57 protein-coding genes and 2 pseudogenes (1 of these 59 running past the window's edge) are annotated in these 57671 nt (G+C 46.2%); 37 read left to right on the plus strand and 22 right to left on the minus strand.

Going from position 1 to position 57671, the window contains the following annotated elements:
- The 6 genes from LC508_RS27850 to LC508_RS27875 form a co-directional block, all read left to right on the plus strand.
- Positions 1-6939: the 3' portion of a DUF5695 domain-containing protein gene (locus LC508_RS27850; protein WP_103732567.1), read on the plus strand. The gene continues 969 nt to the left of window position 1, outside the view; 6939 of the gene's 7908 nt are visible here — the last part of the coding sequence; its start codon lies off the left edge, out of view; the stop codon is at positions 6937-6939.
- A gap of 175 nt (positions 6940-7114) precedes the next feature.
- Positions 7115-7828 carry a phosphatase PAP2 family protein gene (locus tag LC508_RS27855; protein WP_033139316.1) on the plus strand — a complete coding sequence of 238 codons (714 nt, stop codon included), beginning with the start codon at positions 7115-7117 and terminating at the stop codon, positions 7826-7828.
- Positions 7825-8862: a lysylphosphatidylglycerol synthase transmembrane domain-containing protein gene (locus LC508_RS27860; RefSeq protein WP_033139317.1), complete on the plus strand. Its 1038-nt coding sequence runs from the start codon at positions 7825-7827 to the stop codon at positions 8860-8862. Before LC508_RS27855 ends, LC508_RS27860 begins: the two co-directional genes overlap by 4 nt.
- 61 nt (positions 8863-8923) lie before the next feature.
- Positions 8924-9601 carry a CDP-alcohol phosphatidyltransferase family protein gene (locus tag LC508_RS27865; RefSeq protein WP_033139332.1) on the plus strand — a complete coding sequence of 226 codons (678 nt, stop codon included), beginning with the start codon at positions 8924-8926 and terminating at the stop codon, positions 9599-9601.
- A 19-nt stretch (positions 9602-9620) separates the two neighbouring features.
- On the plus strand, positions 9621-10493 hold the full coding sequence (locus tag LC508_RS27870; protein ID WP_033139318.1) for a phosphatidylserine decarboxylase: 873 nt from the start codon (positions 9621-9623) through the stop codon (positions 10491-10493).
- Complete coding sequence (locus LC508_RS27875) at positions 10490-11302, plus strand: DNA-3-methyladenine glycosylase family protein (protein WP_054353006.1); 813 nt, start codon at positions 10490-10492, stop codon at positions 11300-11302. Before LC508_RS27870 ends, LC508_RS27875 begins: the two co-directional genes overlap by 4 nt.
- Before the next feature lie 42 nt (positions 11303-11344).
- Here LC508_RS27875 and LC508_RS27880 read toward each other — a convergent pair whose 3' ends face one another.
- Positions 11345-12013, minus strand: a complete 669-nt coding sequence (locus LC508_RS27880; protein WP_033139320.1) for an MgtC/SapB family protein — start codon at positions 12011-12013, stop codon at positions 11345-11347.
- Between the two features lie 75 nt (positions 12014-12088).
- Between LC508_RS27880 and LC508_RS27885 the strand changes: the two genes are divergently transcribed.
- The 4 genes from LC508_RS27885 (at position 12089) to LC508_RS27900 (ending at position 15153) form a co-directional block, all read left to right on the plus strand.
- On the plus strand, positions 12089-12880 hold the full coding sequence (locus LC508_RS27885) for a nitroreductase family protein (protein WP_103731942.1): 792 nt from the start codon (positions 12089-12091) through the stop codon (positions 12878-12880).
- A gap of 22 nt (positions 12881-12902) precedes the next feature.
- Entirely contained in the window at positions 12903-13820 is a 918-nt protein-coding gene (locus LC508_RS27890; RefSeq protein WP_054353008.1) for a helix-turn-helix transcriptional regulator, read from the plus strand.
- 121 nt (positions 13821-13941) lie between these two features.
- Positions 13942-14397 (plus strand): GyrI-like domain-containing protein, encoded by a 456-nt coding sequence (locus LC508_RS27895; protein ID WP_054353009.1) that lies wholly within the window; start codon positions 13942-13944, stop codon positions 14395-14397.
- A 153-nt stretch (positions 14398-14550) separates the two neighbouring features.
- Positions 14551-15153: a peptidylprolyl isomerase gene (locus LC508_RS27900; protein WP_103731941.1), complete on the plus strand. Its 603-nt coding sequence runs from the start codon at positions 14551-14553 to the stop codon at positions 15151-15153.
- Between the two features lie 74 nt (positions 15154-15227).
- Here the strand turns inward: LC508_RS27900 and LC508_RS27905 are convergent, their stop codons facing one another.
- Together LC508_RS27905 and LC508_RS27910 are read right to left on the minus strand one after the other, a co-directional pair.
- Positions 15228-16103 carry a hypothetical protein gene (locus LC508_RS27905; RefSeq protein WP_146051694.1) on the minus strand — a complete coding sequence of 292 codons (876 nt, stop codon included), beginning with the start codon at positions 16101-16103 and terminating at the stop codon, positions 15228-15230.
- A gap of 158 nt (positions 16104-16261) precedes the next feature.
- Positions 16262-17851 carry a DEAD/DEAH box helicase gene (locus LC508_RS27910; protein ID WP_033139333.1) on the minus strand — a complete coding sequence of 530 codons (1590 nt, stop codon included), beginning with the start codon at positions 17849-17851 and terminating at the stop codon, positions 16262-16264.
- Positions 17852-18199: 348 nt separating this feature from the next.
- Here LC508_RS27910 and LC508_RS27915 point away from each other — a divergent pair, with 348 nt between their 5' ends.
- Positions 18200-20575 (plus strand): glycoside hydrolase family 31 protein, encoded by a 2376-nt coding sequence (locus tag LC508_RS27915; RefSeq protein ID WP_103731944.1) that lies wholly within the window; start codon positions 18200-18202, stop codon positions 20573-20575.
- 66 nt (positions 20576-20641) lie between these two features.
- Here the strand turns inward: LC508_RS27915 and LC508_RS27920 are convergent, their stop codons facing one another.
- Together LC508_RS27920 and LC508_RS27925 are read right to left on the minus strand one after the other, a co-directional pair.
- A complete protein-coding gene (locus LC508_RS27920) occupies positions 20642-21598 on the minus strand; it encodes an alpha/beta hydrolase (protein ID WP_033139326.1) in 957 nt (318 codons plus the stop codon).
- A 98-nt stretch (positions 21599-21696) separates the two neighbouring features.
- Positions 21697-22821 (minus strand): aldo/keto reductase, encoded by a 1125-nt coding sequence (locus LC508_RS27925; RefSeq protein ID WP_033139327.1) that lies wholly within the window; start codon positions 22819-22821, stop codon positions 21697-21699.
- A gap of 257 nt (positions 22822-23078) precedes the next feature.
- On the opposite strand from LC508_RS27925, the gene LC508_RS27930 reads away from it, so the two are divergent.
- Positions 23079-24263: an iron-containing alcohol dehydrogenase gene (locus tag LC508_RS27930; protein ID WP_033139335.1), complete on the plus strand. Its 1185-nt coding sequence runs from the start codon at positions 23079-23081 to the stop codon at positions 24261-24263.
- Positions 24264-24393: 130 nt separating this feature from the next.
- Positions 24394-25143: a NifB/NifX family molybdenum-iron cluster-binding protein gene (locus LC508_RS27935; RefSeq protein WP_033139328.1), complete on the plus strand. Its 750-nt coding sequence runs from the start codon at positions 24394-24396 to the stop codon at positions 25141-25143.
- Between the two features lie 85 nt (positions 25144-25228).
- Here LC508_RS27935 and LC508_RS27940 read toward each other — a convergent pair whose 3' ends face one another.
- A complete protein-coding gene (locus LC508_RS27940) occupies positions 25229-25738 on the minus strand; it encodes a superoxide dismutase family protein (RefSeq protein WP_103732449.1) in 510 nt (169 codons plus the stop codon).
- Positions 25735-25974 (minus strand): annotated as a pseudogene (locus LC508_RS28675) (manganese catalase family protein); the annotation flags it as partial. The pseudogene LC508_RS28675 and the gene LC508_RS27940, both read right to left, overlap by 4 nt.
- Before the next feature lie 208 nt (positions 25975-26182).
- Here LC508_RS28675 and LC508_RS27950 point away from each other — a divergent pair.
- The 5 genes from LC508_RS27950 (at position 26183) to LC508_RS27970 (ending at position 32785) form a co-directional block, all read left to right on the plus strand.
- Positions 26183-29629 (plus strand): VaFE repeat-containing surface-anchored protein, encoded by a 3447-nt coding sequence (locus LC508_RS27950; protein ID WP_103732448.1) that lies wholly within the window; start codon positions 26183-26185, stop codon positions 29627-29629.
- A 207-nt stretch (positions 29630-29836) separates the two neighbouring features.
- Positions 29837-30151 (plus strand): YdcP family protein, encoded by a 315-nt coding sequence (locus tag LC508_RS27955; RefSeq protein ID WP_054353011.1) that lies wholly within the window; start codon positions 29837-29839, stop codon positions 30149-30151.
- Between the two features lie 15 nt (positions 30152-30166).
- Positions 30167-30559, plus strand: coding sequence for a YdcP family protein (locus LC508_RS27960; RefSeq protein ID WP_103732356.1), 393 nt, complete (start codon positions 30167-30169; stop codon positions 30557-30559).
- Positions 30560-30567: 8 nt separating this feature from the next.
- The gene (locus tag LC508_RS27965; RefSeq protein ID WP_103732357.1) at positions 30568-31383 is read left to right on the plus strand and encodes a Mom family adenine methylcarbamoylation protein; all 816 of its coding nucleotides are present in this window, start codon (positions 30568-30570) and stop codon (positions 31381-31383) included.
- A 13-nt stretch (positions 31384-31396) separates the two neighbouring features.
- On the plus strand, positions 31397-32785 hold the full coding sequence (locus LC508_RS27970; RefSeq protein WP_103732358.1) for an FtsK/SpoIIIE domain-containing protein: 1389 nt from the start codon (positions 31397-31399) through the stop codon (positions 32783-32785).
- 2 nt (positions 32786-32787) lie between these two features.
- Here LC508_RS27970 and LC508_RS27975 read toward each other — a convergent pair whose 3' ends face one another.
- The gene (locus LC508_RS27975) at positions 32788-32988 is read right to left on the minus strand and encodes a helix-turn-helix domain-containing protein (RefSeq protein WP_054353012.1); all 201 of its coding nucleotides are present in this window, start codon (positions 32986-32988) and stop codon (positions 32788-32790) included.
- Positions 32989-33092: 104 nt separating this feature from the next.
- Here LC508_RS27975 and LC508_RS27980 point away from each other — a divergent pair, with 104 nt between their 5' ends.
- The 12 genes from LC508_RS27980 to LC508_RS28035 all read left to right on the plus strand — a co-directional run bounded on the left by LC508_RS27980 (position 33093) and on the right by LC508_RS28035 (position 43701).
- Positions 33093-33503, plus strand: a complete 411-nt coding sequence (locus LC508_RS27980; RefSeq protein ID WP_054353013.1) for a hypothetical protein — start codon at positions 33093-33095, stop codon at positions 33501-33503.
- Between the two features lie 246 nt (positions 33504-33749).
- Entirely contained in the window at positions 33750-34958 is a 1209-nt protein-coding gene (gene mobT / locus LC508_RS27985) for a MobT family relaxase (RefSeq protein ID WP_442857816.1), read from the plus strand.
- 3 nt (positions 34959-34961) lie between these two features.
- The gene (locus tag LC508_RS27990) at positions 34962-35096 is read left to right on the plus strand and encodes a DUF3789 domain-containing protein (RefSeq protein WP_025490956.1); all 135 of its coding nucleotides are present in this window, start codon (positions 34962-34964) and stop codon (positions 35094-35096) included.
- Positions 35093-35314 (plus strand): hypothetical protein, encoded by a 222-nt coding sequence (locus LC508_RS27995; RefSeq protein ID WP_025490955.1) that lies wholly within the window; start codon positions 35093-35095, stop codon positions 35312-35314. The genes LC508_RS27990 and LC508_RS27995 overlap by 4 nt, the downstream gene beginning before the upstream one ends.
- Before the next feature lie 83 nt (positions 35315-35397).
- Positions 35398-35631 (plus strand): hypothetical protein, encoded by a 234-nt coding sequence (locus LC508_RS28000; protein WP_103732359.1) that lies wholly within the window; start codon positions 35398-35400, stop codon positions 35629-35631.
- Entirely contained in the window at positions 35624-36127 is a 504-nt protein-coding gene (locus tag LC508_RS28005; RefSeq protein WP_103732360.1) for an antirestriction protein ArdA, read from the plus strand. Before LC508_RS28000 ends, LC508_RS28005 begins: the two co-directional genes overlap by 8 nt.
- A gap of 12 nt (positions 36128-36139) precedes the next feature.
- Positions 36140-36637 (plus strand): antirestriction protein ArdA, encoded by a 498-nt coding sequence (locus tag LC508_RS28010; RefSeq protein ID WP_103732361.1) that lies wholly within the window; start codon positions 36140-36142, stop codon positions 36635-36637.
- Positions 36638-36748: 111 nt separating this feature from the next.
- A complete protein-coding gene (locus tag LC508_RS28015) occupies positions 36749-37138 on the plus strand; it encodes a conjugal transfer protein (protein ID WP_025490949.1) in 390 nt (129 codons plus the stop codon).
- Complete coding sequence (gene tcpF, locus LC508_RS28020) at positions 37125-39575, plus strand: conjugal transfer ATPase TcpF (protein ID WP_054353015.1); 2451 nt, start codon at positions 37125-37127, stop codon at positions 39573-39575. The genes LC508_RS28015 and tcpF overlap by 14 nt, the downstream gene beginning before the upstream one ends.
- Before the next feature lie 5 nt (positions 39576-39580).
- Positions 39581-41770, plus strand: a complete 2190-nt coding sequence (locus tag LC508_RS28025) for a CD3337/EF1877 family mobilome membrane protein (protein WP_118594040.1) — start codon at positions 39581-39583, stop codon at positions 41768-41770.
- Complete coding sequence (locus tag LC508_RS28030; RefSeq protein ID WP_103733023.1) at positions 41767-42771, plus strand: bifunctional lytic transglycosylase/C40 family peptidase; 1005 nt, start codon at positions 41767-41769, stop codon at positions 42769-42771. The genes LC508_RS28025 and LC508_RS28030 overlap by 4 nt, the downstream gene beginning before the upstream one ends.
- A 21-nt stretch (positions 42772-42792) precedes the next feature.
- On the plus strand, positions 42793-43701 hold the full coding sequence (locus LC508_RS28035) for a conjugal transfer protein (RefSeq protein ID WP_118594039.1): 909 nt from the start codon (positions 42793-42795) through the stop codon (positions 43699-43701).
- 17 nt (positions 43702-43718) lie between these two features.
- Here LC508_RS28035 and LC508_RS28040 read toward each other — a convergent pair whose 3' ends face one another.
- The gene (locus LC508_RS28040; protein ID WP_054353017.1) at positions 43719-44288 is read right to left on the minus strand and encodes a TetR/AcrR family transcriptional regulator; all 570 of its coding nucleotides are present in this window, start codon (positions 44286-44288) and stop codon (positions 43719-43721) included.
- 140 nt (positions 44289-44428) lie between these two features.
- Here LC508_RS28040 and LC508_RS28835 point away from each other — a divergent pair, with 140 nt between their 5' ends.
- Positions 44429-44929 carry an HXXEE domain-containing protein gene (locus LC508_RS28835; RefSeq protein WP_158587305.1) on the plus strand — a complete coding sequence of 167 codons (501 nt, stop codon included), beginning with the start codon at positions 44429-44431 and terminating at the stop codon, positions 44927-44929.
- Positions 44930-44952: 23 nt separating this feature from the next.
- Here LC508_RS28835 and LC508_RS28050 read toward each other — a convergent pair whose 3' ends face one another.
- A complete protein-coding gene (locus LC508_RS28050; RefSeq protein ID WP_103733230.1) occupies positions 44953-45309 on the minus strand; it encodes a helix-turn-helix domain-containing protein in 357 nt (118 codons plus the stop codon).
- Between the two features lie 561 nt (positions 45310-45870).
- Between LC508_RS28050 and LC508_RS28055 the strand changes: the two genes are divergently transcribed.
- The 4 genes from LC508_RS28055 (at position 45871) to LC508_RS28070 (ending at position 48703) form a co-directional block, all read left to right on the plus strand.
- Positions 45871-46287, plus strand: coding sequence for an RNA polymerase sigma factor (locus tag LC508_RS28055; RefSeq protein ID WP_054353018.1), 417 nt, complete (start codon positions 45871-45873; stop codon positions 46285-46287).
- Between the two features lie 4 nt (positions 46288-46291).
- Complete coding sequence (locus LC508_RS28060; RefSeq protein WP_103732792.1) at positions 46292-46531, plus strand: helix-turn-helix domain-containing protein; 240 nt, start codon at positions 46292-46294, stop codon at positions 46529-46531.
- Positions 46532-46909: 378 nt separating this feature from the next.
- Positions 46910-47053, plus strand: coding sequence for a hypothetical protein (locus LC508_RS28065; protein ID WP_181014528.1), 144 nt, complete (start codon positions 46910-46912; stop codon positions 47051-47053).
- 84 nt (positions 47054-47137) lie between these two features.
- The gene (locus LC508_RS28070) at positions 47138-48703 is read left to right on the plus strand and encodes a recombinase family protein (protein ID WP_054353020.1); all 1566 of its coding nucleotides are present in this window, start codon (positions 47138-47140) and stop codon (positions 48701-48703) included.
- An 82-nt stretch (positions 48704-48785) separates the two neighbouring features.
- Here the strand turns inward: LC508_RS28070 and LC508_RS28075 are convergent.
- The 10 genes and pseudogenes from LC508_RS28075 to LC508_RS28120 form a co-directional block, all read right to left on the minus strand.
- Positions 48786-49007, minus strand: a pseudogene (locus tag LC508_RS28075) (manganese catalase family protein); the annotation flags it as partial.
- A gap of 24 nt (positions 49008-49031) precedes the next feature.
- Entirely contained in the window at positions 49032-50600 is a 1569-nt protein-coding gene (locus tag LC508_RS28080; RefSeq protein WP_181014529.1) for a recombinase family protein, read from the minus strand.
- A 173-nt stretch (positions 50601-50773) separates the two neighbouring features.
- On the minus strand, positions 50774-51571 hold the full coding sequence (locus LC508_RS28085) for a hypothetical protein (RefSeq protein WP_054353023.1): 798 nt from the start codon (positions 51569-51571) through the stop codon (positions 50774-50776).
- Positions 51572-51822: 251 nt separating this feature from the next.
- A complete protein-coding gene (locus tag LC508_RS28840) occupies positions 51823-51906 on the minus strand; it encodes a putative holin-like toxin (RefSeq protein WP_225305413.1) in 84 nt (27 codons plus the stop codon).
- Between the two features lie 117 nt (positions 51907-52023).
- Positions 52024-52836 carry an Ltp family lipoprotein gene (locus tag LC508_RS28095; RefSeq protein ID WP_225305280.1) on the minus strand — a complete coding sequence of 271 codons (813 nt, stop codon included), beginning with the start codon at positions 52834-52836 and terminating at the stop codon, positions 52024-52026.
- A gap of 92 nt (positions 52837-52928) precedes the next feature.
- Entirely contained in the window at positions 52929-53354 is a 426-nt protein-coding gene (locus tag LC508_RS28100; RefSeq protein ID WP_103732738.1) for a hypothetical protein, read from the minus strand.
- A gap of 155 nt (positions 53355-53509) precedes the next feature.
- Positions 53510-54004: a hypothetical protein gene (locus tag LC508_RS28105; protein ID WP_103732739.1), complete on the minus strand. Its 495-nt coding sequence runs from the start codon at positions 54002-54004 to the stop codon at positions 53510-53512.
- A gap of 31 nt (positions 54005-54035) precedes the next feature.
- A complete protein-coding gene (locus LC508_RS28110) occupies positions 54036-55010 on the minus strand; it encodes a hypothetical protein (protein WP_103732740.1) in 975 nt (324 codons plus the stop codon).
- Positions 55011-55037: 27 nt separating this feature from the next.
- On the minus strand, positions 55038-55346 hold the full coding sequence (locus LC508_RS28115; protein ID WP_103732741.1) for a hypothetical protein: 309 nt from the start codon (positions 55344-55346) through the stop codon (positions 55038-55040).
- On the minus strand, positions 55343-56107 hold the full coding sequence (locus tag LC508_RS28120) for an XRE family transcriptional regulator (RefSeq protein ID WP_225305281.1): 765 nt from the start codon (positions 56105-56107) through the stop codon (positions 55343-55345). Before LC508_RS28120 ends, LC508_RS28115 begins: the two co-directional genes overlap by 4 nt.
- Before the next feature lie 163 nt (positions 56108-56270).
- Between LC508_RS28120 and LC508_RS28125 the strand changes: the two genes are divergently transcribed.
- Positions 56271-56495: a helix-turn-helix domain-containing protein gene (locus tag LC508_RS28125; protein WP_158587304.1), complete on the plus strand. Its 225-nt coding sequence runs from the start codon at positions 56271-56273 to the stop codon at positions 56493-56495.
- A 250-nt stretch (positions 56496-56745) separates the two neighbouring features.
- On the plus strand, positions 56746-56880 hold the full coding sequence (locus LC508_RS28290) for a hypothetical protein (protein WP_255611214.1): 135 nt from the start codon (positions 56746-56748) through the stop codon (positions 56878-56880).
- 2 nt (positions 56881-56882) lie between these two features.
- Here the strand turns inward: LC508_RS28290 and LC508_RS28130 are convergent, their stop codons facing one another.
- Positions 56883-57053 carry a hypothetical protein gene (locus tag LC508_RS28130; protein ID WP_158587303.1) on the minus strand — a complete coding sequence of 57 codons (171 nt, stop codon included), beginning with the start codon at positions 57051-57053 and terminating at the stop codon, positions 56883-56885.
- 318 nt (positions 57054-57371) lie between these two features.
- Positions 57372-57641 carry a hypothetical protein gene (locus LC508_RS28135; protein WP_146051761.1) on the minus strand — a complete coding sequence of 90 codons (270 nt, stop codon included), beginning with the start codon at positions 57639-57641 and terminating at the stop codon, positions 57372-57374.
- Positions 57642-57671: the final 30 nt, after the last annotated feature.

Raw genomic sequence — 57671 nt, forward strand, 5'->3', positions numbered from 1 at the left:
ACCCTGTATGAAGAGGGCATCATGGATGCAGTGGCAGTCCCGGGCATGACATTCGCCAGGGATATGCCGGCAAAAATGTATCTGCATACAAAGGTTCCGTCAGAGGATATATCCTTTGAATTCCGCTGTCCTCATACCAATAACCTTCACCGGGGCACCAATACGGTATCCAATAACCTGCCCTGCGAAAAGACAGAGGATAACACCTATGCAGAGTTTACAGAGACAAAAGTGATTGACGGTGAGCAGTACCATATTTATAATATCGCTTTCGGAGATTTGGGACAGAATGATATCATTGTGAACTATAGACAGAACGGGAAAGAGAAGACAACCATGCTGCAGTTCTATATGATGGATGATTTACAGTCCGCTCTGAATCTGCACTCGGATTTTCTGCTGAAAACACAGTGGGATGCGCCGGGAGCTATCCAGGATAAAGTATTTGATGACTGGATGATGGACAGCAAGTCAAAACGCGGTTCCTTTGACGGATACTGGGGCTGGGGTGATGACTGGGGATATGTCCATGGAGAGTATCTGGCGGAAATGAATTCCTATAATCCTGTGGAAGAGCAGGTACAGGCCCTGGACGAATATCTGGATACAGCTATCTGGGAGAATCTGATGCAGGAACACCAGGAAGATTTCCTGATACACGATTTCCTGATGCCGGAACCGAACGGTACACCGACATACAGAGGATTCGCATACCCCCATATTTATAATACTTACTTTTCCATGTATAAAATCGCAGAGCAGTACCCGGATCTGATCGAGTACAAAGAGGATGCGGACACCTATCTGCTCCGATGTTATCATATTATGGATGCCCTCTATAACGAAGGAAGTGTAGGATACAACTGGAATACAGGACTTATGGGAGAGTCCACTACACCATCTATTATCCAGGCTCTTAAAGAGAGAGGATATGAGGAAGAGGCAGAAAACCTGGAATCTGTCATGGAGAAAAAATTTAATAACTTTGCCAATGACAAATATCCGTACATTTCAGAATACCCATATGACAATACCAGTGAGGAAGCTGTATATACCATGGCAAAAATGTTCGGAAACGAGGAGGTCATGGCAAAAGTAAACGAAAAGACAAGGGCCTGCCGCGGTGTACAGCCAATCTGGTACCATTACGGAAATCCAACTACCATCTGCGGCGAAAACTGGTTCAACTTCCAGTATACAGCCTCCCTGGCAGGATACTGCATGGATGACTGGCTGCGCATGCAGGATAACGGCATGTCATCTGAGGAGGCAGGACTTGCACAGCGCATTAACTATGCAGGTAAATTGGCTAACTTTACAGTCATCAACTCCGGCCAGATTGACGCGGATGCGGAAAATGTGGGCACGGTTGCCTGGACATATCAGGCAGAGATGGGAAATGATACGGCACTGGGAACCGGAGGCGGAAAACTCCACAATGGATGGAGGCAGATGTCAGGAGAGGCAGATCTGGCCCTGTTTGGAGCAATTAGGATCGCTTCCTCTGATGTGGCAGAAGATCCGGTATTCGGACTTTTTGGATATGGCTGTGAAGTCTCTGACAATGGCAGCAGCTATGAGGTGACGCCTCTCGACGGCGTATACCACAGACTGAACCTGATCAATGAGCAGGTTTCCCTGGAACTGTACAGAGATCAGTACAGCAGCGCAGTAGTTTCCAAAGACGGAAGCAGTATTTCTTTGGATATCGTAAATGTGACGGGACAGGAACATGAATCAAATCTGGACATTACCGGTATTCCGGCAGGTACCTATCAGGTTTTTGTCAACGGTCAGACAGCCGGAAGCTTTGAAGCTCAGGATCAGACCACGACCGTGGCTCTGCCTATTCCGGAAGGTGACAGCGCCGGGATCAGGATTCAGCCAGGGGAGCTTCTGAATGATACAACACCTGTTGTGGATGCAGGGGAGGATACCCGGGTTACCATGGAGGAAGAAACGGTTCTCCACGGTATGGCAAGAGATGCCGCATGGCTGCACAGAACCCCTGATGTGACGTGGACAGCAGAGGAGGCGCCAGCCGGTGCAAAAGTCACTTTTGCAAACGATAAAGTGGTTTCCACAAAAGTGGAATTTGACAAAGCGGGGGAATACACCCTGAAACTTACAGCAGAAGGCAGAAGCAATACAGCCAGTGATACGGTTAAGATTACAGTGGAAGGCATACCGCAGCTTCCCGAAACCATCGCTTCTTATGATTTTGAGGAGGCAAATGTTGATACAGAGAATAAAACTGTAAAAGATATCAGCGGTTCAGGTATCAATGCTGAACTGAAAGCAAATGTGGAATTTTCCGAAGGAAAAGACGGCAGAGGTGTTTCCATGGATGGAGAGATCGGCGGATACGTGAAGCTGAAAAGCGGCCTTACAAAATATACCAAAGAGGCCACCATATCCATGGATATAAAACTGAACGGCAAACAGACAAACGGGACGAGACTTTTCGAATTCGGCGATATGGATGATAATTTGTTCTACGCTGCCTGCGAAAGCGCCAACGAACTGTCGCTGAATATAACAAACCAGAAGACAAAAGAGGTCATAACAGCAAAATCAGGTGTGCTCCTCAACCCGGATGCATGGCAGAATATTGAAGTCACCCTGAAAGACAACAGGGCAGTGCTGTATATCAACGGGGAAGCATACGCAGAGATAGAGGATGCGGAATTTGATTTCAGCCGATTGGGTACCACCCAGCGCAGCTTCCTGGGACGTTCTTATTCTGAAAGCACTCCATGGCTGAACGGTACCTATGATAACTTTAAAATGCTGTCAAAAGCCATGAGCGCAGAGGAAATCAAGGCGGCGTATGGATCCGATGAGGCAGTTACCGTGACAGAGGTTGTGGTATCACCAGTCATCACCTCTGTAGGCATAGCACCTGAAATGCCGAAAACAGCCAAGGTGGAGTATTCCAACGGTCTGTGCCAATATGAACAGGTAACATGGAATGAGATTGACAAATCTTCCTACGCAAAGAAAGGGGAATTTGAGGTTTCAGGAAGAATTGATGCCCTGGAACTGGAAGTTTCCACAATGGTTCAGGTAGTGGAGGGAAAAGAACAGAATATCGCTCTGCTGGCCGTACCCACAGCTGTTTTTGATAATCCGGATGACCTGGGCGGTGTAGCAGGCTTAAACGATGGATTTGACCCTGTAAACTCCAATGACAAGTCACACGGTGTATGGCACAACTGGCAGGGAGACCAGAAAGGAGAAGCCTGGGTACAGTACACCTGGAACGCAGAGGTTACCATTACAGGCACGGATGCTTATTATTTTACAGACGGCAACTTTGCGCCGGCCTCCGTCAATTTCCAGTATCTTGACCGTGAAGGTAACTGGAGAGATGTGGAGAACGGGGACGGTTTTGGTACAAAATTAAATCAGTATAATAAAACCGTCTTTTCACCTGTGACCACCACAGCATTCCGCATGATCATGAACCCGAAGACACTGGGATGCGGTGTGATCGAATGGAAAGTATACGGTTACTCTGATGAATCCGCAGCAGATAAAAAACTTCTGCAGGCAGCTCTGGATAAGGCCAAAGCCCTGAATCTCCATATTTTTGAGGAAGGTGCTGAGGAAATCCTGAATACAGCCATAGCGGAGGCGCAGGCTGTCTTTGACAATACAGAAGCATCCCAGGATGAGGTGGATGCGGCAGCAGCCAGACTGGAGAGAGTGATGATCACCCTTCCTGTAATGGATGCAAATCTGGCGTATAGTGCAACACCGTCAACCAGCTTTATATCCGACTGGGAAAAATTATCGGCGGTAAATGACGCAGTTGTACCTGAAAGTTCACAGGATCCGGATCCGTCATTGTATGCAAGATACGGTACATGGGGCAATGAAAGTGAATATGAAACGGTTACTTACACATGGGATACAGATGTGACATTAAACGAAAGTGATATTTATTTTTGGTATGACGGAAGCACCACCACAAACGGTGGTATTAATATTCCGGAATCCTATAAATATGAATATCTGGACAAGGAAGGAAATTGGAATGAGGTAACAGAACCGACCGCTTACCCAACAGAAATTGACGGTTTCAACACTACATCCTTTGAGCCTGTGACAACGAAAGCTTTCCGGGTGACCATGATAAAACAGGATGAAGATAAAAATGATAAAAATGGTGTTGGCCTGATGGAATGGAAGGTATACGGCACCATAGCAAAAGCAGATAAGACGGCCCTCACAGAAGCTGTGGAGGAGGCTTCAGGCATTGAAACAGAGATTTATACACAGGAGACAAAAACAGCCTTTGAAAAGGCACTGGCAGATGCTAAGGCTGTCCTTGCCGATCCGGATGTAAGCAGTGAGGAAGTGAAGTTAGCCCTTTCCAGGCTGGTAAAAGCACAGAATAATCTGGAAGAAAAGGGCGGAGAGGGTATCCGTAATCTGGCCTTGGGAGCCAAGACGGACGGCCTGTGCAATTATGACGGATTGGACGGACGGCTCAGTGATCTGGGCGGCCTTGCAGCCCTCAATGACGGCGCAGTACCCGAAAATTCTGCAGACCAGAGCAGCCCTGTATGGCACAACTGGCATGACCGTTACGGCAGTGAAAACCAGGTTCTTAACGGATGGGTATCCTACACCTGGGATGAACCGGTGGTTCTTGACAGCACCAACGTTTATTATTTCAGGAACGGAAGCGGAGATTTCCTTCCAAAAGCAGTACAGTTTGAGTATCTGGATGAGGAAGGCATTTGGAACGCGGTTACAGGTGCAGAGGGACTTGGCTGTGAAGCTGACCGATTCAATACCACTACATTTGACAGAATCACCACCACAGCGATTCGTATGAACATGGAACCGGCCCTCAGGGAAGAGAATCAGGAAGATCCTTCCAGAGGAACCGGAGTCCTTGAATGGCAGGTAATGGGCATTTACGCAAAAGAACTGCCAAACAAAGATACGCTCAGGAAAGCTGTAGAGGCGGCAGAGGAGAAACAGGAGACAGATTATACAGAGGACTCCTGGAAAATATTCGACCGGGCGCTGAAAAATGCAAAAGAAGTTCTGAATGACATATATACGGATCAGGAGCAGGTTGACAATGCTCTTGACAGCCTTATGGAGGCCATGGAAAACCTTACAGAAGCCGGTACTGAATCAGGGGTCAGAAATATGGCGGCCTGTGCGGCGGCAGAGGGATTATGCAGCTATGACGGACAGGACGGCAGACCATACGATCTGGGCGGACTTGCAGCTTTAAATGACGGCGCCGTACCCGAGAATTCTGCGGATACAGCAAACGGTGCATGGCACAACTGGTTAGACCGCTACGATGAGAACGGCAGCATACAAGACGGCTGGGTATCCTATACCTGGGAGAAACCGGTGGTTCTGGAAGGCAGCAGTGTATACTTCTTCCAAAATGGAAACGGGGATTTCCTTCCTGCATCCGCACAGATTGAGTATCTCAGTGAGGAGGGTACATGGCTTCCTGTTTCTGAAAATCGTATGGGATGCGATGCGGATACATTTAACACGATAACATTTGACAAGATTACCACAACCTCCATCCGGATGATTATGAAACCGGCTCTGCGGGAGGGCAGTGAGGAAGACCCGTCAAGGGGAACCGGAGTCCTTGAATGGCAGGCAATGGGCCGGTACGCAGATGAAATCAAGGAAAACGCGGATAAAACACTGCTGAAGGAAGCACTGGCTGAGGCGGCAGGAAAACAGCAGGCAGATTTCACAGGAGCAAGCTGGGAAGCGTTCCGAAAAGCTTATGAAAAGGCAAAAGATATTTATGCCGATACAGATGCGGACCAGACACTTGTGAATGCTGTACTGGCAGAACTGAACGATGCCATATCAGGCCTGACCGAAAAAGCAGATCTGACAGAGCTTAACAGTATGATCGCCCGGGCTGAGAAGAAGACAGAGGATGCTTACACAGAGGAAACCTGGAATCTGTTTGCAGAGGCTCTGACAGCAGCGAAAGCTGCGGCGGAAAAAGAAGATATCACACAGGAGGAAGCCGACAGCGCAAGAGATGCCCTGCGGTCTGCTATGGAGAACCTGGAGAAAAAAGATGCAGATGTGGTAAATAAAGAAGCCTTGAAAGCAGCGATTGAGGAGGCAGAGAAAAAAGAGGAATCCAAATATACAAAAGAGAGCTGGGAAGGATTTGCCCGGGCCTGGAAGGCAGCAAAAGAAGTCTTTGAGAATGAGGCCGCCACTGCGGAGCAGGTGGAGGAGCAGACAGCTCTTCTGAATGCAGCCATGGCAGCCCTGGTATTAAGGGAAAAAGATCCGGAAGACCCGGAGCAGGAGGCAGACAAGGCAGCACTTGCAAAGCTTGTGGAGAAGGCCAATGGTTTTACAAGAGCTGACTATACGGAAGATACATGGGCAGTCTTTGACCTGGCACTGGTAAACGCCCAGAAAGTTCTGGCTGACAAAGCAGCGGACCAGGAGACTGTGGACAAGGCAGGTAAAGAACTGCAGGCAGCAATGAATCAGCTTGTGAAGGTAAACAACGAAAGCAGCCTGGATCTGAGCCGCATCAAAGCCCTGATCCAAAAGGCGGAAAAGCTGGAAAAAGAAGATTACACAGCAGCAAGCTTTCAAACCTTCAGCCAGGCATTAAAGGAGGCAAAGGCAATCCTGGACGCTGACGGCGCGTCACAGAGTGATGTAGACAAAAAAGCGCAGGCACTTGAAAAAGCCATGAAGAATCTGAAGAAAAAATCAGGTTCCGGACCCAAGGCGCCCGGAAACACTGGAGGAAAAGGCAGTTCAGGCAAAGGAAGCGGTTCCGGTTCCGGAAATGGTGCCAAAAGTGTGAAAACAGGAGATGAAACACCAATCCTTCCGTTTGCAGGCGTTGCTGTGCTCTCCCTTGCAGGAATCGTGTGTCTTCTCAAGAGAAGACGGACAGAATAAGAAATAACAAAATAAAATAAGAATTTTTTACAGAGCATCTGCGGCGACTGAGCCGGCAGATGCTCTTTTGCATTAACCTGCGCAAAACAGTAAAATATTGTTATTAAGATAATTTTATTAGACTATTTGCTGAAATCTGTTATAATACCTTTTAGATGTATTAAGGAGACAGACTATGCAGAACAAACAGAAAAAGAATGCATGGATTCCCTCATACGCAGTATTTCCGCTGCTTTCCTGTGTGACAGTGAACTGTATTGTGTATTTTGGGATTGCCAAGCTTGCCGGCGAATGGAAGCATTATGACCTGACGCTGCCCTTTGACAGGGCGGTACCTCTGGTTCCCGGATTTGTATCCGTCTATCTGGGTTGCTATCTGTTCTGGATTATAAATTACATACTGATCGCAAGGCAGGGCGAGGAACATTGTATCCGTTTTGCCACGGCAGACATGATGTCAAGGCTGGTCTGCTGTGTGTTTTTTTTATTGCTGCCAACAACGAATGTCAGGCCTGCGCTTGAAGGGGAGGGCATCTGGGTGACTCTGCTGCAGGCTGTATATAACATGGATGCGCCGGTGAATCTCTTCCCCTCCATCCACTGCCTGGTAAGCTGGTTTTGTTTTATCGGCATTCGGGGAAGAAAATCGGTTCCGAAGGCGTACCGGGTATTTTCCTGCCTGTTTGCCCTGCTGGTATGTGTGTCCACGCAGGTGACAAAACAGCATTACATAGTGGATGTGTTCGGCGGGATCGCCATAGCGGAAATTACTTATTATATTGCATTCCATACGAATATTTACAGGCTGTCTAAAAAAGTATTTGACAGATTATATGAAATGTTTTTTAGCAGGAGAAAAAGTGCCTGCGGGAAAGAGAGTGAAGTTTGACAAGTAAAAAGAAAAAAATAGGAAACGGACTGTTTCTTGCAGCGGTTTTCATTTTGACCATATACAGTGTTTTCCACGGGGAGGATCTCCATGCTGTGCTGAAGGCCATCGTCAGGGTGAACCCCTGGTATCTTCTTCCGGCGGTGCTGGGCGTGATCATTTTTATCTGGGGAGAATCCATCATTATCCATTACATGCTGGGAACACTGAGTATCAGGACAAAGAAAAGGACCTGCTTCCAGTATTCCTGTATCGGGTTCTTTTTTAGCTGTATCACGCCGTCCGCAAGCGGCGGGCAGCCTATGCAGATTTATTATATGAGGAAAAACAAGATTCCCGTTCCGGTGGCTACACTGGTGCTTATGATCGTTACCATCACGTACAAATCGGTGCTGGTGTTTATCGGCCTTTTTGTTGCATTTTTCCAGAGAGGGTTTGTACATAAATATCTGGAAGGAATTCTTCCGGTCTTTTATCTGGGAGTGGCTTTAAATGTATTCTGCTGCATTGCCATGTCTGTCCTGGTGCTGTGTCCCTCACTGGCAAAGTTCATTATGATGAAGGGACTTGCGATTCTGGAACATGTGCGGATTTTCAGGAAAAAAGAGGAGAGGACCAGGAAACTGGAAGAGTCCATGAATCACTATACGGTTACTTCGGATTATCTGAAAGGACATGGGAAAGTGATCGTAAATGTGCTGCTGATCACATTTCTGCAGAGATTTGCCCTGTTTTTTGTGACATGGTTTGTTTACCGGGCCTTCGGTCTGCACGGGGCAAGTGTCTATGATGTGGTCATGCTTCAGGCGGTAGTGTCTGTGTCTGTGGATATGCTGCCTCTGCCGGGAGGAATGGGAATCAGTGAGAATCTGTTTCTGATCATATTCAAGACGATTTTTGTGGGCAGCCTGCTGCTGCCCGGCATGGTTTTAAGCAGAGGAATCGCTTTTTACGTGCAGCTGCTTTTCAGCGCGGGTATGACTGCAGTTGCGCATTTTACAATAGGACGTAAAGTCCAGGACAGTGCCGCGTAGGGTTTTGAGAACCGGCGCCTTATGTACCGGGAAGGATAAAGAAAAGAGGGACAGAAAAAAGATGATAGGATTTTATAATTATTCAGTGATATTGACTTATATAAGCCTGATTTCTTCCGTATTCGGAATGTCGCAGGCAATACACGGCAGATTTAAGGTGGCAGTGTTCTGCCTGGCTTTGTCAGGACTGTGTGATATGTTTGACGGAAAAATCGCCCGTTCCATGAAAAACAGGACAGAGGATGAGAAATCATTTGGCATCCAGATCGATTCCCTGTGTGACGTGGTCTGTTTCGGTATATTTCCGGCTATGATATGTTACCTTTTAGGCGTGAGGGGGCCTGTGGGGCTGGTAATCATAGCGCTGTACTGTGTCAACTCTGTCATACGGCTCGCTTACTTTAACGTGATGGAAATGAAAGGCGCACTGGTCAGCGAGGAGGGGGAGAAATACTACAAGGGCCTTCCCATCACCTCCATGGCTGTGGTGCTTCCACTGGTGTTCATGATACAGTTTTTTGTGCCGGATTTTGTATTCATCATATGCCTGCACCTGGCGCTTCTGGTGGTAGGGACACTGTTCGTGGTGAATTTCCGGTTTAGAAAGCCAAAGAACTCCACGCTGGCAGTTCTGGTGGCAGTGGTGGCTGTGGCTCTCTGCATTATGATTCTCAGGACCAGATACCGCATAGAATTCAGACACGGCTGGCCGTGGCTTCCCTGGCTGCGAAAGCTGTAAGATACAGGAGGATAACGGGATGAAATACATAGACAGAGAAGGAAAGATCACAACAGAGGATTCCGGGCAGGACAGACTCCTTCGGTGGATGTATACCCACAGGGCAGGACGTCTGGCTTTAAAGGTCCTGGTTTTGCCCGGAGTTTCCAAAGCAGGTGGATGGCTTCTGGACAGCAGGTGTTCCAGAGTGCTCATCAAACCCTTTGTGAAACGGCAGGGCATCGACCTTGACTTGTATGAGGGGCGGGAATATGCCTCCTACAATGATTTTTTTACAAGACAGATCAAGAAGGAACACCGGCCCATAGAGGGGGATGCAGGCACTTTGATCAGTCCCTGTGATGGAAAGCTGAGCGTCTATCCCATTGACGGGAAAAGACGCTTTTCTATTAAAGGGACAGAGTATACCGTGGATTCCCTGCTGCGTTCCGGACGTATTGCCGGGAGATACCGGGGAGGATACGCGTGCATTTTCCGTCTGACCGTAGATGACTATCACCGCTACTGCTATGTGGATGACGGCGTCAAATCCGTCAATATCAGGATACCGGGTGTATTTCATACGGTGAATCCGGCGGCAAATGAGGTCTGTCCCATCTATAAGGAAAATACAAGAGAATTCTCTCTGCTGCAGAGTGAGCATTTTAAGGTGGTGCTCATGATGGAAGTAGGTGCACTCATGGTGGGGCGTATCACCAATTATCATGAGGAGGGCAGCGTGAGAAGGGGAGAGGAAAAGGGACGCTTTGAGTTCGGCGGTTCCACTGTGATCCTGCTCTTTCAGAAGGATGCGGTGAAGTTTGACCGGCGTTTTTTGGAAAATACAGAGAACGGTTATGAGACCATTGTGAAAATGGGAGAGAGACTGGGGGAGGAAACGGACAGGGAATGACAGAGAGAAAAATAGCAGATTTGGATCTGCGGCAGATCGCAGAGTCCGGGCAGTGCTTCCGAATGGTCCAGAAAAGGGAAAATGTGTATGCCCTTACCGCTTTTGGAAAGTATCTGGAAATAGAACAGAATGGGGACATGTTTTCTTTTTCCTGCACAGAGGAAGCGTTTGGAGAAATCTGGGAGGATTATCTGGACCTGCATACAGATTACGGCGCGATCAAAAGATCGGTAGATGCGGAGGATACCTATCTTCTGGAAGCGGTGCGGGAAGGATGGGGTATACGGATCCTGCGTCAGGATCTATGGGAAATGATAGTGACCTTTTTAGTATCCCAGAACAACAATATCTCCCGCATCAGAAAAAGCATTGAACTGCTGTGCAGTACCGTAGGAACAGAACAGTATACAGAGGAAGGGCTGCGGTATGATACATTTCCGGAACCGGAAGCGATCGCGCATGCAGGTATGGAAGTCCTTTCCACCTTGGGACTGGGATATAGGGATAAGTACATTTTAGGTGCAGCGCAGGCTGTCCTGGACGGCAGTCTGGACCTGGAAATGCTGCGTTTGGCAGATTATGAGACTGCCCACAAAGAGCTGGTAAAACAGTATGGGATCGGAAAAAAGGTGGCAGACTGTATCTGCCTTTTCGGACTTTACCATATAGAGGCATTTCCGGTGGATACTCATGTGAAAAAGATTCTGGAGGCTCATTATCCGGGAGGATTTCCCCATGAAAGGTATAAGGGATATGCGGGAATCCTGCAGCAGTACATGTTTTATCACGATTTAAATGCCGCGGCATAGAAAGGCAGCAGGCCTTATACATAGCCTGCTGTCAGATAACAGCTATAGATCGATGGAAGTGATTTTGGGATTTTTCCTGAGAAGCTCCAGGGTATGGAAGATATCATAGCTGTCCGGGAACTTTACGAAAAGCTTCACTTCCACCTGATTGTCTTTCAGGCGTTTTACCTTCATGCTGGTGATCTTGATCTCATCCAGGTGAAAGGTATTCTCCAGGATGCTGCGCAGATCATCCTCCTGCTCCATGATAAGGGTCACCTGCTCAATGCTGGAGGATTTCAGCCAGCGGAAATTTCGGTGGAAGAAAAACTGCAGAAGCAGTATCAGGACAGTGGCAGTGATGCCGGGAACATACATACCTGCGCCCAGTGCCATGCCCACGCCGACCGTTGCCCACAGCCCTGCTGAGGTGGTCAGGCCGCTGATATTCATCTTGTGGGTGAAGATGACCCCTGCGCCCAGAAAACCGATAGCAGTGACCACACCCGCGGCGATACGGGATGGGTCCAGGTTTACGTGGGAGGACAGGACATCGAAAAATCCGTATTTTGATACGATCATCATGAGTGCGGAGGCAAGGGACACAATGGAATGTGTGCGGATGCCGGCCATTTTCATTTGATTTTCCCGCTCGTATCCGATGAGGGCACCACAGAGAATGGCGCCCAGCATGCGGAGCGGATACTTCAAATAAAGCAGAATAAGTTCCATATAAATCCCTCCGTTTCTATTTCCATCTATTATAACAGAATATGATTTCAATAGCCAGCAAAGGAGGATTTTGCCATGATAGTGATCAATCAGGAAACTTGTGTGGGATGCGGGGCATGTGTGAAGGACTGCCCGGGCAGTGCCATTCATCTGGATGAGGGAATAGCTGCGGCCATTCGTCCGTGCATCCAGTGCGGCCACTGCGTTGCGGTCTGTCCGGTCAATGCGGTGTCCATCCCGGAATTTGATATGGAAGATGTGGAGGAGTATCGGGAGGGTGAGTTTTCCGTTTCCGGTGAACATTTTTTAAGAGCTGTAAAGTACCGCAGAAGCATCCGCAGTTTTAAGAAGGAGATTCCGGACAGAGAAACCATAGGAAAGATCCTGGAGGCGGGCCGCTATACAGCCACAGCCAAAAATATGCAGGACTGTACTTTCGTGGTGGTCCGAGAGCGGCTGGCAGAGTTTAAAAGCCTTGTCTGGCAGGAAATGCCGGGGATCATCCGGTCCTTAAAAGAGACAGGGCCGGATTATGCCCGGGCATTTTCCTTATTCTATAAATTATGGGAGCGGGACAGGGAGAAGGATACATTCTTTTTCAATACACCTGTATTTCTGGTCATTGCTTCGGAAAATCCTCTGGATGGAGGCCTTGCAGCTGCCAATATCGAGAATATGGCCGTTACACAGGGCCTGGGAGTGCTCTACAGCGGCTATATGATGCGTGTTATTAAGGAAAGCCCTGTTCTGCGGGAGTGGCTGGGAATCGGGGAAAAGATGGTTTCCTGCTGTATGCTGCTGGGATATCCGGATGTGAAATACAGACGCACCGCGCCCAGGAAAAAAGCGGATATTCTGTGGAAATAGTAAGTAAATATGAGGTAAAGAGATGAAAATAGACAGGCTGATCGGCATACTCTCTATATTGCTGCAGCAGGATAAGGTTACAGCCCCTTATTTGGCAGAAAAATTTGAGGTTTCCAGACGGACCATTAACCGGGATGTGGAGGATATCTGCAAGGCGGGGATTCCGCTGGTCACGATCCAGGGGCAGAACGGCGGCATTTCCATTATGGAGGGATACCGGCTGGATAAGACGCTTCTGACTTCCGGGGACATGCAGTCCATTCTGGCAGGGCTCAGGAGCCTGGACAGTGTGGCGGGAACTAACCGGTATCAGCTTCTAATGGAGAAGCTGTCCGTGGGAAGCCGGGACGTGCTCACCAGCAATGACCATATCAGAATTGATCTGTCCTCCTGGTATAAATCCGCCCTTGCGCCAAAGATAGAACGGATACAAAATGCCATTGAAGCCTGCCGCCTCATAAGCTTCCGGTATTATTCCCCAAGGGGAGAGGGGGAGCGGGAGATTGAGCCGTATCTTCTGATTTTTCAGTGGTCTTCCTGGTATGTGTGGGGATACTGCAGGCAGAGAAACGATTACCGGATGTTCAAATTAAACCGTATGGACAGTCTTCGGGATACAGGCGGGAAGTTTGAAAAAAGGCAGCTCCCTGACTGTGACTGGTCCCCCAGGCGTATCTATCCCGCTTCCATCCATGTGAAGGTACGGTGTGCATCCGGTATGAAATGGCGTCTCATTGAAGAGTACGGGGTGGAGTGTTTTACAGAACAGGAGGATGGATTCCTGCTGTTTGAATCAGATTTTGTGGACAGGAACAGTCTTTATGGATGGCTTTTAAGTTTTGGGGAACAGATAGAGCTTCTGGAACCGGAAGAGCTGCGGAAGGAACTGGCGGACATGTTCGGCAGAATGCAGAGACGTTATCAAAAAGAAACGGAATAATCCCGGCAATGATGACAGACAGTTGTCATGGTTCATCTGTTATAGTAGCCTTATCCCGTATCCGGCGGTTCCTGCGGGTTCTGTCCGGGCCGGAAAATCAGAAGAGATGAGGCTGTTATAAATGGAATATGAAATTGTGGAATTGGAAGAGAAAAAGGTTTTTGGCCTGAGAGCACGTACGAATAACCAGGCACCTGATGTGGGAGCCGTGATCGGCGGACTCTGGGATAGATTTTTTGTGCAGGGAATCCACGATACGATACCGGATAAGTGCAGCGGAATGCCGCTGGGGATTTATTCCGGATATGCCGGAGGGATTCTGGAGGATTATGATTTTACCGCGGGGTGCGAGACAGATGCTGAAGGGGAGGCACCGGAAGGTATGGTGAGCCTGCGGATTCCTGCGGGCAGATATGCCAGATTTACAGTAAAAGGCCATATGCAGCGTGCAGTGGCGGCATTCTGGCAGGAGCTGTGGAAAATGGATCTGGACAGGGTATTCGGCGCAGATTTTGAAGAATACCGGAATCAGGATGTGGAGAACGCAGTCATTTATATTTATATAGGTCTGAAATAAAAATAAGAAGCTCAGTCTTTTCCGGGGACGAAAAATATGGTATACTGGCGTTGTTGTCCGCAGATGCATTTTGCGGCCAAAATATAGACCATAATATAAGACAATATGGCCGGAGAACGTGATATTCCGGTCAAAACAGGAAGGGCATGAGATATGAAAAAATGGAACTGTTTACTTGCGGCAGTGACTCTGGCACTGTCTGTTCTGCTGACAGGATGCGGCGGACAGCAGGAGGAGCCGGTCAGCCAGGCATCACCTGAAGACCTGCATCATGTGAAGATCCATATAAAGGATTACGGCACCATCTCTGTGGAGCTGGACAGCTCGGCGGCGCCTGTGACCGTGGAAAATTTTATGGATCTGGCCGGGGAGGGTTTCTACGATGGCCTGACTTTTCACAGGATCATCAAGGGATTCATGATCCAGGGCGGTGACCCGAAGGGAGACGGCACCGGCGGTGCGGATCAGACCATCAAAGGTGAGTTTTCCAAAAACGGAGTCAACAATCCTCTGAAGCATACGAGAGGAACCATCTCCATGGCACGTTCCAGCGATATGGACAGCGCCAGTTCCCAGTTTTTTATTGTACAGGAGACATCCTCACATCTGGACAAGGAATATGCCGCTTTCGGTCATGTGACAGAAGGCATGGATGTTGTGGACAAAATCTGTGATGAGGTGAAAACAACGGACAGTAACGGAAGTGTGGCGCCGGAGGACCAGCCGGTCATAGAGAGCGTAGAAGTGGTAGACTAGATTGTATTGAAAAGTAAAAACTGCCGCATCGGCGGACGGGAAGAATATTTCCCGGCAGCCGGTACGGCAGTTTTTTACTGCAAGATATTGGAACGGAACAGATACGTGTCACCGCTTCTCTCCAGCGTCAGCGCAGTGTGAATGTCGCCGCTCTCAGTCTGGCAGTCAAGATAGTACATGCCGTCCTCTGTCCATCCGCTGGTGCAGAGAAAGGTCACACGGTTGGTGTCTCCGTGCTGGACATAATAACTGTCAAACTGTTCCAGATAAGTCCAGCTAAAGCGGCTGACTTCGCTCAGGCTGATTCCCATCTTGCGCTGAAGAAAGTCCTCGATCTGCTGTGAGGTCAGATGTGTCACATCTGTAAAGACCGGTTCCCCCTCCGCTGCCTGCAGTGCGGCGCTTTCCTCAAAGGTAAGCGGTTCAGAACTCATACCTGCGCCGGTGTATAAAACCTGATCCAGGTCAACCTCCTGAGGAACGCTGTAGGTAGAGCACAGAAAACCGTAATTCTCCATGTCACTGACAAAGGCGGAGAAAGCGTCCAGTTCCTCTGCAGTCAGATCACGGCGTTCTTCCGTGCCTGCCAAAGGGTCCGGAATCTCCTGAGGGCCGGTCTGGGTGCTGCCCGGAACTTCTGTCTCCGCTGACTCTGCAGGGACTTCTGTCTCCTGGGAAGGTTCCCCGTATGACTGCGGCGTACCGGCATTGTTCTCCCCGTTATTCAGTGTAATGCCCTTTCCGTCCAGTATTTTTACGGTGCTTTTCGGAGCTTCCGTATTCTCTTCCTTCGTATCTTTGTCAGAAGGAGAATCCTTTTTCGTCTCTGCGGCCGCCTCCGTCTTCTTGGATGCTTCTTCTGCCTGACGGCTGCCGCAGCCGCTTACTGAAAAAAGCATGGCGGAAACCAGGATGGCCGAGAGCATCCGTGCTGCAATTTTTTTCTTCATTGGTATACCCCCTTTTGCCGGCAGCATGTAAATGCTGTATTTCGGCATAAAAATAATGTCTGTATCCCCTTATTTTATCAGGATACAGACATTTTAACATACGATCGGATGATTGTACACCCTTTCGGGTGTTATGCAAATCACGGCAGATGTTTTTCTTATCTTTGATTTGCAGGTTCAATGGCTATGGTATTTCCTTTGATCTTGGCGGTCTTCATGGCATTCAGCACATCTTTGGCATACTCTCTGGGAACCTCCACAAAGGTGTATTTGTCAAACATATCAATGCTACCGATAAGTTTGCCGGGCATTCCGCTTTCCCCTGCAATGGCGCCCAGGATATCTCCGGGACGGACACGCTGTTTTTTACCGATATTGATGAAGAGGCGGACCATGCCGGGCTCCTCAGCTCCGGTGTCACCGAAATCCACAACTTCCTCGTCCGGCTCCTCCTGCACCATGCCCATGTACATTTTCAGCAGGGCAGCAGCCAGGTCCAGAGTTGTGTAGTCAGAGTTGTTGACTTTCTCATCAATGGCATCGATCATGAGAGAAAGATTTTCTCTTTCAATGACAGAGTCCACATTTTCCAGAATGTTTTCCATTTTGGTGTTGGCAACATCGTTTAAGGAAGGTACCTTCTGCGCATAGATTTTTGTCTTGCAGTAGCGCTGGATCTCTTTTAATTTGTAGAGCTCCCTTCCGCTGGCGAAGGTAAAGGCACGGCCTTCTCTTCCTGCACGTCCGGTACGTCCGATACGGTGAACATAGTATTCATCGTCCTGGGGGAGATCATAATTAAATACAGCTTCAATGTCATCCACATCAATGCCGCGGGCAGCTACATCTGTGGCAACCAGAATGTCGGTTCTTCCTTTTCGGAAGCTCTGCATCACGCGGTCACGCTGGGCCTGTTTCATATCTCCGTGCAGGCCGGCAGCGAAGTAGCCCCTGCCGATCAGGGCATTGACCAGGAGGTCAACCTGCTTCTTCGTATTGCAGAACACTACGGAGAGTCTTGGGGAATAGAGGTCCAGAAGACGGGAGAGCACTTCCTCCTTGTTCTTTGGCTTTACATCATAGTAGAACTGTTCAATATTGGGAACGGTCAGTTCTTTTTTCGTCACCTTAATGACCTCAGCGTCCTTCTGGAACTTCTTGGTGATCTCCAGGATGGGTTTGGGCATGGTGGCGGAGAAGAGTACCGTCTGGCGTTCTTCCGGAACTCCGCTTAAAATGGTCTCGATGTCTTCGCGGAATCCCATGTTGAGCATCTCGTCCGCCTCGTCCAGGACAACGGTGTGCACATCTTCCATTTTCAGGGTTTTTCTGCGCATGTGGTCCATGACACGGCCCGGGGTACCGATGATAAGCTGTGTTCCGCTTTTCAGGGAACGGATCTGTTTTACGATGTCCTGGCCGCCGTAGATGGGGAGCACTTTGATGCCGTGCAGGTATTTTGCCAGATTACGGATCTCATCCGCCACCTGAATGGCAAGCTCTCTTGTGGGACAGAGTACAATGGCCTGGAGTTTCTTGTTTTTAATATCTATCTTCTGCAAAAGAGGGATACCAAAGGCTGCGGTTTTTCCTGTTCCGGTCTGTGCCTGGCCGATAATATCACGGCCGCTTATCATTGCAGGAATCGCTTTGGCCTGAATGGGGGAGGCCTCCTCAAAACCCATGTATCTCACTGCTTTTTCAATTTCCGGGAATAAATCCAATTCTTCAAATTTCGTTGTTTCCATATAAAATAAATAATCCTTTCTATCGGGGGACTGCCCCGAATCCTTCATTATATAAAGGTTCGTCACGCTGAAATGTGCTGCTGCATGAAAAAGGGGTGTCGCATAAGCGCAGTAAATGCTTATCGCGGCACCCTCTTATACACAATCAGCAGCTTACATCATACCAGAATCAGAAACCAATGTCAATTAGAAGATATCGACAGGATAAAGAGGCAAAAATGACGATATTGCATAAAAACAGCAGGTTTTCTTAAAAAACCTTTGCGGGTATTATACAAAACAATTACAATAAAGGAAAACGGAGAGAGAACTCCGGAAGAAAAAAAATTTTACAGGAGAGGATCAGACATGAGCGGAATCAATGAAAAGCTGGAAGCAAGGCCGATGGCCAGAAAAGAAAGCATTATTCAGGGGGAAAACTACAGAATCACAGTTCTGACGGAATCTCTTCTGCGTCTGGAATACAGCAGAGACGGAAGTTTTGAGGACAGGGCAACCCAGACAGTTCTCAACCGGGATTTTCCGGTGCCTGTATTCAAGGTGTCAGAGACAGAGGGGGAACTGAAAATCTTTACCAGTGCCCTGGAGCTTACCTACAACAAACAGGAATTTGCCCCAAACGGTCTTTTTATCAAAGTGACAGGCGGAAAATCCAATGAGACGAACTGGCATTATAAGGACCCTGTAAAAGATCTGGGAGGAACAGCACGCACTCTGGACGAGGCGGACGGGGCTATTCCTCTGGAAAGCGGTGTGGTGTCGAGAAACGGATTTTCCATTGTGGATGACAGCCGCAGTATGGCAGTTACAGAGGATGGATGGGTGGACTTGCGTCCGGAGGGAAGTATTGATCTCTATTTCTTCGGCTATGGCCACAGGTATCAGGAGGCAGTAAAGGACCTCTACTATCTCTGCGGCAGAACACCACTGCTGCCCCGATGGGTGTTCGGAAACTGGTGGAGCCGCTATCACAGATACACAGAGCAGGAATACAAGGAGCTGATGGAGCGTTTTGAGCGGGAGCGGATTCCCTTCTCAGTGGCCGTTGTGGATATGGACTGGCATCTGGTGGATATTGATCCGAAATACGGAAGCGGCTGGACCGGATATACCTGGAACCGTGAGTTTTTCCCGGACCCAAAAGAGTTTATGGACTGGCTTCACAGCAGAAATATGAAGATCACACTGAATGTACATCCTGCGGACGGGGTACGTGCCTATGAGGAGGCCTACGAGCGGGTGGCGAAACGTATGGGAATAGATCCAAAAAGCGGGGAGCCGGTGCCGTTTGATGTGACGGACAGGCATTTTCTGGAGGTGTACTTTGAGGAGCTGCATCATCCTCTGGAGGACGAGGGCGTTGATTTCTGGTGGCTGGACTGGCAGCAGGGAACCGTCACAAAGATTCCGGGACTGGATCCGCTTTGGATGCTGAACCATTTTCATTATCTGGACAGTGCCAGGAGAGGAAAACGGCGTCTCACCTTTTCCAGATATGCCGGAATCGGAAGCCACAGATACCCCATCGGATTTTCCGGTGATACGGTTATTTCCTGGGAGAGCCTGAGATTCCAGCCCTACTTTACCGCAACTGCCAGCAATGCAGGATATGGGTGGTGGAGCCACGACATCGGAGGCCATATGCACGGGGTTCGCGATGATGAGATGACTGCCCGATGGGTGCAGTTAGGTGTATTTTCACCGCTGAACCGCCTGCACAGCACGGATAATCCTTTCAATGGCAAGGAACCATGGAAATATAACAAGATCACGCAGAGCGTCATGGAAGAATTTCTTCGCCTGCGCCATAAATTAGTGCCGTATCTGTACACCATGAACCGTTACGCCAGCAGGGACGGCCAGCCTTTGGTGCGGCCTATGTACTGGCTGGAGCCGGAGAGGGAGGAGACTTACCATGTGCCGAATGAATATTATTTCGGAACAGAGCTGATCGCAGCACCTATCACAGATCCGGCAGATACCTGCACCTGTATGGGATGCGCGAAGGCATGGCTTCCAAAAGGCACCTGGTTTGATTTCTTTAACGGGCGCCGATATGAAGGCGGACGTCTGCTCTCTGTCTATAGATGTGTGGAGGAGATGCCGGTATTTGTCCGTGCCGGAGGCATTGTGCCCATGCAGGAGCTTCCGGAGCAGATGAATGATCTGAGTAATCCGCAGAATCTGGAGATCTGTATCTTCCCGGGAGCTGACGGCAGCTTTTCCCTCTGGGAGGATGAGGGGGATTCACCGGAGGATGCAGATGAAAACTGGGTCTGCACAGAGCTGACACAGAAAAACGGGGAGAGTTTCCTGATCTCTGCCGCGAAAGGAAATATTTCCGTGCTGCCTGAGAGAAGGACATGGACACTGCGCTTTAAAGGCGTGGAAAATGCTGCTGCAGAGGTGCTGGCAGACGGACAGGCCATGGAAGCAGTGCAGTCCTATGATGCCGATACACGAACCCTTACGGTCAGGGCAGAGGAAGTACCGGTGACAAGTGAGATTAAAGTCCGGTTTATAAAAGGGCTCATGATGGCTGAAAAGGATATGACAGGAAGTGTATATGAGATCCTGGAGCGTGCGCAGATTGCCTATGATGTAAAAGAGGCTGTGCTGAAAACCGTGGAGGAGCTGGGTGAGAGAGCAGTTCCGGCCCTTTTTGCCATGGAGCTGGAGGAACCGCTGCTGTGTGCGGTTACAGAAGTGCTGACCGCCTGCTGAGAAGAAATTTTTTAAAAAGACAGAAGAGCTGCTGTGCAGGAATTTATCCTGTACGGCAGCTCTTCTTTATATGATATATTTGTCCAGAAATCTGTCCACGGTACGGAAATACAGTTTGGGGTCAGTGGCACAGGACAGCGCATGTCCGGCACCGTCCACAACCAGCTTTTCCTTTTCGCATTTGGCCGCGTGGTACAGCTTGTTCAGCATGTAGAAGGGAACAAAGGTGTCCTTTGAGCCGTGAATGAAGAGGATGGGGCGGTTGCATTTTGCCACCTGCCGTATGGCACTGGCTTCCTTGAAGGAAAAACCGTAACGAATTCTGGAGGCCAGGGAGGACAGGTACAAAAAGGGGAAGGGCGGCAGGTGGAAATAATTGTGGATCTGCACGCTGAATTCTTCCCAGACACTGGTGTATCCGCAGTCCTCGATCACAGCCTTTACATTGGACGGAAGATTTTCGCCGGAAGTCATCATTACTGTTGCTGCGCCCATGGAAATGCCCATCAGGACTATCTGGGCCTTGGGGTCCTTTTGGCGGAGAAAGTCAATCCACTCCAGCACATCTTTTCTCTCCTGCCATCCCATACCGATGTATTTGCCTTCGCTGTCCCCGTGTCCTCTGGCATCGGGAAGAAGCACGGAATATCCTCTGTGCCAGAAGTGTCTGGCATACATGCCCAGCTCACAGCAGTTGTTGCGGTAGCCGTGGCATAGGATCACATAGCGTGTGCTTCCCGCCTGGATGGAGGGGAGAAACAGCCCGTTCAGCTTCATGCCGTCCCGGTTGATCAGAGTGACTGAGGAAGCTTCTTTCCGGATCCATTCCTTGCCTGGACGCAGGAAATCGCCCAGCGGATCAGGCTTGTCTGTATTTTTCCGCTCCGTCCGGTACATGGGAAATGTGCGGGAGAGGGCAAAACGCCTCAGAAAACTGGTGAGCACATAGGAGGCCCCTATACAGACACCTGCCCCTGCGACCGCGGCATGTTTTAAAGTTTTGGAAGATAATTTTTCCTTCATAGTATTATCAATACTCCTTTTCTCTTTCCGGCGTTTACAGTATATGAAAATCAGGAGGTGATTATTCGGTCAGGTCTGTGCATTGACTGTATAAAAAATCAAAGATTCTCCATGGCTTCCTTAACGCGTTCCAGATCGTCGCGGATGGACATGGCCTGGGGACAGACTTCCTCACATTTGCCGCATTTCTGGCAGTGGTCAGCCCGGGCATCTTCTTCCAGGTCATTAAAGTAGGCACGTTTGGCCTGTTCTTTATTTTCATACATGGACAAATCATTCCAGATGCGGAAATTCTGGGGGATGTTCACGCCAAAGGGACATGGCATACAGTATGCACATCCGGTACAGCCGTTTTTGGTGCGCTGTTTGATGGCAGTGGCAACATCAGCTACGATTTCCTTTTCCTGCAGGGAAAGCGGCGTAAAGTTCTCAAATGTGCTCAGGTTGTCCTCCACCTGTTCCATAGTGGTCATACCGCTTAAAACTACTTTTACATTGGGTTTGCTTGCCACCCAGCGAAGCGCCCAGGAGGAAATGCTGGCATTTGGTTTGTAATCCTTGAATGGTTCTGTGACGGAATCCGGCAGAGTGGCGAGAGAGCCGCCCTTGACAGGCTCCATGATCACCAGAGGGATACCCAGCTCCTGTGTCAGCTCGTAGCCTTTGTCACCGGCCTGTATGTCTGTGTCCACGTAGTTGTACTGGATCTGACAGAAGTCCCATTTGCGGTAAGTGGCTATGGTTTTAAAGGTTTCAAAATCATCGTGGAAGGAGAAGCCGAAAAACTTGATCTTTCCTTCTTTTTTCAGCTCTTCCATATAAGGGATGATACCCAGATTCAGGACATTCTGCCATTTTTCTTTGTCCAGGCAGTGAAGCAGGTAGAAGTCCACATAATCCACATCCAGACGGTCAAGCTGTTCCTGGAAAATACGTTTTGCGTCATCCAGGGTTTTTACATTCCATACGGGCAGTTTGGTTGCCAGATAGAAGCTTTTGCGGTCGTATTTTTTCAGGACTTTTCCTACAAAGGGTTCGCTGTCGCCGTTGTGGTATGGATAGGCTGTGTCTATGTAGGTGACTCCGGCCTTAAGTGCGCGGTCCAGCATTCTCTCAGCTTCCGCCTCGTCGATATTTCCGTCAGGTGTCTGCGGAAAGCGCATGCAGCCAAAGCCCAGAAGGGACGGAGATACGCCCAGATTTTCAAATTTACGGTATTCCATAGTGTAAAACCTCCTCGTTTCAGTCAAAATGGTTTCATTAGTAGCTGATATCTATTTTATCATTCTATGCAGGGGAATGACAAGAGATTTCCTGAATTATTAGGGGTTTTTCGTGGAAATGTGTGAAAAAATAAAGTATACTGAACTTAATGGCCAGAATGCGCAGGAATGTCCCAAAAAGGAGGGGCAGCCCAGGCACGTACCGCCTGGGAAAGCGCATGGAAGAACAGGAATTACGGGAGAAAAGGAGAGAAATTATGCAGGAATTTATTTATTACGCACCTACAGAAGTAGTGTTTGGAAAAGACGCGGAGAAGAAAACAGCAGAGGAAGTAAAAAAATGGGGCGGGAACAGGGTACTCCTTGTCTATGGCGGAGGCAGTGTGAAAAGAAGCGGGCTGCTTGACAGGATCGAAGCGGAACTTGAGAGGGCGGGGATCGCCTTCAAAGAGTGGGGCGGGGTGAAACCAAACCCGCGGCTGTCCTTTGCACAGGCAGGTGTGGAGGCTGCGGTTTCCTTTGGAGCAGACTTTATTCTGGCTGTGGGCGGGGGAAGCTCCATTGACACGGCAAAAGGGATCGCACACGGGACGGCGAATCCGGGAACTGCGCTCTGGGATATCTGGACACAGAAAGTGCCTCTGACAAAGAGCCTTCCTGTGGGAGTGGTTCTGACCATTGCGGCAGCGGGAAGTGAGATGAGTGATTCCGCGGTGCTGACAAATGAGGCCATTGGAAGGAAGCAGGGACTGAGTACGGATTTTAACCGGGTGAAATTTGCCATTATGAATCCGGAGCTTACCTACACGCTGCCAAAATATCAGGTGACATGCGGAATCGTGGATATTATGATGCATACCCTGGACCGGTATTTTACCCATACAAAGGGAAATCAGATGACAGACGAGATTGCGGAGGCGCTGTTGCGGACTGTCATTGAAAACGGGAGAAAGGCGTGGAAGGACCAGACGGATTACGAGGCCATGAGTGAGCTGATGTGGTGCAGCAGTCTTTCCCATAATGGAATTACGGGGCTTGGAGCGGAAAAAGATTTTGCACCCCATAAGATCGGACATGAGCTCAGCGCAAAATACGATGTGGCACACGGAGCCAGCCTGTCTGCTGTCTGGGAGTCCTGGGCACTGTATGTGTATATGGAGGAGCCGGGGCGGTTTGCGCAGTATGGAAGAAAGGTGTGGGGTGTGCAGGCGGAAGATGATGTGGCTGCTGCGAGAGAAGGGATAAGAAAAACGGTGGAATATTTCAGGGAACTGGGAATGCCGGTTTGTTTGGGAGAACTGGAGGCCGGGGTGCTGACGGAAGAAGAACTGGTGGATATGGCTGAGAGGGCAACGGGGAAGGATACGTTTACGGTGGCGAAGTTTAGGGAGCTGCATCAGAGGGATGTGTATGAAATATTGAAAGGGGCGAATCATTTGTGAGTTGAAAATGCGGACGGGCCGGGAGAAAAAACTTTTGAATACATAGTTGACATATGCTAATAACATGAGTATAATAAGCATATGTTAATAATGAATGCATGAGAAGTGAGAGGCTGCGGGAGGTGGAGAGATGCCGAGGCCGAGTAAGGAAAAGAGGATATGCAGGCTGCCGGGGTGCGGTTTTTTTGTGCCGGGTGAGGGTGGTCAGCCTACGCATCGGATACGGATGACAGTCGAGGAGTATGAGACGATTCGGCTGATTGATTATATGGGATATACCCAGGAAGAGTGTGCGGTGCAGATGGAAGTGGGAAGAGCCACTGTCCAGGCGGTCTATACGGAAGCCAGGAAGAAGCTGGCGCGTTTTCTGGTGGAGGCGTCATCTCTGGAAATCAGCGGCGGGAGCTACAGAATCTGCGGGCAGAGAGAACACCGGCAGAATGCGTGCGTTCAATCATTCAGGAGAGGAGATTCAAACATGAAGATTGCAGTGACATATGACAATGGAGAGGTATTTCAGCATTTTGGACACACAGAACAGTTCAAGGTATATGAGGTGGAGGACGGTAAGATCGTATCCTCTGAAGTGATAGATACCAATGGCAGCGGACATGGTGCCCTGGCCGGATTTCTGAATCAGTGCGGTGCTCAGGTGCTGATCTGCGGAGGTATCGGCGGTGGCGCAAGGAATGCGCTGGCAGAGGCAGGGATCCAGCTTTATCCCGGAGCATGCGGAGATGCGGATGCCCAGGTGGAGGCATTTCTGGCAGGAAGCCTGAATTATGATCCGGATACAGTCTGTGCACATCATGAGCATGAGCACGGAAGCGGCAGCTGCGGTGAGCATTCCCATGAGTGCGGCCATCACTGCGGAAATTAATTTTATACTCAAAGTCAGGAAAAAGGCATCGGCAGGTGAAGGTTCATCTGCGGATGCCTATTTTCATGGAATGAAATGCGGTGCTTTAATCTTCCAGATTGCTTTTTATTTCCCCGCACGCTATTTTGCTGCCGGAATCCCCTGAGGGCTGGGTTTTGAAGTCGTCAGGGTTTTCGTGGATCACAACCGTCCGGCCAATGATTTCCTCCGGGACGAACCGGTTGGTATAAAACATGGAAAGGGCATAGCCGTCATTTTCAAAGAGCGGAGGCAGATCTCCGGCGTGTTCCGGGTGCGGACAATCCTTTGGATTTAAATGGCTGCCGGTCAGTGGGAAATCCCCTTCTGCATTTTCTTCGCAGGAAGAACCTTCATGAATGTGAAAGGCGAAGATTTTTTCCCGGCAGGCAGCTTCCGATGTGGGAAGTCCGGCAACATCAGCAAGGACAACCGTACCTCCCCACAGCGGGAAAAAGTATACGAAACCTTTGATATGAGGATATTTTTTTCCACCGTAAACAAAGGCGTAAGCTTCCGGTGCAGTGGTGATCACCTTTTGCATGGCTTCCAATAATTCCCGGCGCATGAATGTCATTTGCTGCAGCCTGAATCGCAGCTGCATTTGGCAGGCATGTCAAAGCTGGGATTGAATGCATAGAAGTTTTTGAAATCCAGTTCTTCCTGAACGGAACGGAGGGTTTCACCGAAACGCTGGAAATGCACAACTTCTCTTTCACGCAGGAAACGGATGGGGTCCACAACATCCGGATCTCTGATGACACGCAGAATGTTGTCATAAGTGGTCCGCGCTTTCTGTTCTGCTGCAACCTCATAAGAACAACATAGGCGAAAAGCCTTATAAACACGTTGTTTTTCGTGGTACAGGCTTTCCCTTGCTGCAATTGCATAAGAACAAAAACTACATTATATAGAAGATAATACAAACTATCCTGCAAAAATTCCATAGTTTCGATAGACCGGACGTTCAGAAATGAGCGTCTATTTTTTTACCCCAAAATAAAAGGAGGATTTATTTCTTATGAAAAAGATTATGAACCGCCTGCTTGCTGGCGTACTTAGTCTGGCTGCGGTTTTCACAACCTTACCTGCTTCACAGGTGCAGGCTGCGGAAAAACAGTATTGGACGGACGCACAGGAAAAAGCAGGCTACGTGGAAAAGTTGATGAATGATGGCAGCATAGGCTCTACATTCCACGAGGGCATTATGCAGGTGGAGGGTGAAACCGCCTACTGTATTGACATCAACACGGATTTTATATCTGGTTACAAGACCCGAAGCGACGCAAGCACACGTATGAGTGCCGACCAGATTGCGGACGTAGCCCTCTCCTTGGAATACGTCAAACAGTATGCGGCCAGTCACAAGGAGCTGAATTACAAACAAGTCTATCTGTTAGAGCAATGCGTTGTCTGGCAGCGATTGAGCGTACACCTCGGCTGGCAGTGTGACAACGTAAGGGCTGCTTATGATGAAATAGGCAAAGCAGTACAAAATGAGGTCTACGCTGGCGCAAAGGCTTTCGTCAAAGAAAACAAAGGCCGCTATGAGTGCGGGGGCTATATCTATACTGGCAACGGGCAGGACTTGGGACAGTTTTGGGCGAAGCTGGCGGTGGGAAATGCCACCTTGCAAAAATCATCAGCGAACACAGGACTTACAGAGGGCAGCACAATCTATTCTGTGGCAGGTGCGACCTATGGCGTGTTTGCCGACAAAGGCTGCACGGACAGGATTGCTACCCTTACCACAGATAAAAATGGGAACACGGAAACTGTGGAAGTCAAAGCTGGTACGGTCTATATCAAGGAACTGTCTGCACCAGCAGGCTTCACACTGGACAAAAACGTGTATCCATTGACCGTCAAGGCTGGAAAGACCGCTACCTTGAAAGTCAGTGATACCCCAAAGGCCACAACTACCCTTATTGAGCTGTTTAAGATTGATATGGATACTTCAAAATCTGTGCCACAGGGAAACGCTTCTTTAGAGGGTGCAGAGTTCACATGGAATTTCTATGCTGGCTACTACAACAAAGACAATCTTCCGAAACAGCCTACCCGTACATGGATAACAAAGACGGTGGCTGAAAAAGGCAGCGACGGTAACATTCATTACATCACAAAGCTGGCTGACAGCTACAAGGTATCTGGCGACAGCTTCTACACACAGAATGGCGTTCCATGCCTGCCGCTTGGTACTCTGACTGTATCCGAAAGTAAGAGTCCGACAGGTTACTTACTGGACGGTGCATTTTTACAGGCAGATGGCAGCGAGGAACAGATAAAAGGTATGTATCTGACACAGATTACCGAAGATGGGGAGCTGGCTGTCCTTACAGGCAGCAACCAATACTCCGTATCAGAAAAGGTTATCCGTGGCGGCGTGAAAATCCAGAAAAGAGATTATGAAACAAAGGATACCAAACCACAGGGCGGTGCAACCTTAAAGGACACTGCTTTTTCGATTACTTCCTTAAATGACAATGCAGTACTGGTAGACGGAAAGCTCTATCAGAAAAACGAGGTGGTAAAGACAATCCTCACAGGGATTGACGGTATCGCTTCTACTGCTGCGGATACTTTACCCTATGGAAAATACCGCATTGATGAAAGTAAAAGCCCGACAGGATACTTGAAAGATGGTGCAAAACCTATCGAATTTGAAATCAAGGAGAATGGAAAAATCGTGGATTTGACTGGTGAGGATACTTCCATCTATAACCAGATTAAGCGTGGCGACATTGAGGGCGTGAAAATCGGTGACGGTACACACAAGCGTCTTGCGGACGTACCGTTTCGGATCACCAGCAAGACGACTGAGGAGAGCCATATTATCGTGACAGATAAAAATGGGCAGTTTTCCACTGCTTCTGACTGGGTATCCCACAAACAGAATACCAATAAAGGAACGTCCAGCGAGGACGGTATCTGGTTTGGAACGTCTGAACCAGACGACTCCAAAGGTGCGCTTCTCTATGATACCTACATGGTTGAAGAACTCCGCTGCGAAAGCAACAAAGGCTTCAAGCTCATTCCTGCTTTTGAGATTGTGGTGTCCAGAAACAACACGGTCGTTGATTTAGGCACGCTTACAGACGACTACGAAAAAGAGCTTTCTATCCATACCACCGCTGCCAGCAAAGACGGTGAAAAGTCAATCACTGCTGCCAAAGAGGTCACTATCGTGGATACCGTTGCTTTGGACGGTCTGAAAAAAGGCACAAAGTACCAGCTCAAGGGCTGGCAGATGGATAAAGCTGAAAATGCTGAACTTCTCATTGATGGCAAGCGTGTGGAGAATGAATACACATTCACTGCTGACGGTGAGGAAATGAAAATCAAAATGGAATACACGTTCAATGCTTCTGCTCTTGGCGGCAGGGATTTGGTGACTTTTGAGGAACTTTACGACCTGTCCGACAAAAACGAGCCTGTCAAGGTTGCGGAGCATAAAGACATCACAGACGACGGGCAGACGGTTTCTGTCAAGGAACGTATCATCAAAATCCACACCACTGCTGCGGACAAGGAAACTGGTGAAAAATCAATCGTTGCTGGCAAAGAGGTCACAATCGTGGACACTGTTACTTTAAGCGGTCTGGAAGTAGGTTCAAAATACCAGCTCAAGGGCTGGCAGATGGACAAGGCCGAAAATGCCGAGCTTCTCATTGATGGCAAGCGTGTGGAGAGTGATTACACATTTACTGCCGATAAAGAGGAAATGAAAGTGGAGGTTGTCTTTACATTCAACGCTTCTGCCCTTGGCGGCAAGAACTTGGTGACATTCGAGGAACTCTATGACGTAACCAATCCCGATAAGCCTGTAAAGGTCACAGAGCATAAAGACATAGAGGACGAGGGACAGACGGTTCTTATCACCGAGCGTATCATCAAAATCCACACGTCCGCTGCCAGCATGGACGGTGAAAAAGTCGTGGAAGCTGGCAAAGAGGTCACAATCGTGGATACCGTCACTTTAGATGGTCTGGAAGTGGGCACAAAATACCAGCTCAAAGGCTGGCAGATGGACAAAGGCAAAAATGCCGAGCTGCTCATTGACGGGAAACCTGTGGAAAATGAGCTTACATTCACTGCAACCGATACCAAAATGGAGCTGGAAATCAAGTTTACTTTCGACGCTTCTTCCCTTGGAGGTAAGCAGTTAGTCACATTCGAGGAACTTTACGACGTAACCAATCCAGATAAGCCTGTAAAGGTCACAGAACATAAGGATATTGAGGACAAGGGACAGACAGTGGCTATCAAGGAAGTGCCAGAAGAACCAGCGAAACCAGAGCAGCCAGAAACACCAGCTACCCCTAGCCATAAGCCAACGGACTCCCCAAAAACAGGCGACAACACGAATGTGGCTGGCTTTGCTCTCATGCTTGGACTTTCTGCGGTTGGCCTTGCATTTGCAGCCTATAAGAAACGCTATACTATGAAGCATGGCACGGATAAGTAGTATCTGAGGTATCTGCCTATGAAGTTGCCTATCCGTTCACCGCCACAACATCAATCAGACCACGGTTTCACCTTTACACTGTTTCTTTTCTATCAATCGTCTTTTTGATTGATAGAAAAAAACAGTCCACTAGGGGGTTTGGGGGAGTGTAGCTCCCCCATGCTCTTACACCAAAAATAGATGAAGAAAGAAAAGAGGTAAAAATTTATGGAATTAAAACACGTCATCCCAAACATGGAAAAGACATTCGGAACACTGGAATTTGCTGGCGAGGGCAAGACCGAACAGCGTAGGGTCAATGGGCGCATGACGGTCATTTCCCGTAGCTTCAACTTGTATTCTGATGTACAGCGAGCCGACGACATTGTGGTTATCCTGCCTGCGTCCGCTGGCGAAAAAAATTTCGAGGTGGAGGAAAAAGTGAAGCTCATCAACCCGAAAATCACTGCTGACGGTTACAAAATCGGCAACCGTGGATTTACAAATTATATCCTGTCCGCTGACGACATGGTAAAAGCATAAGGAGGTCAAGAAACTATGAGATTAGCAAACGGTATCATCATTGACAAGGAAAAAACATTCGGCGTATTGAAATTTTCAGCTTTGCGGCGTGAGGTACACGTCCAGAACGAGGACGGTACGGTATCCGAGGAAATCAAGGAACGCACCTATGATTTGAAGTCCAGAGGACAGGGACGCATGATACAGGTAAGTATCCCTGCTTCTGTTCCCTTAAAGGAATTTGACTATAACGTCGAGGTGGAAATCATCAACCCTGTGGCGGACACGGTGGCGACTGCCACCTTTCAAGGTGCAGACGTGGACTGGTACATCAAGGCCGACGACATTATCTTGAAGAATAAGCAGAACCAGCCAGCAGGAAACCCACAGCACCAGCAGCCAAAGAAAGACAGCCCAAACGGGAAGTAGACCTGTAAATGGGGGCTGGTGATTTTGCAGAAAGGAGTCAAGGATTTATTGAGAATTTAACGATACAGGAAATCCCCAGAGAAACAGCGGTTGCTTTCATTCGTGAGTACCACTATTCCAAAGTGATACCCCGTCTATGTGTCTATTTTCTGGGGATTTACCATGAAAACCAGTTGACAGGTGTGGTGGAACTTGGGTGGGGCACGCAACCCTTACAGACAATCCACAAGATTTTCCCACAGCATGAGCTTGTGACAGCGGATTACCTTGAAATCGGGAAAATGTGCTTTCTCCCAGAAATGAACCACAACCAGTATTTTGGCAGCCTAGCCCTTTCCACTTTGATTAAGTGGCTTCGGGATAATACAGGCTGCCTTTTTCTATATACCCTTGCAGATGGTATAGAGGGAAAATGCGGTTACGTATATCAGGCTTCTAACTTCTACTATCTTGGCAGCTTTAAGACCAGCGTGTACCGTGACAGCCAGACGGGGGAAAAGATACACCCCCGAAGTGCCAGAATACTGCTGGAAGAAAATGCCCGTATAGATGGAGTCAAAAAGCGGCACTGGCTGACCCATGCTTTCTGTGAGTACAAAGGGATTGAGAAGATCAACGGGCTTATGTTCCGCTATATCTACCCCTTAACAAAAGAAGCAAGGCAGATTTTAAGGGACTATCCCTGCTATGTGAGAAATAACTACCCAAAAGACCATAGCCTGCTGTTCCAAAAGCGGGTTTCCAACAGAGTCTATGAAACCATTCAGCAGCCGCAATTTGATAAAAACACCTGCCGCTACAATACACAAAATTACAACCGATGAGAAAGGAGGACTTATGAAACAGATACAGAGGAAAGGCAACCGTATCCGAGCCAGTGACAGGTCGCTGGTGGTGCGGTCAATCACCCTGCGGCTGGCAGTGCTGTTCCTTGGGATACTCCTGCTGCTGAATATCCCTGCCCTGCTGCACACCGACTGGAACAGGGTTTCGCTGCTGCATGAGGGCAGCATAAAACTTACCGTCACGCCTTATATGGTGGTTTCCGTCATGGCTGCGGCTCTGGTGTGCGGCGTGGCTTCGTTCCTGTATGCCCGTTACTGTCCAGACAAGATAAAGCAGCTCTGCCACCGCCAGAAACTTTCCCGTATGATACTGGAAAATGGCTGGTACGAGTCCGAGCAGTCACAGGACAGCGGCTTTTTCAAAGACCTGCCAGCCAGCAGGTCAAAAGAGAAAATCACCCATTTCCCCAAAGTGTACTACCGCTTGGATAACGGACTCATTCACATTCTGGCTGAAATCACGCTGGGGAAATATCAAGACCAGCTCCTGCACTTGGAAAAGAAGCTGGAAACAGGGCTTTACTGTGAGCTGGTTTCCAAAGAGCTGAAAGACAGCTTTGTGGAATATATCCTGCTCTATGACACCATAGCCAACCGTATCACCATTGATGAGGTACGGGCGGAAAATGGCAGCTTAAAGCTCATGGCAAACGTCTGGTGGGAGTATGACAAGCTCCCCCATATGCTGATAGCTGGCGGCACGGGTGGCGGTAAGACGTATTTTATCCTTACCATCATAGAAGCCCTCCTGCGTACCAACGCCAAAATGTATGTGCTTGACCCAAAGAACGCTGACCTTGCCGACCTGTCCAATGTCATGCCCGAAGTCTACTACCGAAAGGAGGAAATCACAGACTGTATCGACCGTTTTTATGAGGGCATGATGGAACGGAGCGAAACCATGAAGCAGTTAGAGGGCTACAAGACGGGGGAAAACTACGCCTATTTAGGTCTGCCGCCCCACTTTCTGATTTTTGATGAATACGTGGCTTTCATGGAAATGCTGACGACAAAGGAAAACGCTGCGGTCTTGAATAAGCTGAAACAGATTGTCATGCTTGGGCGGCAGGCAGGCTATTTTCTGATACTCGCCTGTCAGCGGCCAGACGCTAAATACTTAGGCGACGGTATCCGCGACCAGTTTAATTTCCGTGTGGCTTTAGGGCGAATGTCAGAGCTGGGCTATTCGATGATGTTCGGCGAAGTAGACAAAGACTTTTTTCTGAAGCAGATCAGAGGGCGTGGCTATGTTGATGTGGGGACAAGTGTCATCAGTGAGTTTTACACTCCCCTTGTCCCCAAAGGGCATGATTTTATAGCTGTTATCGGAGAACTAGCAGGAAAGATGACAAAAAAAGAAGCTACGGAAAAATCCCCATAGCTTTAACGTAGCTTCAATATGTCATTTGGCGTACAGTCAAGAAATTCGCATAATCTGGCAAGTATCGCAAGGTCTATTCTGGTGACTTTACCCTTGCAATAATTATTGAGTTGTGTTCGTTGCAGCTTACAGGCTTCACATACCTTATTTTTGCTAATCTTCTTTTCTTTCAATAGCTGCTCTAAATCAATGTATATCATCATTCTTCTATACCCGTCCTTTTTGTTAATTATATATACAACTGTATTGAATAATAAGATGTATTACAGTACACTGTATGTATATACAGGGTAAAGGAGTGTTCTGGATGAGCAGTAAAAAATTATTAGGTCTTGCTACTATATTTATTGTGGCAGTAATGGCGACAGATTATTTACAGAATGGACGGGAAATGTCTGTTTACAACAGCTATTCCCTCACAGCAGGCGTTTATAAAGAAGAACACCTTATTGTCGTGGTGAACAGACTATATATCCCCGATAAAAAGGATTGTGCAAAAGAGATCGTCAGAAAATGCAGGGAAAACAACTTCGGAAACGTGCTATTCAGCTATGATTATGGTATTCCCAATGAACTGCACGCTTCGGTGTACCTGTCTGAACATGATGTAAAAAAAGGTGAACCCCTATTCACTTTTAGTTATACAGCAAAAGAAGGTGTGCTGACCGATTACAACATTGTGGATAATCCACAAGAATTTGAATTGACGGTTGAATAAAAACGACCAAAGGCAGGACGGGCAGGCGGCGTGCAAAGCGAAAGCCGCTGGCACGGACTAGCCTTTGTTGGGGTGGCGCAAGCCACGCCAACCATAAGCCCCTCGGTATCTAACAGAGGGGCACAAATACAATAGGAAACAGTCATAAAAGTATGGAAAGTCCTTGTGAAACGGGGACTTTTCCTGCTTTTTGATGGTGTCAACAAGACCGCTTTCAGTTGACACTTCCGTTTCCAGATAGGAGGGATTTTGCTGAATGACGCTGGCTGGATAAAGGATTTCAAAGAAAAGCGGCTGGCATACGGTGTTTCACAAAACAAGCTGGCGGTGGCTGCTGGCATTACAAGGCAGTACCTTAATAAGATAGAGTCTGGCAGTGCCGCCCCCAGCGAAGAACTGAAAGAAAACCTGCTGCAAGCTCTGGAACGGTACAATCCAGAAACACCGCTTACCATGTTGTTTGATTACGTGAGGATACGTTTTCCCACCACAGACGTGCGGTTCGTGGTAGAAACAATCCTTAAATTAAAGCTGGATTTTATGATACATGAGGACTTTGGTTTTTATTCCTATCCAGAGCATTACTACATGGGGGACATCTTCGTTTTGGTATCCCCCGACGAGGAAAAAGGGGTGCTGCTGGAACTGAAAGGAAAAGGCTGCCGCCAGTTTGAAAACTTCCTGCTGGCACAGCATAGGAGCTGGTACGACTTCTTTATGGACGCTCTGTGTGAGGGCGGAGTATGCAAGCGGATAGACCTTGCCATCAATGATATGGTGGGGATACTGGATATTCCAGAGCTGACAAGGAAATGCAGGAACGAGGAATGTATCTCCGTATTCCGTAGCTTTAAGTCCTACCGTTCTGGGGAGCTGGTTCAGAGCCATGAAGAAAACAAGTCCAGCATGGGACATACGCTCTATATCGGTTCGCTGAAATCAGAGGTTTACTTCTGCGTGTATGAAAAAGACTACGAGCAGTATGTGAAATACGATATTCCAGTGGAGGAAACACCCATCAAGAACCGATTTGAAATCCGCTTAAAGAATGAGCGAGCCTATTATGCGCTGCGTGACCTGCTGACCTACCACGACGCTGAACGCACTGCCTTTTCCATCATCAACCGTTATGTGCGTTTTGCTGACAAAGACGAAACAAAGCGTCGTAGCGAATGGCAGACAAATGAGCGTTGGGCTTGGTTTATCGGTGAGAACCGTGGTCGGCTGAAACTGACGACAAAACCAGAGCCTTATAACTTCCAGCGGACGCTGAACTGGCTGGCAAGGCAGGTTGCCCCCACCTTACAGGTGGCTGAAAAGCTGGACAGACTCAACAACACGACGATCATTAAGGACATGGTGAAAAACGCAAAGCTGACTGACCGACTGGAAAAGGTCTTACAGCAGCTATCCGTCACCGTGGAGGAAATGACCGTGGACGACAAGGAGGAATGAAAAATGTGGCATTTATTGTTTGACCTGCTGCTGGTGTCAGTAGGAATGGGCATGGGTGTGGTGCTTATGTGTATCCTGCAAGTAGGAAAAGAAGCGGACACCCACTTAAAAGAAATGGAAAGGAGCAAAGACAGATGAATTTCGGACAGAACTTATACAACTGGTTTTTAAGCAATGCACAGAGCCTTGTGCTTATGGCGATTGTGGTGATTGGCATTTACTTAGGCTTCAAACGTGAGTTCAGCAAACTTATCGGCTTTCTGGTGATTGCCTTGATTGCGGTCGGCTTGGTGTTCAATGCTGGCGGCGTGAAAGACGTGTTGCTGCAACTGTTTAACAAGATTATCGGAGCTTAAAATCATAAGTTTGCGCTTGCCGCAAACTTACCTATCCCCCTATGGGAGTTCGGGCATAGGGGGAATGAAAAGGGGGTGACGGAATGGTACAAAAAGACATATTTACTGATATACAGGGGAAAATCGGCTGCACACATATCTCCGACCTGCCGAGCTACAAACGTGAGGTCTGGCAGGAACTAAAAAAGCTGCCGCCCTCTGCCTATCCCCTCAACCAGTTAGAAAATTTTTCACGCTCTGTTTTCGGCGTAAGGTATTCCATCTTAACCGCTGTCATGGAGCAGCAGAAAGGACGTGATTTGATAACAAATGTATGAAATGAGATTATATATCCTCGACATCAGAAAGCCCTACCATGAGGACGAGGACGGGTATGCAGGCGCATGGTTCAACTGCCCTGTGGACTTGGAGGAAATCAAGGAAAGGCTTGGTGTCGAACACGAGGAAGATTTTGAGATTGCAGACTATGAGCTGCCCTTTGCCTTAAACCCCGATATGCCCTTATGGGAAATCAATGTTCTGTGCCGCATGATACAGGAAATCGAGGGCACACCTGTGGGAAATGAGTTGAAAGAAATACAGGCAAAGTGGTTTCAAAATATCGAGGACTTTATCGACCATAAGGACGAGATACGCCACTATGACGTGTCGGACTCGGCTGCGCTGGCTGAATACCTCATCATGGAGGAACACTGCTTCGGGGAGCTGCCGCCAGAACTGGTGCAGCACATTGACTTTACTTCCTACGGGCATGAGCTGGAACAAAGCGACGCTTACCTCTTTACTTCCAGCGGCGTGTTCCGTTACCCGTAAGGCGGTGTCCCTATGGAGGAAATGAGGGTCTATATCGCCAACTTAGGCAAATATAGCGAGGGTGAGCTTGTAGGTGACTGGTTCATGCCACCTGTGGACTATGACGAGATGGCAGAACGTATCGGCTTGAATGACCGTTACGAGGAATACGCAATCCATGACTATGAGCTGCCCTTTGAAATCGACGAGTACACGCCCATTGAGGAAGTGAACCGTCTGTGCGCTATGGTGGAGGAACTGGACTATCCGTTAAATGAAGTGATAGACGACCTGCTCTGCCAGTTTTGCAGCATAGAGGAACTTCACGACCACAAGGACGACATCATTCAGTACCCTGGCTGTGACGACATGGTGGACGTTGCCTATCACCTCATTGATGAGTGCGAAGCTCTGGGTGAGATACCCGACCGATTGAAACATTACATTGACTATGAAGCCTTTGCCCGTGACCTTGACTTGGAGGGCTGCTTCGTGGAAACAAGGTACGGAGTTTTTGAGTGCCTGTATTAACTGGCTGGCAGACCAACACAAAAGCGGTTCTGGCAGCTTATTTCATTGCACAGCAGTCTGTAAAAAGCAGGCTGCTGTTTCTATTTTCACAGAAAGGAATGGTACACAACATTGAAGAAAATAAGAAGCTATACAAGTATCTGGAGCGTGGAAAAGGTCATTTACGCCATCAATGATTTTCAGCTCCCGTTCCCCATCACGTTCACACAGATGGCATGGTTCGTGGTATCCCTGTTTGCGGTGATTGTGTTTGCCGAGCTGCCGCCGCTGAACATGATTGACGGTGCGTTCCTCAAATACTTTGGTATCCCCGTGGCAGTCACGTGGTTTGCGAGCCAGAAAACCTTTGATGGCAAGAAGCCTTTCGGTTTCCTAAAGTCCAGTATCAGCTACCTGCTCCGCCCCAAAGTGACCTATGCAGGAAAGACGGTCAAGCTGAAAACGGAAACTTTCAATACCGCTGTCACAGCAGTTAGGAGTGATTTATATGTTCCCGATTAAATATATCGAAAACAACCTTGTATTCAACCATGATGGGGAGTGCTTTGCCTACTATGAGCTGACACCCTACAATTATTCGTTCTTATCCCCAGAGGAAAAGTACATGGTGCATGACAACTTCCGCCAGTTAATCGCCCAGAACCGTGACGGGAAGATACACGCCTTGCAGATCAGCACCGAGTCCAGTATCCGAGCCACACAGGAACGCTCCAAACAGGAGGTCACAGGCCGACTCCGTGAGGTCGCCTGTGCAAAGATAGACGAGCAGACCGAAGCTCTGGTGGAAATGATTGGGGAAAATCAGATTGACTACCGCTTTTTCCTTGGCTTCAAGCTGCTGGTGAATGAGGAAGAAATCAGTCTGAAAAACGCAAGGAAGTCCGCTGCCATGACCTTTGCTGATTTTCTCTATGAGGTCAACCATCATCTGATGGGGGACTTTGTTTCCATGAGTAATGATGAAATCAACCGTTTCCGAAAGATGGAAAAGCTCTTGGAGAGCAAAATCTCAAGGCGGTTTAAAATAAGGCGGTTGGAAAAGAAAGACTTCGGATACCTCTTGGAGCATATCTACGGGAAAACAGGGATTGCTTATGAGGACTACGCCTATGACTTTCCTGTAAAGAAGCTGAAAAAGGAAACGCTGGTAAAGCGGTACGACCTTATCCGTCCCACACGCTGCCAGATTACAGAAAACCAGCGATACCTAAAGCTGGACAGTGAAGATCAGACAACGTATGTGGCCTACTTCACCATTAACAATATCGTCGGGGAGCTGGATTTTCCCTCAAGCGAGATTTTCTACTACCAACAGCAGCAATTCACGTTCCCTGTTTCCACTTCCATGAATGTAGAAATCGTCACCAACAAAAAAGCATTGACGACCGTCCGCAATAAAAAGAAAGAACTGAAAGACTTGGATAACCACGCATGGGAGTCCAACAACGAAACCAGCAGCAACGTGGTAGAAGCCCTCGACTCGGTGAATGAGCTGGAAACTGCCCTTGACCAGTCCAAAGAGTCCATGTATAAGCTGTCCTATGTGGTGCGTGTGGCGGCTGATAGCTTAGACGAGCTGAAACGCCGCTGTGATGAAGTAAAAGATTTTTACGACGACCTCAATGTAAAATTGGTGCGCCCGTTCGGGGATATGCTTGGGTTACACGGGGAGTTTATCCCTGCCAGCAAGCGGTATATCAACGATTATATCCAGTACGTGACTTCGGACTTCCTTGCTGGCCTTGGCTTTGGTGCGACACAGCAGCTTGGGGAAAATGACGGTATCTATATCGGCTATAACCTTGATACAGGCAGAAATGTGTACTTGAAGCCCAGCCTTGCGGCACAGGGAGTCAAAGGCTCTGTCACAAATGCTCTGGCTGCCGCTTTTTTAGGCTCACTGGGCGGTGGGAAATCCTTTGCCAACAACCTCATTGTCTATTATGCGGTGCTGTTCGGCGGCAGTGCGGTCATTGTAGACCCCAAAAGTGAGCGTGGGAACTGGAAAGAAACACTGCCAGAAATCGCCCATGAAATCAATATCGTGAACCTTACCAGTGAAGCAAGGAACAAGGGGCTGCTTGACCCCTACGTGATTATGAAGAACCTAAAAGACGCCGAGAGCCTTGCCATCGACATACTGACCTTTTTAACAGGTATCAGCTCCCGTGACGGTGAAAAATTCCCTGTGCTTAGAAAGGCAATCCGCTGTGTGACACAGGGAAAAAGGCATGGGCTGCTGCTTGTCATTGATGAGCTTAGAAAAGAAAACACGCCCGTGTCCAACAACATAGCGGAGCATATCGAGAGCATGGTGGACTATGACTTTGCACACTTGCTCTTTTCCGATGGTACGGTGGAACAGTCCATCAGCTTAGACAGGCAGCTAAACGTCATACAGGTGGCTGACCTTGTGCTGCCCGACCGTGACACAAAGTTTGAGGAATACACCACAATGGAGCTGCTCTCGGTGGCTATGCTGATTGTCATTTCCACCTTTGCCCTCGACTTTATCCATTCAGACCGTAGCGTTTTCAAGATGGTGGATTTAGATGAAGCGTGGACGTTCTTGCAGGTGGCACAGGGCAAGGCTCTGTCCAATAAGCTCATACGTGCAGGGCGTTCCATGAACGCCGCTGTCTACTTCGTGACACAGAACTCTGGTGACGTGGACGACGAGAAGATGAAGAACAATATCGGTTTGAAATTTGCGTTCCGTTCCACGGACATCAGTGAGATTAAGAACACCCTTGAATTTTTCGGCGTGGATAAAGACGACGAAAACAACCAGAAGCGTCTAAGGGATTTGGAGAACGGGCAATGCCTGTTTCAAGACCTCTACGGTCGTGTGGGCGTTATCCAGATACACCCTGTATTCTCTGACCTGTTCGCTGCCTTTGACACCAGACCGCCAAAACAGAATGAAGAAACGAGGTGAAGCCCATGAGGAAACAAAAAATCCTGCGCTATGCAGGTATCACCCTCTTGGTGGTGGTCGGTATCCTCGCTTTCTTATCCATCACAGGCACGGTGGCTCACGCCGCTGGTCTGGTGGACGACACAGTGGACGCTGCCAACCAGTATTCAAAGTACCCACTGGAAAACTACCAGCTTGATTTCTATGTGGACAGCTCATGGGACTGGCTGCCTTGGAACTGGCTTGACGGTATCGGCAAGTCTATCCAATACGGACTCTATGCCATCACAAATTTTGTCTGGACAGTGAGTATGTATATCTCCAATGCCACAGGGTATGTGGTACAGGAGGCATACAAGCTGGATTTTATATCGGACACCGCAAACGCAATCGGCAAGAATATCCAGACCTTGGCTGGTGTGAGTGCTGGCGGCTTTTCCACACAGGGATTTTATGTGGGTTTCCTGCTTATACTTGTGCTTATTGTAGGTATCTATGTTGCCTATACGGGGCTTATCAAACGGGAAACCACAAAGGCTGTCCATGCGGTCGTCAACTTCCTTGTGGTCTTTCTTCTGTCAGCGTCCTTTATTGCCTATGCGCCCAACTACATCACTAAAATCAATGACTTTTCTTCGGACATCAGCAGTGCGGCACTGACGCTGGGAACGAAAATCACCCTGCCCAACTCGGACAGTCAAGGGAAAGACAGCGTGGACTTGATACGGGACAGCCTGTTTTCCATACAGGTGCAGCAGCCTTGGCTGTTATTGCAGTATGGGACTTCCGATATGGAGGAGCTTGGGGCTGACCGTGTGGACGGTCTGCTTTCTGCCAGCCCAGACACGGACACCAGAGAGGATAAGGTCATAGAGGAAATCGAGGACAAGGACAATCCCAACATGAGCGTCACAAAGACCATGAGCCGCTTGGGAACGGTGGTCTTTCTGTTCCTGTTCAATATCGGCATTTCCATCTTTGTATTTTTGCTTACAGGCATGATGATTTTTTCGCAAGTGCTGTTCATCATCTATGCCAGTTTCCTGCCTGTGAGTTTTGTTCTTTCCATGATACCTACCTATGAGGGCATGGGGAAAAAGGCCATCACGAAACTGTTCAACACGATTATGATGAGGGCAGGTATCACCCTTATTATCACCGCTGCTTTTAGCGTGAGTACCATGTTCTACTCCATTTCAGCAGGGTATCCGTTCTTTATGATTGCCTTTTTGCAGATCGTCACCTATGGCGGTATCTATTTCAAACTTGGGGACTTGATGGGAATGTTCAGCCTGCAATCTGGGGACACCCAGCAGGTCGGCAGGCGTATCATGCGTCGCCCTTATCTGTTACTAAACCGTGGGGCAAGGCGTTTGGAGCGTCGTGTCGGCAGGACGTTAGCCGCTGGCATGGCTGGCGGTGCGGTAGGTGCAGCGGTGGCTTCTCATGCAAAGAAGAATGACACCAGACAGGCCGCACGTCCGAACCATGATACAGAGCAGCAATCTGGCGGCATTTCCAGCTTTGGCAAGCGTGCTGGCTCAAAGGTCGGTGCGGTTCTGGATACCAGACAGAGGGTCAAGGACAAAGCACAGACCGTCAAGGAGCAGGTCAAGGATATGCCGACACAGGCGGGCTATGCTGTCCATTCCGTCAAGGAAAAAGCGAAAGAAAACGTATCCGATTTCAAGCGTGGCATGATAGAGGAAAAAGCCACACGTCAGCAGGGACGGGCTGAAAAACAGGAAAAGCATAGGCAGACCATAGCCCAAAAGCGCATGGCACTGGATAAAGCAAAAGTGACAGGATCAGCGCCGAAAGGGGCTGCCCCTGGCCATGAACGTCCAGCCACAAAGCCCGTGTCTGGTTCACCTGTTCCACAGGTGGCCACTCCAAAAGGTTCAGCGGCTAAGACAGAGCCGACCATCAAGGAACGCCCTGCGGCAGTTACCAGAGATAGCCATGTGAAGCAGCAGCCTGTCAAGGCCAAAGAGCCAGCGGTCACGGTACAGGAGCAGCGGCCACAGGTGGCAAAAGAAGCGGCTGCCCGTTCCCAGACCAGCAAAGAACCGGTAAGACCACAGGCGGTTAAAGAACCTGTTTCTGCCATAAGTAAACCAGCCCGTCAGACCACTGCACAGAAATCCAGCCAAAGCACACATAGAAACACTGTGAAAAAAGCAACCCACACCCAAAAGAAAGGACGTAAGAAATGAAACTGCGGCATTTAGCACTGCTTGGTGGGATTTTCACGGTGATTATCAGCCTGCTGCTGTTCCTGTTTATCGTCACATCAGACGACGAGGAAAGCGGCGGCGGTTCCCGATTTGACTATTCGGGCATGAACCTGTCAGCGGAGGTCTTGAAACACCAGCCCACTGTTGAGAAGTATGCGAAAAAATACGGGGTTGAGGACTATGTGAATTACCTGCTTGCCATCATGCAGGTGGAGTCTGGCGGCACAGCGGTGGACGTTATGCAGTCCAGTGAAAGTCTGGGGCTGCCGCCCAATTCTCTAAATACAGAGCAGTCTATCGAGCAGGGGTGCAAATATTTTGCTTCTCTGCTTGCTTCATCAAAAGCGAAAGGCTGTGATATAAACACCGTCGTCCAGAGCTACAACTATGGCGGCGGTTTTCTTGATTATGTGGCAGGCCACGGGAAGAAGTACACCTTTGAACTGGCAGTCAGCTTCGCAAGGGAGAAGTCTGGCGGTGTCAAGGTGACTTACAAGAATGAAATCTCCATCAAGGAAAATGGCGGCTGGCGGTATAAGTACGGAAATATGTTCTATGTCCGTCTGGTAGCCCAATATCTGGCAGTCCCCAATTTCAGCGACGCAACAGTACAGGCCATCTTCAATGAAGCCTTGAAGTATCAAGGGTGGACGTATGTGTTTGGTGGCAGCAACCCCAACACCAGCTTCGATTGCAGCGGTCTGGTTCAGTGGTGCTATGGCAAGGCAGGTATCAGCTTACCCCGTGTGGCTCAAGACCAGTACGACGCAACCCAGCATATCCCACTGGCACAGGCAAAGGCTGGTGATTTGGTATTCTTCCACAGCACGTATAACGCTGGCACATATGTAACCCATGTGGGCATTTACGCTGGAAATAACCGTATGTATCACGCTGGAAATCCGATTGGCTATACAGACCTTAACACCCCATACTGGCAACAGCACTTGATTGGTGCTGGGCGTGTAAAATCCCATTAAGACAGAAAGGAAATGGTATCTATGAGATTAAAGAAAAAAGAAAAAGAAGCAAAACCCAATAAGGCAAAGAAAGTGCGTGTGATGAAAGTAGGCACACACAGAAAGTCCATTATCGCCCTTTGGCTGGTGCTGATTGCCAGCGTCAGCTTCGGGGTGTATAAGAATTTCACTGCCATTGATATGCACACCGTCCACGAGAAAGAGGTCATAGAACAGCGTATCGTGGATACGAACAGGATTGAGAACTTCGTCAAGGACTTTGCAAAGTCCTATTATTCATGGGGCAACAACAAAGAAGCCATTGAAGCAAGGACAGCCGCTATCAGCAGGTATCTCACAAAAGGTTTGCAGGATTTGAACGTGGACACAGTGCGGAGCGATATACCGACCAGCTCCATTGTAAATGAGGTAAAAATCTGGAACATAGAGCAGGCTGGAACAGACGAGTATGCTGTCCTCTACTCCGTAGATCAGACGGTGACGGAGGGCGAAAAGTCCGCTGTCCTCGTATCCGCCTATACGGTGGCTGTTCATGTGGACAGTGACGGGAACATGGTAATCACAAAGAACCCCACCATCAGCAGTATGCCAGCAAAGTCCAGCTATGAGCCAAAGGCGGCAGAAAGCGACGGAACGGTAGACGCTGCCACCACAGAGGAAGTGACGGAGTTCTTGGAAACATTCTTCAAGCTGTATCCCACCTCTACCGATAAGGAACTTTCCTACTATGTAGCGGATAGTGTGCTGAAACCCGTAAACATGGACTATCTGTATTCCGAGCTAATCAATCCGCTGTTCACTATGGACGGGGATAAGGTCAAGGTGTCGGTGTCAGTGAAGTACCTCGACCAGAGGACAAAGGCAGCACAGATTTCACAGTTTGACTTGGTGTTGGAAAAGAGCGTGGGTAATTGGAAGATTATTAGATAGTTAAAAGGGGCTTTTCATTATAGCCCCTTTTCCTCTCTCTTTGAATTAAAAAGGGACGCTTCTTTAAAAACTTGCGTCAAATCAGCGCTGTTTTGTATTAAACCATTATCTATCCATCTCATGAGCAGGTTCCACATTCCACCTGCATTAAAAGCCAACACAAGCTCAATATTCGGTTCACTTATCTTATATGGAAGTTTAGATTGAAATAGCTCATGTATGAATGGTAAACGCATATTGAATGCTTCTAATAATAAATTAGATAACCCATTTCTCCTTAAAGAAATTATAAAATCTAAATTTACATTACAAAAGTCCAGAAATACTTTGAATATTTTTTGCATATCAAGCTCATTTAATTCAGAAATTTTGCTTATATAATCCTGTGTTAATGAATCCAAGTGAAAATTTAATATATCCTGCTTTGATTTAAAATTCCGATAGAATGTACTCCTATCTAAATCCGCCTTTCGAGCTATTTCTTTAATTGTAATACTTTTATATGCTTTCTTCTGCATTAACACTAATAACGCAGAAACTAACCATTTCTGCGATTGAATGGCAATAGGATTTTGTGTCGAATACATTTTTTTACCTCCTCTTAAAACTGCAACAAACAGCTATGGTTTGTAGTAGTTATCAATGAATTATTGACTTTCCACTAATGCTATTATACTATGCAGTTAGAAGTGAGACAAGTGTTGCACTTATAGAAAGGGGAAAAATAATGAATGAAATATATTGGATTTTACCAGTGTTGTTTATTTTCCATGATTTTGAAGAAATTATTTTTATGGAAAGATGGGTGAAACGATTGGATAGAGAAAAATTATATGAACGTCTACCTGTAAATTTGGTTAAAAAGATATTAAGACATTTCGATAACATATCAACAACTAAGTTCGCTATGAGTGTCTATATTTTATATATTATGTTAATCGTCTGCACATTTATATCGTATTTGTGGAATTTAAAATTGTTTTGGACTTCCATTTTCCTCTTTTTTACAATACATTTATTTATTCACTGTTTGCAATCTATTTTTTGGGGTGGATATATTCCGGCTGTATTTACAAGTATTATATGTATTCCTATATGTTTATGGATATTAAAATTTGTTTTCACTAAATTTCATTTCTCATTATTTTCTATATCATTTATGACATTGATAGTTGCAATAGTCGCATTATTTGTCTTATGTGGTTTGCACAAAATAATGGAAGCATGAAATTGCATTAAAAAAACAGAGAATCAAATCTCCTCTGTTTTCTTAGATTTGCATATTCCATCAGCTAGAGCTTCCATTAACATTAACTCTTTATCTGTAAAGCTATCCATTTGTTTTTCAATCTGCCTGCGCCTTGTACTTTTGGCTTGGCTGCTGGCAGGTAGGAAAAATTCATCAACGGACACATTAAGTAAAGTCACAAGGTCATAAAGTACCTGTAAACTTGGGTGTTGTCCTTTATTCTCAATATTTGTTAAATAACGTGGGTCAATATCAATTTTTGCACCCACCTGTTCACGAGTCAGACCTTGTTTTTTCCTTGCTGCTTTGATGGCAAGTCCAAAGGCTCTGAAATCGTACCTATCTTCTTTTTTACGCATAGTAAATCACCTCACTACATTTTACTGTTCCTAAAGAATAAGTAACAGGTGTAGTAAAACGTATTGTTAGGTTTTATAGTTCCTATTATGCGTAAATAACAGCTAAAAATACTGCTTGGCGGTAAATAAAAAAAACCGTTGTCAGCAGTAATGCTTTTTTGCGCCCTTTTAGATAAGACGACGGTAAAACAAATGCCGCCGTTTTATTTTTTACCTAACGGTGACTAGGTTGTTTTGTTTTAGCGGCTATGGGAGGTAGCCGCATGGAATATTTATTTATTCGACAACTTTCGACCATTGGCAATTTGTTAAAAAAATCCGTTTAAATTCAGCGGACTATAGCACCCTTGTATATGGTTTTTCACATCATATAGCAGGAATAATTTGGAAAGCACAAAGTCAATACACCCGTATTGTCCTTGTGCTTTTTTGCTGCAAAATATTTTTTAAAAAAGTTTTTGAAGTTGGGTATCAAAGCCCACCCCCACTGGTGAGTGTTAGTGCGAAAAGAGGTAGAAGCCTTTTCGCTTTAGCAACTTTCGCTGGAAAGGGGGTGAGATTATGAAACCATCTTCTTTCGAGAACGCAATCAGACTTCAATTTGACTGTCTGGCTCGCAAGGTTATAGGCCGAACTGTAAAGAACTACGACAGAGAGCTTGGCAGACGTGCAAGACGTGAAACTCCATTCTGTGAACTGTCTGAAATGGAACTAAACCATATGGGTATCATGGACGAGTATTCCGTTGAGTTTACATCATTTGATGTATTCGGTTCAGAAGTCCGTATCTATGATGAACGCTTATGTGAAGCAATCAAAGAATTATCTGAAAGACGACGTAACATTCTGCTTATGTCCTACTTTCTTGAAATGACCGACGCTGAAATTGCAGAGGTCGTGGGAATGGAACGATTTTCCGTTTGTAGAAACAGGCTGCACACATTAAAGCTCATAAGAGATATGTACGAGGAGGATTGAAAACATGATGAAGTCTACAAAGAAATGCCCATCATTTTCCACAATCAGCTCTGCTGCTGACGGTGATGAGGCGGCAATCGAAAAGATTTTAAATCACTATGACGCTTACATATCAAAAGCCAGTTTACGACCTTTCTATGATGAACACGGAAATATGTATATCGTGGTTGATATGGAACTGAAAGGCAGAATAAGAGCTGCATTGATTAAGGCAATTTTAGATTTTGAAGTCAAAGTGAAATAAATGGTATTTGGGAGTGTCCTACCACCTCATTTCAGCTCCCCAATAATTGCTCTTTGAAAACTGAATAAAGTAATCAGATACGTTTGATATACGGTGAGCCGACGGACTGGAACGCCATGACCCATGAAAGGAGGGACAAAAGAGCGAGCGACCACGCCAGTGATCCGTAAGCGACTGTTGGAAAAGTTGCTGCCATGACCCGTATATCAGAATAATGATACACCCGTATGACACGGTTCACCCATCAGAATGGGAATGGTGAGAGTCCAGTGGAGCTTTCCAAAGCCATCTGATTACTTCTTATTTAATAGACAAAATCTTTCATAATGTACAAGCATTTTTGCATACTTTGTAAATATAGTGTAGTGAGGTGGTTTCATGGCAAATGACGCAAAAGTAGTTTGCAAGAATGTTTTTAAGAATACTGATACAGCGGCTCTGCAAAAAGTGTTTACTCTGAAATGGATAGAACTGATAAACCAATTTGAAAAAAGTAAGGGGCAGCCTACTCCTGCAAGATGATAGACAAACTATCCTGCAAAATGTTATAATAACATAAGCAGTGATAGTTTGTTTTGTCTTCTCTGAAAAGGAGAACAAAACATTATGAATAAGTCAAGGGTTGCTATATATTGCCGCTTATCAGAAGAAGATAGAAACAAACAATCAGAAACAGACGACAGTAACAGTATTCAAAATCAAAAGTCTATGCTGCTTCAATATTCTTTAGAACAAGGGTGGGAGGTCTATAACATTTACAGTGATGATGATTACACTGGTTCTGACCGACGACGACCAGAGTTCAACAAGTTATTGAATGACGCAAAAGACCATAAATTTGATATTGTCTTATGTAAGACTCAATCCAGATTTACCAGAGAGCTTGAATTGGTGGAAAAGTATATCCACGGTCTATTTCCCATCTGGGGTATTCGCTTCATTAGTATTGTTGATAATGCGGATACCGCAAACAAAGGAAATAAGAAATCAAGACAGATTAACGGACTGGTGAACGAATGGTACTTAGAGGATATGTCGGAGAATATCAAGAGCGTGCTAACAGACCGAAGAAAAAACGGTCACCACATTGGAGCATTTGCTCTCTATGGTTACAAAAAAGACCCTGATATAAAGGGGCACTTGATTATTGATGAAGAAGCTGCACAGGTTGTCAGAGAAGTTTTTACACTGTTTTCACAAGGCTATGGCAAAACTGCCATTGCCCGTATACTGAATGACCGAGGTATTCCCAATCCAACGGAATACAAGCGGCTTCATGGTTTACGCTGGCGAACACCACAAGGCAAGAACAGTACCCTATGGAAATATTATGCTATTTCCGATATGCTGGTAAATGAAATTTATATTGGCAATATGGTACAGGGAAAATATGGGAGCGTGTCTTACAAGACGAAACAAAATAAACCACGTCCTAAAAGTGAGTGGTACATTGTTGAGGGTACGCACGAACCGATCATTGACCGTGAATTATGGGATAAGGTGCAAGCGTTGATAGCTCAAAAGGCAAAACCTTTTACAGTAGGTACAATCGGATTATTCGCAAAAAAAGCCCGCTGTATGAACTGCGGTTATGTAATGCGTTCTAATAAACAGTCTGATGGCAGACGATATTTAGGATGTTCCAGCCGCCACGTTTCTAAAGACGCTTGTATTGGTTCTTTTATCTCTGTACCTAAGTTGGAACAGGCGGTGATTACAGAAATCAATAAGCTGTCTGCCGCATATCTGGATAAGGACGAATTGGAACAAAGCGTAACCTTTAACAGTGACGTAAGAGGAAAACAGAAGGCTCTGAAAGAGGAAATTGCTGCATATCAAAGTAAGATTGCAGAATATACCAAAGGTATTCGTGAGTTGTATTTAGATAAAGTTAAGGGTATCTTGTCAGAGCAGGACTATTTGGATTTATCCAAAGACTTCTCAACCCAAAAGGAAAGGCTAGAAAAACTGGTTATTGATACGCAAAAACAGCTTGACGTTATTGAAAGAAAAATACAAGCTGGTGATAACAAACGCCAGTTAATCGAGCAATACACCAATCTTGAACACTTAAACAGGGAAATCGTTGAAAAGCTGATTGACTATATATTAGTTGGAAAAAAAGACCCTGTTACAAAAGAAGTACCTATTGAAATACATTGGAATTTCTAGGTTCTCATAATCTGGCAGCTAATATGCCAGATTATCGGGAACATCTCTTATACAGTCAATGTTGTTCTTACAAAGTTGCACCATCTGCTGCCATATCCTCAAACAAATCCGTGATAGGATCACCCTTTGACTGGAACTCACAGGCGTTAAAGGGGACACCCCCGGCAGCCTGAGGCCAGATGCCTACTGTATGGTCAATATAGTAGGGACCGAGGCCGGATTTCTCGATTTCTTCCATGGAAAGGTTGCGTGTAAGCTGGTGTACAATGGTGGCTACCATTTCCATGTGTGCCAGTTCGTCGGTACAGAGAGGTTATCAATGGTATTTCTATTGGATTTTGGGGTAGATATCCAGGGTGAAAGTGATCTCATCTCCGCGCTTAAAGTCATTTTTGTTATCTTTAAAGTAGTCAACTCTTTCAAGCAGCTCCTTCAGCACGGAGTTCCGGGTAGGTGCGTCCCAGTCCCAGTAATTGGATAAGAGGTGTTCGCATTTCGGGATAAAATTAAATTTTTGTTCCAGGAGTTCCCGGTCATGTGCCAGATCTGCGGCAATGCGCTCTATGGCAGCGGCGCAGTCATCTATCTGCTTTGCCGTGGCGCCTGATCGCTCCAGGAAAACCTCTGTGGTGTATATACCTTGTTCCAGTAGTTCATACTGCCTATTCTTCTGGGTGTTAAGATTCTCCAGCTCGGCGCGCTTATCCAAAAGGACTTTTTCCTTTGTGGCTATGATGTCTACTCCGTTGGTATCATTGAGCGAGTCATTGATTTTATAACTCTGTACTAGATCTGCAAGGCCGGCAATGAGGGCTTTTTCTACCAGACTCAGCCGGCTGCTCACATTATTACATCCGGTGTAAGAGCATAGGAGCGTGTCTTCCTGTTTCCGGCTGTTATACGGCCGCCTGACCATGTTATGACCGCATTTCCCGCATTTTATTATACCGGACAGAGGATTCTTTACGGTGTTTGAAGCGCCTATCGGTCTGGGTGGATTCATGCTCCGGTAATTCTGGGCAAGATCATAGATCTCCTGCGATATGATCGCCTCGTGGAGACCGTCTGTTAATATGTAATCATTGCAACGAGGACGTGATTTTACCACATTTCCATTCTCAATCTTATTCATGCCCTTCCTTCGGTTCCACCTTATCTTACCGGTATATACAGGGTTTTCCAGTATGTTTGCAACTGTGGCGGTTGACCATGATTTTCCGGATAGAGATGGGACACCCATGTCTATCAGCTTACGGGTTATCTTGCACATGCCGATGCGCTCGCCATCTATCCCGTATGTATACCAGTTATAAATCAGTTTTACAATTTCTGCCTGCTCAGGGATAGGCTCAAGAGAGTAACCTTTTGTGTGTTCCAGTTTCACCCTGCGGTATCCGTACGGAGGCTTGTTACCGCAATATTTGCCCTCCTGTACAGACGATACCCGGCCTGCATTGAGGCGGCGCTTTATGGTCTTATACTCCCTTCTGGACATAAACAGCCCGAACTCAAAATATTCCTCGTCAAACTCATTGTTCGGGTCATATGTTTTTGTGGGGGTTATGATCTTGGTATCAGAATACTGGAATGCCCTGGCAACAACACCCTGATCTATGGAATCACCACGGGCCAGACGCTCCACCTCCACAACAAGAACACCGTCCCACATACCAGATTCCACTTCCTGCAGGAGGCGCTGCATCACGGGCCGGGCAGATATTGTTTCGCCGGATACTACTTCCCGGTAAATGGCTCCAATGTGGCAGCTGCGGCGTTTGGCAAGGTCAAGCAGGATTCTTTCATGCCGGGCCAGGGTTTCCTCCTCGCCGCGTGCTTCGGCCTCCCGATCTGCACGGGACTTTCTTAAATAGATACAGTCTCTTTCAAGTGTGTTCATTGTATCACCTCTCTATAGGATATGATTTTTGGGTACAAAAATAACAGCCAGCGAACTTTTGTTCCGCTTGCATGGCTGCTCCGAAGATGATACAATGTATTTGCGATGTACATTTATCTCTTCGGAGATATGGGCCGTCCTGGTGCTGGTAACACCGGGGCGGTTTTTATTTATCAAAAAACATAATAACCGTAAACTACTTCTATAAAACCGGCACTGTCAGTATCATTACCTACAGGCTTTAGAACTCCTCTTACAGCAAGCCTTGTGCCTTCTTCAAACTTTATTTCATCAGGGAAACAACAAAAAATATAATCACTATTTTCATCACCGTTTCTTATACAGCAAAATGACTTATAAGATGACATTACGTCACTTATATTTTCGTATCCTTCGCCAAGAAAAAGCCAGGGGTATGGCGGAATTATTTGGCTCCAGCTCACAGTTCCCATATACGTTTTTGGTGTTAACGTAAAATTATTATCAAGATTTGGTTTGAAATCCGGCGTTTCTAATTGTGGAGCTATAATTTTACAATTACTGAGGGTACAATTTTTATTATTAAGAAACATCCCCTTAACTTTTATATTTGAGTTATCATCAACAAAGAATAAACTTTTGTTATCGGATATGCAGTCAATCATGTTCCTCATCGGATCGTCTGCACTCATTAATAAAAAATTAATTGTTCCATCTTCAAGAACAGTTATGAAACTTATTTTACCACTTATGGTCAATTCACTTCCGGGTGTCAATCCTTCTTTTTTTGCATATTTTTCCTTTAGCTGGAAAATTTCATTGTCAATGTCTGCAGAAGTTGAATACTTTGTTTCTTCATTCACTTTTTTTACAATAGGGTTCCATTTCTCCGCAAACTCATCAATTGTGTATTCTGTTTTAGATTTTCCACATGAGCACAGAATACCAGCAAAAAGAAATAAGACACAAGTAAACAATACTTTCTTCTTCATATTACCATCCCCTCACATTTATAATTCATCTCCATACAGTCTATGATGTTCCATTTGCGATGTACATTTGTCTCTTCGGAGATATGGGCCGTCCTGGTGCTGGTAACACCGGGGCGGTTTTTATTATTTGACATTTTTGTATATTTTGCTATAATATACTTAACAGAACAGCCGGAAGGTGAGTGCACGTCACCCGTCCCGGCGAAGGTTTGAACTAAAAAATAGTCGTCGGCTTTGCTAGGGCAGGACGGCTATTTTTTATGCACATAAGTAAGAATTGCTACCAGCAAAATGCCAGCGGTCAAGATGACCATAAATTCCTCATAAGTAGTCATAAGCACCACCCCTTTCTGCAGAACTCAGAACGGGTGGGAGCACGTCCCCCGGCTGCCCGGATAAATATATTATTTTGTACAGCCCCTGCAGTTACAGGGGCCAAGTTATTACAGTTATTAATATCCAACAGCAGTAGCGCCGTATTCGGCCTGCTCTGCGGTAAAACCTTCATATTCCAGCTGCTCAATCAGCCCATCGCGAGAAAAGGAAGAGAAGTCTAAATAGCTCTTAGCTTTTTTGGCAGCCTGTTCATTCCAGTCTGCGCCGCAGTTATCAACTGCAAAGGTCGAGCTTTCATTTGAAAATCCCTCATATTCCAATTGTTCCACAAGCCCGCTGTAAGAGAAAGCAGTATAGTCCAAATAACTTTTGGCTTTATTTAATGCATTTTTTTGTTCTATTGACGCCTGTGCAACAGCCTGCTGTTTTGCTTCATTTTCAGCAGCAGTCTGCTCAGCCTGGGTCAGGGCGTCTTCAGCCGCGGCTAAAGCTTCATTTAAAGAAGTCTTAAGGGCTTCATCTGTAACTGCATTGACTTTATTTGTTGCTGCATCATAAGCTTCCCGTGTGGCACCTTTTGCCAGCGTGCCATTATCAAAGTCCCATACCTTTTTCACAGCGGCAGTTGCTTCATCTTGTGCCTTTTTGGCATTTGCAGCAGCCTCAGCCTCAGCTTTTTTTGCGTTTGCCTCGGCTTCTTCCATTTCTTCAAATGGTTTCATTTTTTCTTTGTAGGTATCAAATTCGGATTTTAACGAATCATAATCAGACTGGTATTTTTTAACCTCTTTTTTAGATTCCTCTAATTGTGATTCCAGTTTGCTGTTCTTTTCTTTGACAGAGTTATAATCAGCCTCACTGATTCCGCATGATGTGAACGTCAAGGATATTGAAATTGCAAGTAATAGTGCTACCATCTTTTTCTTCATACGTTTTCCCCCCGTACATTATGATATTTATTAATACGCCGAAGCGGATTAAACAAGTAGGCGCAGAAATAATTTTATTCTTTATTTAATCTTCAGAACCTATGCTTTCCGCAGCTACATACGGAAGAACCGTTTGGGTTTAATCTGCCACATTTGGCACACAGCCATCCATCTTCCTCATCAGAGGTTCCCTGTTTTGTTCCGCCTAATAAAGATGCGGAACTATTGGAGCGGGATACTTTTGCGGATGAGGCTGGTGAAGATGTATTCGGATTTTCTTCGTGTTTTTCCAACTGCTTCATTATGTATTCCTGATTATCCATGATTTCAGAAATGGAATAAAGGACGACGAAGAATACATAGGAAACTACCACACCTATTAAAAAGGTAAAAATGGTCGTGGTCCAGTTACGTCCTCCAGCATAGACATTTATCCCTGCGCCTTTGGCCAGGATGAAACTGCCTATCACACCCAAAATCAACTCCACAATTGCAATGATTCTACATTGACTTTTCATAAAAACCTCCTTGAGATAATTTATTAAAACGCTGTAGCGAATTAATCTACATCACCGAAACTTAAATCCGCCAAAGGATTGTGCAGGAAATCTAATACCATAAGATTCCCGGATATATTGGCCGGTCTCTATTGGCGCAGGGGCCGGTTTTTTGTTTATTCAGATAATATTGTTTCAAAATTGGTTATCCAACCGCAATTCGATTCATCTGCTAAAATTACCCCTTTAAGTTTAAGATTTTTTTTGCCCATAATATAGTCTCCGTCCTTTATATCGGAATAATTCTTCATTTCCCCAACACATAGCATACAATCTATATTTTGTTTACTGTAGTTATCATCTCCAAAAAGAACATAAGAACTCTGGCCTTTAATATCTGGCATTTGTTTGAGTTTCCCTTTTATAATAACTTCTTTGCCTTGCGTAAAATCATATTCTTTTCCATATTTAAGTAAAGCTTCAAAACGTTTTTTATCTATTTCGTCTTCTGATTCGTATTTAACATCATCGTCGGCTTTTTGCCAGACTTGACTCCAATCATTCATAAATTCATCAATATTATATTCTTTAATATCTTCTTTACCATTACAGGAACAAAGTGATAGAGTTATTAAAAAAGTACAGATTGCTACGGTAATTTTTCTCTTCATAAAATTTTCCCCCTTATTTAAAAAATCATATCTACGGCATTTTATATAAAATCTTTCGGTTTCCGTCAGATGTGTTTGTTTCGACTTTTTTAATAGTTAGAGTGCTGCCAATCATTCCGAAATAGAAAACATACATCTTATGCTTTATCCAATACACTATTTCAGATTTTCCAATGTTTCCATCTTGCATATAATATATTCTACCAAAATAATTTTCGTCGGGTTGATATTTGTTTAAATTTTCTGTCGCAAAATGTAAACAGTATGGATATTTAGCATCTTTCATTTTAGGGGTAAAAGGTGTACATTCGATATAAGTATAATACTCTGTTCGTTGATATGGTTTTCCTTTATCTACAATATTAAAATCAAACTTTATCTCCTCGGTACAAATAAACAGATCATCTGTAATCTCTGCATATTCTTTAGCGGCTTGCATAAGTGTATTCATAGAACATATATCTTGAAGTGCTTGAAATTGATTGTTCGTGTTTAAAAGCATCAACGCTTTGCCCTCATAATAAATCATATCACACATTTGATAAGGGCGCCTGTTGTATCTTTCCATATCCTTTCTACTAATTTCTTTATCTGTATTGTCATTAGGAATAGACGCGGCTTTGCTTTTATACAGAGATATATTTGTAGCGGATAAATGATTTTGATACTTTTCTAAGGACTTATGAAATCGGTCATATGGAGGAGTGCTGCTCGAGTGATTGCAACAAAAAATCCAGTACCTGTTAATAAGGTTATTAATGGATATTTCTTTTTGATCCAACACATCGTCAAGGATTTCACTCGGCATTTTGCCCTTGAATTTTACATGGTTTTCAAAGGAAATAAGTTTATGCAGTATTTCGATTAGTTCATTATATGCCTTAAAATATTCGTTTGGATCATTAGCTACGTTTAGAATATCAGCTAATTCTTTGGCCTCGCTCAAATAAGAAGAGGCTTGTGAGTTAAAATCATCTTTTCGTTTAAATATGTTTAACAACCCCATAATAAATCCCTTCTGATATAATGGTTATTATGCTTCATCAAAACTAAGATCGGCCATTGCATCACGCAAACCTTCCAGCACCTCATGCTGCTCTATGTACTCTATCCACTTATAAGGAATACCTGATTTTATTTCTCGTTTCAGGTTATCATAGAGAGGCTGCATGGCTTTGTTCCACATCTCTCGGACTGCTTTTAGCACCTTAGCCTCTTTCCAACGGCTCTTAGCGGGCTGCTTCTGATTTTTAGTCTCCTGAAATTCCGTGGCCTTTTCCATAAAGGCCACGTATCCGTCAAAATTTTCTTCCAAGTATGTTAAAAATTCTTTATATGTCAACTTTCTTCCACCTTCCCCAAAACACGCCCTATTAATATTACATCTTCTGTGCCGGGTATTTCATCATAGGCTGGATTGTGCGATACTAAACCACGTTCTCCTAACTCTTTGACGAAAAATTCATTCCATACGGTAAATAGCCCGACATCTCCAAGGGTCAGCTCTTTGGTTTTTTGAATATAAAGTTTGTCTCCATCATGATAATCTGGCTCCATACTATCTCCATTTACACCTATTATGAAGTCTGCACCTTTGCAGTACGGCGCTTCTATAGCATCGGTTGGGATGTCGTCGAAGTAAAAGCCAGTGCCGGCGGATGCAAGTTTCTGTAAGTATGTGTATAAGCGTAACGTATTGGAACCTGACAATGTTGTTTCCATCTTAGCTATATAGTCAGTTTGGGTTTGTATTTGTTCCTTTTGCTCAGCTATAGTTTTCGTTCTGCACAACTCCCTATCAAGTGTCATAGATACCGTTTCCTGTCCGAACGAATCAAGAGAACGGTATTTTTTAATATGTTCATATTCTGTAGCCTTTAATTTGTAAGTGTGCAGGACAGATTTGTCATTCTGAAGACCTAATAAATAATCTATTGATACATCAAATTTTGTGGAAATTAGAATCAAAAAATCAGATGCCGGTTCTCGCGCCTCAGTCTCATAATTATTGTAGGTAGTATATTTAAGCCCGAGATATTGTGCGAATTCTTTTTTATTCATTCCAGTTTTTTCTCTGATTTCTTTGAGTTTTTCACCTATCAAATATATCACCTCCTATGTATAAATAATATTACATATTTTACATAATGTCAACCCGGCGATACACGGAATGTAAAATAATTTTCAAAATGAGTATTGACAAATTTACGTTTTGGGAATATACTACAGTTACAAATTCACAATATGAGTAATGGAGGTGACAAATATGAATTTGCTTTTTCCAAATATAGAAGCAGAAAGGGCAAGAATTGGACTTTCAAAAGAAAAATTTGCAAAGGAGTTAGGCGTAGCCACGAAAACGTACTATAACTGGTTAAATGGTGTAAATCCAATTCCGAGCAATATACTTATGAAAATGTCAGATTTATGCGGCGTTAAAATTGACTATCTACTGGGGAGAGTTATGGATGAAGAAAAAGATGCTACATAGAGAAAACAAAAAACTGATAGGAGTGTCGTTCCTACCAGCTTTTCCCTAAATTTATTTACCCTATGCATTTTGCAGATTTAACAATTAAGCTCCTGCTCATTGCTAAAGCCTCAAGCAGTTGCGTACAAGTTAAATCATATCCGACGACACCAAACATTTCTATGGAATGCTCCACCACTTACGCAGTTTTAGTTCTGCAATATTATGTTAGAAGAATGTTTGTATCAATGAGAAATGAGGAGGTGAGAAGATGAAAAAGGTAGACGAAACAATCGAAGATATCTGTGATTGGATACAAAAAGAGTTAGATAATGATGTAAACAATGATATGGTAGCGAACATGGTTAGAGCCCTGGCAGAACTGGTGTCCGCCAGGTCCCTATGACATTACTCATTTTTGTCTGATTTACCGACCGTGTTAACGATGGTATCAAAAAAGACGGTTATACTCTTTGCAGTCTCCACTGAATCTTCATACTTATAGAATAAGTTGTTTTGGATGGCGAGTTCCGTGAGAGATTTTGCAAGCTGGTACTTTGTCGTATCATTTAAATTCATGGGCATTCTCCTTTCTAATGTACTCGGCGTGCCAGCGCCTGTAACTTAGATTATAGGAGATATGAAAGAAAATGTAAATGTTTGTATCAATGAGAAATGAGGAGGTGACGAGGGTGGTATTTGTATCTGAGAGGATTATAAATATTGCGGATCTTGAGGAAACCATTAGAAAGGCAAAACTAAATCTGGAAATTCTCATGGACGAAATGCCTAAAGCCGCACAAAGCCAACAATTGTCGTACAGGGCGGCTTTAGTAAAAGACCTTTTAGAGTCGGCTCAAAATTTTGAGTTTTGCATAGAAAAAAGGAAGTGCGTTTTTAAAGATGATTTCTCGAATCAAACAATTCAGGGAAGTCTTTCAAAAGTTTGCAATCAGGATTAAAACAATCTAAGTATTTATATTCTTTGCGCTGATTGTCTTTATCCAATTTTGAGTTTTCGATGATAGGACAGGTTGCAAATGCAAAACGTACTTCATATTCATTTTCAGGATTTTGTGTAAATCTGTATTTGGCAGAAAGTACAATATCCTTGTTGTATTGAGGACATTTAACTGATTTTCCAAGAATCGTATAGTATTCGCTCATAAGGTTCTCCTTTTATTTTTACTCGACCTG

Origin of the sequence: Blautia parvula, assembly GCF_020215665.1 — a bacterium.
Taxonomy (GTDB): domain Bacteria; phylum Bacillota; class Clostridia; order Lachnospirales; family Lachnospiraceae; genus Blautia; species Blautia celeris.

Excerpts from the sequence above, each read along its gene's own strand:
- LC508_RS27855 (WP_033139316.1), top strand. The coding sequence starts at position 7,115 with ATGCAGAACAAACAGAAAAAGAATGCATGGATTCCCTCATACGCAGTA.
- LC508_RS27865 (WP_033139332.1), top strand. The coding sequence starts at position 8,924 with ATGATAGGATTTTATAATTATTCAGTGATATTGACTTATATAAGCCTG.
- LC508_RS27870 (WP_033139318.1), top strand. The coding sequence starts at position 9,621 with ATGAAATACATAGACAGAGAAGGAAAGATCACAACAGAGGATTCCGGG.
- LC508_RS27875 (WP_054353006.1), top strand. The coding sequence starts at position 10,490 with ATGACAGAGAGAAAAATAGCAGATTTGGATCTGCGGCAGATCGCAGAG.
- LC508_RS27880 (WP_033139320.1), bottom strand. The coding sequence starts at position 12,013 with ATGGAACTTATTCTGCTTTATTTGAAGTATCCGCTCCGCATGCTGGGC.
- LC508_RS27885 (WP_103731942.1), top strand. The coding sequence starts at position 12,089 with ATGATAGTGATCAATCAGGAAACTTGTGTGGGATGCGGGGCATGTGTG.
- LC508_RS27890 (WP_054353008.1), top strand. The coding sequence starts at position 12,903 with ATGAAAATAGACAGGCTGATCGGCATACTCTCTATATTGCTGCAGCAG.
- LC508_RS27895 (WP_054353009.1), top strand. The coding sequence starts at position 13,942 with ATGGAATATGAAATTGTGGAATTGGAAGAGAAAAAGGTTTTTGGCCTG.
- LC508_RS27900 (WP_103731941.1), top strand. The coding sequence starts at position 14,551 with ATGAAAAAATGGAACTGTTTACTTGCGGCAGTGACTCTGGCACTGTCT.
- LC508_RS27905 (WP_146051694.1), bottom strand. The coding sequence starts at position 16,103 with ATGAAGAAAAAAATTGCAGCACGGATGCTCTCGGCCATCCTGGTTTCC.
- LC508_RS27910 (WP_033139333.1), bottom strand. The coding sequence starts at position 17,851 with ATGGAAACAACGAAATTTGAAGAATTGGATTTATTCCCGGAAATTGAA.
- LC508_RS27915 (WP_103731944.1), top strand. The coding sequence starts at position 18,200 with ATGAGCGGAATCAATGAAAAGCTGGAAGCAAGGCCGATGGCCAGAAAA.
- LC508_RS27920 (WP_033139326.1), bottom strand. The coding sequence starts at position 21,598 with ATGAAGGAAAAATTATCTTCCAAAACTTTAAAACATGCCGCGGTCGCA.
- LC508_RS27925 (WP_033139327.1), bottom strand. The coding sequence starts at position 22,821 with ATGGAATACCGTAAATTTGAAAATCTGGGCGTATCTCCGTCCCTTCTG.
- LC508_RS27930 (WP_033139335.1), top strand. The coding sequence starts at position 23,079 with ATGCAGGAATTTATTTATTACGCACCTACAGAAGTAGTGTTTGGAAAA.
- LC508_RS27935 (WP_033139328.1), top strand. The coding sequence starts at position 24,394 with ATGCCGAGGCCGAGTAAGGAAAAGAGGATATGCAGGCTGCCGGGGTGC.
- LC508_RS27940 (WP_103732449.1), bottom strand. The coding sequence starts at position 25,738 with ATGACATTCATGCGCCGGGAATTATTGGAAGCCATGCAAAAGGTGATC.
- LC508_RS27950 (WP_103732448.1), top strand. The coding sequence starts at position 26,183 with ATGAAAAAGATTATGAACCGCCTGCTTGCTGGCGTACTTAGTCTGGCT.
- LC508_RS27955 (WP_054353011.1), top strand. The coding sequence starts at position 29,837 with ATGGAATTAAAACACGTCATCCCAAACATGGAAAAGACATTCGGAACA.
- LC508_RS27960 (WP_103732356.1), top strand. The coding sequence starts at position 30,167 with ATGAGATTAGCAAACGGTATCATCATTGACAAGGAAAAAACATTCGGC.
- LC508_RS27965 (WP_103732357.1), top strand. The coding sequence starts at position 30,568 with ATGGGGGCTGGTGATTTTGCAGAAAGGAGTCAAGGATTTATTGAGAAT.
- LC508_RS27970 (WP_103732358.1), top strand. The coding sequence starts at position 31,397 with ATGAAACAGATACAGAGGAAAGGCAACCGTATCCGAGCCAGTGACAGG.
- LC508_RS27975 (WP_054353012.1), bottom strand. The coding sequence starts at position 32,988 with ATGATGATATACATTGATTTAGAGCAGCTATTGAAAGAAAAGAAGATT.
- LC508_RS27980 (WP_054353013.1), top strand. The coding sequence starts at position 33,093 with ATGAGCAGTAAAAAATTATTAGGTCTTGCTACTATATTTATTGTGGCA.
- LC508_RS27990 (WP_025490956.1), top strand. The coding sequence starts at position 34,962 with ATGTGGCATTTATTGTTTGACCTGCTGCTGGTGTCAGTAGGAATGGGC.
- LC508_RS27995 (WP_025490955.1), top strand. The coding sequence starts at position 35,093 with ATGAATTTCGGACAGAACTTATACAACTGGTTTTTAAGCAATGCACAG.
- LC508_RS28000 (WP_103732359.1), top strand. The coding sequence starts at position 35,398 with ATGGTACAAAAAGACATATTTACTGATATACAGGGGAAAATCGGCTGC.
- LC508_RS28005 (WP_103732360.1), top strand. The coding sequence starts at position 35,624 with ATGTATGAAATGAGATTATATATCCTCGACATCAGAAAGCCCTACCAT.
- LC508_RS28010 (WP_103732361.1), top strand. The coding sequence starts at position 36,140 with ATGGAGGAAATGAGGGTCTATATCGCCAACTTAGGCAAATATAGCGAG.
- tcpF (WP_054353015.1), top strand. The coding sequence starts at position 37,125 with ATGTTCCCGATTAAATATATCGAAAACAACCTTGTATTCAACCATGAT.
- LC508_RS28025 (WP_118594040.1), top strand. The coding sequence starts at position 39,581 with ATGAGGAAACAAAAAATCCTGCGCTATGCAGGTATCACCCTCTTGGTG.
- LC508_RS28030 (WP_103733023.1), top strand. The coding sequence starts at position 41,767 with ATGAAACTGCGGCATTTAGCACTGCTTGGTGGGATTTTCACGGTGATT.
- LC508_RS28035 (WP_118594039.1), top strand. The coding sequence starts at position 42,793 with ATGAGATTAAAGAAAAAAGAAAAAGAAGCAAAACCCAATAAGGCAAAG.
- LC508_RS28040 (WP_054353017.1), bottom strand. The coding sequence starts at position 44,288 with ATGTATTCGACACAAAATCCTATTGCCATTCAATCGCAGAAATGGTTA.
- LC508_RS28835 (WP_158587305.1), top strand. The coding sequence starts at position 44,429 with ATGAATGAAATATATTGGATTTTACCAGTGTTGTTTATTTTCCATGAT.
- LC508_RS28050 (WP_103733230.1), bottom strand. The coding sequence starts at position 45,309 with ATGCGTAAAAAAGAAGATAGGTACGATTTCAGAGCCTTTGGACTTGCC.
- LC508_RS28055 (WP_054353018.1), top strand. The coding sequence starts at position 45,871 with ATGAAACCATCTTCTTTCGAGAACGCAATCAGACTTCAATTTGACTGT.
- LC508_RS28060 (WP_103732792.1), top strand. The coding sequence starts at position 46,292 with ATGATGAAGTCTACAAAGAAATGCCCATCATTTTCCACAATCAGCTCT.
- LC508_RS28065 (WP_181014528.1), top strand. The coding sequence starts at position 46,910 with ATGGCAAATGACGCAAAAGTAGTTTGCAAGAATGTTTTTAAGAATACT.
- LC508_RS28070 (WP_054353020.1), top strand. The coding sequence starts at position 47,138 with ATGAATAAGTCAAGGGTTGCTATATATTGCCGCTTATCAGAAGAAGAT.
- LC508_RS28080 (WP_181014529.1), bottom strand. The coding sequence starts at position 50,600 with ATGAACACACTTGAAAGAGACTGTATCTATTTAAGAAAGTCCCGTGCA.
- LC508_RS28085 (WP_054353023.1), bottom strand. The coding sequence starts at position 51,571 with ATGAAGAAGAAAGTATTGTTTACTTGTGTCTTATTTCTTTTTGCTGGT.
- LC508_RS28840 (WP_225305413.1), bottom strand. The coding sequence starts at position 51,906 with ATGACTACTTATGAGGAATTTATGGTCATCTTGACCGCTGGCATTTTG.
- LC508_RS28095 (WP_225305280.1), bottom strand. The coding sequence starts at position 52,836 with ATGAAGAAAAAGATGGTAGCACTATTACTTGCAATTTCAATATCCTTG.
- LC508_RS28100 (WP_103732738.1), bottom strand. The coding sequence starts at position 53,354 with ATGAAAAGTCAATGTAGAATCATTGCAATTGTGGAGTTGATTTTGGGT.
- LC508_RS28105 (WP_103732739.1), bottom strand. The coding sequence starts at position 54,004 with ATGAAGAGAAAAATTACCGTAGCAATCTGTACTTTTTTAATAACTCTA.
- LC508_RS28110 (WP_103732740.1), bottom strand. The coding sequence starts at position 55,010 with ATGGGGTTGTTAAACATATTTAAACGAAAAGATGATTTTAACTCACAA.
- LC508_RS28125 (WP_158587304.1), top strand. The coding sequence starts at position 56,271 with ATGAATTTGCTTTTTCCAAATATAGAAGCAGAAAGGGCAAGAATTGGA.
- LC508_RS28290 (WP_255611214.1), top strand. The coding sequence starts at position 56,746 with ATGAAAAAGGTAGACGAAACAATCGAAGATATCTGTGATTGGATACAA.
- LC508_RS28130 (WP_158587303.1), bottom strand. The coding sequence starts at position 57,053 with ATGAATTTAAATGATACGACAAAGTACCAGCTTGCAAAATCTCTCACG.
- LC508_RS28135 (WP_146051761.1), bottom strand. The coding sequence starts at position 57,641 with ATGAGCGAATACTATACGATTCTTGGAAAATCAGTTAAATGTCCTCAA.